Source organism: Neobacillus sp. DHD-1R (assembly GCF_057747995.1).
The window spans coordinates 288,358-345,070 of record NZ_CM173232.1 but is presented as its reverse complement, the minus strand read 5'-3'; the positions used below and the strand labels follow the sequence as shown (position 1 = coordinate 345,070).

The following is a 56,713-nucleotide window of genomic DNA, read 5'->3' as shown; positions in this document are numbered from 1 at the left end:
TGTATCAACTAATCGGGATCTTATCAACCGAGTTTGGAGATTTATCAACCAATTGGGATGACATATCAACCGGGTTTGGTGAAGTATAAGCCAATCGGGATCTTATCAACCGGGTTTGGGGATTTATCAACCAACCGAGATGACATATCAACCGATCTGGGTGAAGTATCAACCAAGATTCGTCACTTATCAACCAATTTCCCCACATTATCACCCACTTCCTCCTTTAACCATGAACTAACCCTTCCCTCCCAAAGTCAGGCGGTTAGCCTGACCAGCTCATTGTCTTTCCCTAAATATAAAAATTTTAGCCCTTTTTTGTTTAACCCTATCGAATTTAGGGGATGCAGTAATTGTCAGATAATTTTTAGAGGATTTTACATAGAATTGGCCTAATGTTTAATAGATTAACAGGTTTTCACAACATAGGTGGGGTGAGTTCATTTGTCAAAGATTAAACGGTTTTTTGTAGGATTGCTGAGTGTCGGGGTGTTGCTGGGTTATTCAGGTGTGGCTGCCGCAAGTGGAAATCCATCAACGGGTTGGGCGTTCGAGAGTGGCAAATGGCATTATTTTAATCACGGTGTGATGAAGAAAGGCTGGGTAATGGATGGCGGCAAGTGGTACTATTTGGACCAGAGCGGCGCCATGAAGACTGGATGGCTCCTGGATCGCGGCCGCTGGTACTACTTGAACAAGAGCGGTGCCATGAAGACCGGCTGGCTCCTGGATCGCGGCCGTTGGTACTACTTGGACAAGAGCGGTGCCATGAAGACCAGCTGGCTCTTGGATGGCAGCAAATGGTACTACCTGGACCAGAACGGCGCCATGAAGACCGGCTGGGTATCGGTGTCAGGCACCTGGTATTACCTGAATAGTTCGGGGGCGATGCGGACCGGCTGGCTGGAGTACGGCGGAAAAGGATATTACCTGGAGCAGAGCGGGGCGATGGTGACGGGCTGGAAGTCGATTTCTGGTGCTTGGTATTATTTTACTCGTGACGGTACAAAGATGCGGCTGAATTTTGCGAATGGCTACTACCTGATGAACGACGGCCGGATGACCAACGCGGGGAGTGCGGGGGTTGTCGCTGCGGTCGAGGAATTGAAAAAGGTAATTGAAGTAGGGATGACCCAGGCGGACCTGCAGGCGAAACTAGGATCGGCCTACCACAATTTGACCGGGCTAGAAGGAGAAAAATATTGGCTATATACCTTGAAGGTCACCGATGCAGGTTATCAGGCTGTGAAGTTGAATGGCGAAGACTTCGGTGCTGAGGACTTGGCAAAGGGGTCGACGGATGTGATTGTGCTGGTTTATTGGAATGACGACGGGCAGGCCTTCCAAGTAACGATGGATTACTTTAACGAGGCCCACAAGTTCCACCACTATCGTTCTTATCGGTATGATTATCAGTATAATTGAATTTTAATAACTTCATTTACAAATTTAAAAAACCTTGGTTTCCAAGGTTTTTTTTAGTGGAATAAATTCATTTGTGCTTTTTCTTCGAATCGTTTTTTAATAATTTCTGGATTAATTCAGTCAGTTGTTTCGTTTCTTCCTTTAAGTCTAAGAGTTCATTTTTCATTTCAGGATCATGTATAACCGGAGTTTTCATTTGTTCATATAGCTGTTCGTGTTGATTTTTTAGTTCAGCTAGTTCCTTAGCGATCCCCTCAAGTTGCTCTGAAAATGAAACAGAAGCTGCCAGTTGATTTTTCACATCAGACAGTTCCGTTGAGTTGAGTAAATTTAAAATTGGGCTGTCCGTATTTTTACCAAAATCCGTTGCTGCATTCTTTAATGAATCATCTTTAAGCAGATCCGTTGCCATATTCATTAATGAGCTCCTACATTATTTAATAATGCGTTCATATCTACATTACTCATTAAGGAGTTTAGATCTAGGTTATTCATTTCAGCGCCCTTATCACCATTTTTGATTAAAGAATTCATATCTAGGTTCTTCATTAAGGAACCCATGTCAAAGGAATCCAGTAAACTTTTCTGTTGATTTAAAGGAGCATCCTTATCCTGATTCAACATATTTTTTTCATTATTCTCATTCAATTTTTATACCACCTTTGTTTAGTAAAATAAAGAACCTAGAAGATTATTTTTTCAAAATAATCTTCTAGTGTTCAGTCCTTTGTCAAATAGAATGGGAAACTTTTTCAAAATCTACGGGTCTTGAAGAATAGCAATGATCGCTGCATTGATTGGAGTTGTATTGAGGCCGAATAAGCTTGCAGCAAGCAAAGCAAGTAATAACAAAATAATCACAAGAACTTTGCCTAATGTTGTAATAAAATTAGCAAGAGTATGATTCTCCCCCCTTCCTCTGCTATAGCTTCATAAGGGGCCCCTTACCTTACATATATTATGTTAATATAATGGACAAGCTTAAACGAATATATAATAGATTGATAAATGGGCAGTCTATTTTTAAAGTCACCGATGCAAAGGCAATAATAAACGAGGCGATACTTAAAATTAGTTTCATTACCTTAGAACCGCAATCTGGTTACAATGTTTGTCTACTTTATTTTTATTTATAGCGTTATCAGATGAATCATTTTACCCTTAAAAAAATTCACACAAAAAAGAGAGGCCATTTCAGCCACTCTTAACTAAATCATCTTTATAACCTATGATAATTAGGAGATTTCGTGTTTATGTGGTACACTTCATTTACCATTTGATTTACTGTTCACATGTACCCCGCTCATTTATGAGTGGGGTTCCTTGTTTTTAAGACAAATAAAAAGACAGACTCTAGAATAGAGCCTGCCTGTATCAGACATTGTTATTAAGCTTTACGAACGTTAGAAGCTTGTGGTCCACGTTGACCTTGTTCTACGTCAAAAGTAACTGCTTGACCTTCGTCTAATGATTTGAAACCTTCGCCTTGGATAGCAGAGAAGTGTACGAATACGTCGTCTCCAGCTTCGCGTTCGATGAATCCAAAACCTTTTTCTGCGTTAAACCATTTTACTTTACCTTGTTCCATGTGTGTTTCCTCCTGCTGTGTGCTTTTGCACACAATATGTTACTATCCTTGCTTCCAGTGATCATTAAGACGAAAAGTTAAGACGAAAAATTCTACTAATACTATCCTTTACACCGAACAAAAATAATTCTTCCTTAGAATACCATTTTTCGAAAGGGTTTGCAAGTTTACCATCCATTATCTGAATTTATGCCACCTTCAATATTTTCCAAGAGAAAGCACGCTGGTAATGGATTCTCCAAAATAAGGCTTAACCCATTGGTTATTCACATGCACTGATGGATAAGCTAGAGTATAGCCAAAATCCCATAACCAATCCATGGACCTTATACCTTAATAAGGTATAGAGTCAAAAAAAAAGCCCTAAAAGGGCTTTTTTCAGATAAGCGTATTTGTCTTAGAAACAGATTACTGCTCCTACGATGATTAACAAGATAAACAATACAACAATTAAAGCAAATCCGCCGCCGAAGCCGCAACCACCGTAGCCATAGCCGCCACAACAACCGCCAAATCCGCCGTATCCACCGTAACCAAACATATTATAGTCCTCCTTTAAACTTATTCCATACAATTTATGTTAGGAAACGAAGAATGGTAAGGGCGCTTTCACTAGATTTTTTATAAGAATACCCATTACCTATTAGGAAACAAGCCTATGCAGCAGCGAACAACGTTTCTGTCTGAACAATAAAAGAAAAGCGATGCCCTGTGCTTCAGGCATCACCAACGTTCGTTTAGTAACTTTATTTTATTTTGTTATTTTAACGCCGCAAGCGTCGGGCGTTCAGCTTTGCGGCAATTTACTCATATCCATATACAATACGTTCCACCGATGACCATCCAGATCGGCAAAACCGCAGCCGTACATCCAGCCGCCTCGTTCTCCCGGCTTGCCGAATACAGAGCCGCCGGCACGCTCCGCTTTTAAGGCGAGTTCATCCACTTCATCCCTGGAGTTCGCCCCCAGAGAGAATAGCACTTCCGTACCCTGCCGCGTATTCGCAACAGCATTCCCGGTAAAACCGTGGAAAGTGGATTCCGGAAAGAGCATCAAAACAACCTGATTCTCGCCGACGATCAAGCTGAATGAGCCATCTTGACTTGCATACTGCTCATTTAAGCGAAAACCAAGCTGCGTATAGAACTCCTTTGCCCGCTCCGGTTCTCGTACCGGCAGGTTCAACCATAATTCTTTCGACATACCTAAAACCTCCTGATATAGAGATGAAGTGCTTCCTTGCATCCCTATAAATTCAATACCTATTTTAATCTTTCCTGCTTATTTAGAAACAAACTCCATCATCCTCTATCTCCGATCATACTTTTTATACCAATCTACAAATTGTCCTAACCCTTTTTCGATTGGTGTTGTTGGGTGGAACCCTGTATCCTGCTGTAAATTTGAAATATCTGCATAGGTCTCTTTAACATCACCCGGCTGCATCGGGAGGAATTCTATTTTTGCTTTTTTGCCAATATGATTCTCTAAAATTCGAATAAAATCCATTAACTTCACTGGATTATTGTTGCCGATATTATAGATTTTATAAGGAGCATAGCTAGAGCCTGGATCAGGATTTTTTTTATCCCAGTTATAGTTGTATTGGGGCGGGTGATGAAGCAAGCGAATCATTCCTTCGACAATATCATCAATAAAGGTAAAATCTCTGTACATATCGCCATTATTAAATACCTTGATGGTATTCCCCTCGAAGATATCTTTGGTAAAAGAGTAATAAGCCATATCCGGTCTTCCCCAAGGACCATATACGGTGAAGAAACGCAGACCTGTGGTGGGAATGTTAAATAAATGACTATAGGAATGGGCCATTAATTCATTGGCCTTTTTTGTGGCTGCATACATACTTACAGGATGATCGACGGAGTCTCTTGTTGAAAAAGGAATGTTAGCATTAGCCCCATAAACGGAGCTCGATGATGCATAAATCAAGTGCTTTACGTGAAAGTGCCGGCAAGCTTCTAAAATATTGATAAACCCAAACAGGTTGGAATGAATATAAGAATGTGGATTGGTAAGACTATAACGAACTCCGGCTTGTGCTGCTAAATTGATGACAATATCAATTGGTTTGTTTTGAAATAGTTGAAGTACGGATTCTTCATTTGCCAAATCTATTTTATAGAATTCAAAATTAGGTTTTTTTTCTAGTAGCCTTAATCGGTCTTTCTTTAAAAAAACATCGTAATAGTCATTCAGGTTATCTATACCGATCACATGATAATTTTGATCTAACAAACGTTTCGTAAGATGAAACCCAATAAACCCTGCTGCTCCCGTCACTAAAATGTTCATCTTCTTCGACCTGTCCTTCTATGGCGGTTCTCCTTTTTATGATGATGGTCCCTTCTACGGCTGTGCCTTTTATTCCGATCCTTATCTCTTTTACGATTTTTATCATGTTTGCTTTCTTGTCTGTTCCTTTGGACTGTTTTTTCTTTCGTATGAGAATTGGATCTGCTTGTCCATTCAGCATGGGTATCAGGATCAATTTCCCTTACTTGCTCGAGGAAGGAGTCTAAGAAGCCTCTTTCGCGCAGGTTTTCAAATAATTCAAGCGGTTTTTTCTGTTCACGCGTGAAGGAATATACATGGTCAACCATTTTAAAACCCTTATTGGTGATAATAATATGCCTTAAGGGGGCATCGATTTGCTTAAACCCTGATTTTTTCTGGGCCGTTAAAATATCTAGTAATTGTCTTGTTATGTCTTTCGATAATGTAGATTGGGTTTTGAGAAATGTGTTTAAATCAGGTCCGGCGAGATATTCCATGACCACATACTTCTCCCCGGTTTCATAAACTCTTGGAATAAAGGATAAGTTTTTGCAAGATAATAAAACTTCTTTTTCCTGTTTAGCATGTTCCTTTTTCCCGTAAATTTTAACACATTTATCTTCTGCTACACGGTATACAGCACCCTGATGTCCTTTTCCGATGAGCCGCTGTGTGACGGCACTGTCCACCCTTACACCCTCCCCTGAACCGCCGGATGTAACAGGGATGTTTTTATAGTCCAAATGGTTTTTGTTGAAATAGGTTTGCCAAGCTTCGAAGGTCTCCGGTTCTAACTTTTTCACTTGGGCTAAGAATGAGTCCTTTAAGAGGATAATGTTTAAATCTCTCAGTAGTTTAAGAGGAACGGGATCATTTTTTGTGAACGCATTAACGTGGTCAACCACTTTAAGCTCTTCTTGATCAAGGACGAAAATATGGCGAAGAGCAGCATCGATCGTAGTGAATTTTGCCTTTTTTAACTCATGTAACATATCCAGGAGCTTTCTTGTGATGGATTCAGGGATGTAGGTGCAATTTCGCAGGTATTCTTTTAACGTTGGAGCATTAACATATTCCATTACTACAAAATTTGAACCTGTTTCATATAGCTTAGGAAAAAAGGACAAATGTTTTCCAGCTTTAAGAGCTTTTGCCTCCATTTCGGCCTCAAGCGGGTCTGTGTATATTTTTACACATTTGTTTTTTGAAAGTTTAAATACAGCTCCTTTCGCACCCATTCCTACTAGAGGATAGTTAGCCGGGTTATCAATTTCTAGGTTTTTTAAACCCTTGGTAACGCTAATGGATTTAAAATTTGCCATTATGATCCCCCCAACAATTCATCATAATAGTTTGCCTGCAAGATAAGCTGCTCCGCCTCATCAAAGCTTTCCTCGACTTTTTTACGGGCAGCACTTGCATATCGTCTCCAAAGATGCCTGTTTGTCAGCATAAATTCAAGGGCATTAGCAAGTTCATCCACATTGTTTTCTTGGACTAAATATCCTTCTTGATTATGGGTAACCAATTCAGGTATGCCTGCATGATAAGTGGAGATGACTGGTACACCAAGGGCCATTGCTTCTTTTAGTGTATTAGGAATCCCTTCCACATCTCCGCTTGAGGATACGATGCTGGCTGCACAAAATAAATCTGCATTGGCCATATGCTCTCGAACTTTCTCTTTGGGAAGATGATTTAATAACTGAAAGGATTCTCCCAAATTTAGCTGTGCAGCTAATGAAGTAAGATATTCTTGAAGTTCTCCTCCTCCAATGATCGTTAGCGTAGCGTTGGGGAATTGTCCTTTTATTTTTTGAAATGCCTGCATTAAAATATGGTGGCCTTTCTTTTCTACTAATCTGCCTACAGATAAGATGTTTTGCGAGTCTCCAAGACTGGGCGGATGATACTCGTATCTGCTTAAATCCACTCCGCCGTAAAGCACCCTAATTTTTTCGGCAGGACAGCCCCACTCCATGATTCTGTCGGCTAAATATTGACAAACTGGGAAAAACATCTCTCCCTCTTCAAAAAGCAGTTTCATGTTCTCTAAATAGCCGATTGGCTGATTTGCTAACGTTGCATCTCTTCCGCGAATACTGGTTACTAACGGAAGATTCGTTTCTTTCTTAAAAGGGAGGAATAATAACCCTAATTGTCCGTGATGGGCATGTAAGAGAGAGACCTGATTCTTTTTAACAAATTGCTGCGGTAAAAAAATCTCACTAAGATAATAAACTTTTTCATTGAGGAGCGAGAGGTCTGTCATATACTTTGGCTGTCGGACCAAATGAATATAATCATAGCCTGGAACTTCGCGGATTTGAGGGATATATTGCGTTTGATCAACTCTTAAATTTAAATGCATCGCTTTTGGCAAAAAAACGTCTCCTTCCTTAAATTATTTTTTCCAAATAACTTATTCAGAATGAGGAAGGAATGCTTGGACAAATGGGTATAAAAAAAGAACCCACTCCTTTCGGCTGGTTTGGGTTATGTTTATCTTTCCTTACAAGCGGGTAAAAATTAATAAACCTTTACATCAAATCAATCATAACTTAAAAAATTTCTTTTATACTATTATTGTAAGCCAATACTCAATCGAAAGGAGAAAGAACAACATGTGCATGTATACCATTTACGTAACATTCAAGGGGAAAAAGTATCAAACCAATGTAATAGCTGGCAAAAACCAATCTGAGGAAGAAGTTTATCAAATCGCTAAAGAACAAGTTTTGAAGCAATGGACAAATTAACCCACAGGAAGGGTTTTTTTTCACCTCTAACATAGTATTTCAGTGACTTTCCATAACACTCTATCTCTTAATCAATACCGACAAGTCACCTTGAAATACTTTTTCCTCTTTATCATTGAAAGTAGTTAATAATACCGTAACGATTCCTGTTTCCTTTTTCTTCGCTTCTTTATCAATAACCTCCACAATGGTATGTAATTCATCATTAGGATAAACAGGCTTTATAAATTTGATATTATTCATCCGTGTTCCGGCAATGACATCCTCACCATAGATGCCTTGTTCAACCCACATCTTAAATGAAATGGCTAACGTATGGATACCAGAAGCAATGATTCCATTAAACCTTCCCTGATTTGCTTTCTCCTCATCCACATGCATGTATTGAGGATCAAACTCTCCAGCAAATCTCATAATATCCTCTTTTGTTAATTTGTAAGACCTAGTTTCAAACACCTGTCCAATTGTAAACTCATCAAACTTCATACATACACCTCTTAAGTAGAATCTTAGTACTAGTTTATATTAGAGTAGCATCACATACTCATCAAGTTTAAAAAATAGTCAACTCATCATTATAATTGTAACTGCCTTCTTTCACTACACTGACCCGTAAGCTCAAAAAGAAAAGCCGCCAAGATGGCAGCTGGATGTTTAACTCGTGCACCTGTTACTTTACGTACATTATTTCATAATCTCGTTTACACTTTGTTAAATTTTATCGAGTTTAAATGCTGCAGGTGTATTCCTATGTGTCCGATCCCAAGTATGATAGCAGATGCACTTAGCCAAACCACTTTACCATAAATGCCCAATAATAAAAAAGCCGTGACAGGCAGACTCGCAAGCGGTACGGGCACCCCGTAAAAACTACGATAAAAATTTTCTTCTGTATATTCATTCGTAAAATATCTGACCCAACAAATCTCATAAAGGACCATAAGTAAAAATGAGGCTAGCAGCCACAAACTCCATGCTGAAAAGGAAGCAAGGTTAAAATCACTAAAAATCAATATGCTGCACGAACAACATACTTGTCCAATACGCTCAAACACTAATAATATTTTGTTTTCATGGGTATAGTCATAATCTATTGGTTGATTCTTTGTCCAAATGATATTCGGAATAAATAACATCAATAAATAGATCAGGCCTATATATGAAAATCCTAAATGACCTAACATATAATACCTCCTGAAAAAATAATTATTTTTCTTTCGGTAAAAAATGATTTGTTGTTTGCTAGCCATTATTTAATTCAGGTAAATTATACTATTTAATACAATTCACTTAACGATTCATTTGTTAAAAATTCCTGACATATTATGCTGCTTCCATGAGTGAAAAAACGTTCTTCCTATTGCAGAAATGCAACCGTTAATCTTGAATCATGGATTCTTTATCAAGACTTACGTAAACAAAATACCTTTTAAAAGATCCAAAAAAAAGTGACCATTTCAGCCACTCTTACCTAAATCATCTTTAAAACCTATGAGAATTAGGAGATTTCGTGTTTATGTGATACACTACATATACCATTTGATTTACTGTTCACATGTACCCCGCTCATTTATGAGCGGGGTTCCTTGTTTTTAGAACAAATAAAAAAGACAGACTCTAAAATAGAGCCTGCCTATATCAGACATTGTTATTAAGCTTTATGAACGTTAGAAGCTTGTGGTCCACGTTGACCTTGTTCTACGTCAAAAGTAACTGCTTGACCTTCGTCTAATGATTTGAAACCTTCGCCTTGGATAGCAGAGAAGTGTACGAATACGTCGTCTCCAGCTTCGCGTTCGATGAATCCAAAACCTTTTTCTGCGTTAAACCATTTTACTTTACCTTGTTCCATGTGTGTTTCCTCCTGCTGTGTGCTTTTGCACACAATATGTTACTATCCTTGCTACCAGTGATCATTAAGACGAAAAGTTAAGACGAAAAATTCTACTAATACTATCCTTTACACCGAACAAAAATAATTCTTCCTTAGAATACCATTCTTCGAAAGGGTTTGCAAGTTTATTATTCATTAGGCCTTAAAAATCTCAACGGCCTGTTCATCATTTATTTGTTCTACTTCCTGATTCAATGCCATATGCCCCTTTCTATATGGATTAGTACATTTCTCATTGGAACTGTGAAAAAATGATTCGCGCGCAAAATGGGGTTATATTGTTTTTTCAGAATTCCTCCTAACCTTTCCTATTCAAAAACTAAGTAATAAATTCTTAAAATTCTTTCAATATTTTCAACACGAACGTTCATTCGTGTATAATTAATATATGCCTTACTTAGGAGGAATTTTTATGAAGTCAATCGATTTAATTATTCTAAACTTTAATGAAGTAAGAAGGCGAAGCATAAAGGTCTGGACATCTATTCCTGAAGAAAAGCTTCACTGGAAGCCGGATGAGGAAGCAATGAATTGTCTAGAAATGATTAGGCACGTACTAGAAAGCGAACATTATTACGACCTAGCAATTAGAAATAGAGGAAGTTTATCCGTTTTCGATTCCCCTTTCGAGAATCAGCCATTCACTTCAGTAAATGCAGAATTGGAATTTGCAGAACCATACCGAAGGCAATTCATCAGTACTATTAAGTCATTTTCTGAAGATGATTTAGAAAATATAAAAATTGACCGATCTGAATCGGGGTACATAAGAGATTTAGGGGATATGCTTTTACGTGTTGCCTATCACGAATCCGTTCATACTGGCCAGTTATTGGATTATTTAAGGACAGCAGGGGTTCCAAGAATCCGTATCTGGGATTAAGCAAATCCAAAGGTGCTATCACAATAGTGGTACACCTTTTTTTATTACACAGTTTGTGCCAACTCTTGCACCCGTTCGTGGAATAAGGGCATTTGTCTTTATGACGAAATATCAATGTACCGTGCACTAAAAAATATTGATATTAGAATAGCTATATTATTATATATTCCATGCTTGTCCCTTTCAGGTTTAACCATCAATACATAATATGTACAGACTCTTATTAAAGGTGGTGATAAACTATGGGAGGCGAACATCGTGAACATAATAACTTCGCTTTAATCGTTGTTCTTTTCGTCCTTTTAATCATTGTTGGAACATCCTTTATGCTAGGTGGGTATTAATTTCGCGACTCTACAGATCCTGTTCTAAACCAAGGAAAGTAAAATAAAAGTAAGCTTACTGCCTTGGTAAGTCAAAATCCCAACGGAAATTATGGGATTTTTTATGCACGGAAAAAGCGCTCATCATTTTGAGCGCTTTTTCCCGTATTTGTTCTACCATTAATTGCTACGCATCATTGTCCATTATCTATTTAATTTACTATTAATGAGCGCTTGTCCCATTCAGTTTTATTCTGAGTGCATATGATATAACTACCACCGCCAGCAACACCCAGCATATAGAAATACCTCCAAGAAGAGGCGTTTGCATGTATTGCAGACGCTGATTTTCTTTTTCCAATTTGTTTAAGCAAATCGCTGATTTTCTCTTAACATGAGGATGTTTGTCCAATCAACCTTTGTCTTAAAAAAATATATATACATAGCAGGAAATATTTTCCTGTAAATTCCAGTTAGGTGGTGAGAGATATGTGGGGATCATGCGGATACGGCGGCTATGGCGGAGGTTATGGCTACGGCGGTGGCTATGGCGGCGGTTCAACTTTTGTTTTAATCGTTGTATTGTTCATCCTGTTGATCATCGTACTGTCCGCTTTTTAATAAGCCAAACAGTATGATTGATTTAGGCTAATTGAAATCCTATTTAAGCAAGTATTGGAGGTGTTATACATGGATGGTTCAAGAAACGCTTTTGCGTTAGTCGTGGTATTGTTCGTTCTCCTTATCATTGTAGGAGTTTCATTTATGAGCGGCTACGGCTACTAATTTGTACGGTACAGAGGGCAGGTTAAGTTAATCTGCCCTTTGTCAGTAATTCAAGAAAAATAATTACATAATTAATACCCCTGAAGACATCGCTCCAAAGGTTACATCTATTTTGTGAGTTGACAACAGTACCCGTGGTGATAAATCGGATAACATCCACAACCATGATGGAATCCATGATAAAAAAGCCCTTTTTAGGGGCTTGGCTTTAATTATCAGCAATTGTCCCATTCAACTTTATTCTGAGTGCATATGTTATTACTAAGCCGCCAGCAACACCCAGCATATAGAAATACCTCCAAAGAAGAGGCGTTTGCATGTATTGCAGACGCTTCTTTTCATTTTTACAAATTGTTTAAGCAAATCGCTAATTTTCTCCTAACACGAGGATGTTTGTCCAATCAACCCTTGTCTTAAGAAAATATATATACATAGTAGGAAATTTTTTCCTATTAATAATCCAATAGGTGGTGAAAAATATGTGGGGATCATGCGGATACGGCGGCTATGGCGGAGGTTATGGCTACGGCGGTGGCTATGGCGGCGGTTCAACTTTTGTTTTAATCGTTGTGTTGTTCATTCTGTTGATCATCGTACTGTCTACTTTTTAATAAACCAAACAGTATGATTGATTTAGGCTAAGTAAAATCCTTTTTAAGAAAGACTGGAGGTGTTATACATGGAAGAATTTAGACACGAACGTAGAGAAAACAATGCTTTTGCGTTAGTCGTGGTATTGTTCGTTCTCCTTATCATTGTAGGAGCTTCATTTATGAGCGGCTACGGCTACTAATTTGTACGGTACAGAGGGCAGGTTAAGTTAATCTGCCCTTTGTCAGTACACTTCTGAAATGAAAGGAGGATGAAATAAATGCCATTTTTTGGATTCGGTCGAAGAGACCTGTTTTTTCGTGACGGCTTTAGAAGAAGACGGTTTTTCCCAATTGAAATTGAAATCGAAATTGAGAGAAGAAGACGGTTTGAAATCGAGAGAAGAAGACGCAGATTCTAATTACAAAAATGATTTAAACAGTGTTTCCATGAGCCTACGGGTAAGAACATGCTGTGATCAAAGGCAACTGGTCTTATTGAGCTAAGAAGCTGGTGGAAGAAGGCTATTCGAGGACCTAAATGGGTCCTTTTTGGTTTGAGTAAATACAACTTTAATATTCAATATAAATAATTCCATAATTAAAACCCCTGAAGACATCGCTCCAAGGGTTACATCTATTTTTTGAGTTGACAACAGTGCCCGTGGTGATAAATCGGATAACATTCACAACCATGATGGAATCCATGATAAAAAAGCCCTTTTTAGAGGCTTGGCTATAATTATCAGCGCTTGTCCCATTCCGTTTTATTCTAAGTGCATATGATATAACTACCACCGCCAGCAACACCCAGCATATAGAAATACCTCCAAAGAAGAGGCGTTTGCATGTATTGCAGACGCTTCTTTTCATTTTTACAAATTGTTTAAGCAACTCGCTAATTTTCTCCTATCACGTGGATGTTTGTCCAATCAACCCTTGTCTTAAGAAAATACATATACATTGTAGGAAAAAAATTCCTATGAATTCCAATTAGGTGGTGAGATTTATGTGGGGATCATGCGGATACGGCGGCTATGGCTACGGCGGTGGCTATGGCTACGGCGGTGGCTATGGCTATGGCGGCGGTTCAACTTTTGTTTTAATCGTTGTGTTGTTCATTCTGTTGATCATCGTACTGTCTGCTTTTTAATAAACCAAACAGTATGATTGATTTAGACTAAGTAAAATCCTATTTAAGCAAGTATTGGAGGTGTTATACATGGATGGTTCAAGAAACGCTTTTGCGTTAATCGTTGTATTGTTTATTCTCCTCATCATTGTAGGAGCTTCATTTATGAGCGGCTACGGCTACTAAATTGTACGGTACAGAGGGCAGGTTAAGTTAATCTGTTCTTTGTCAGTACATTTGTGAAATGAAAGGGGATGAAGCAAATGCCATTTTTTGGATTCGGTCGGAGAGACCTGTTTTTTCGTGACGGCTTTAGAAGAAGACGGTTTTTCCCGATTGAAATTGAAATCGAAATTGAGAGAAGAAGACGGTTTGAAATCGAGAGAAGAAGACGCAGATTCTAATTAAAAAAATTGATTTAAACTGTGTTTCCATGAGCCTAAGGGTAAGAAGTTAGCTAAAGAAGGCTATTCTTGGACCTATATGGCTCCTTTTTGTTTTGAATAAATATCAACTTTAATTGGTCAGCGAAATCAGCCTCCAGACTTAGAAACAATTCCGTCTCTAGCGGTTATTTTTAAAAAGCCTTTCTTGCTAAACTGAATAATGGCGTCTTAAAAATGACTGGCAAGAAAGGAAGAATTGAAACATATGAAAAAGTTAGGTCCGAAGGGGCTAAAATGGTTAAAAATCGTTCATATTCTGTTGGTGGCGTTGTTTTTTGGCGGCATCATGAGTTCCGTCGCTCTAAATTATTGGTCGCAGTCCTCCACCTTCCCTGAAACCTATAAGAGTTTTGTCATTATCAGTGATCATATCATCCGAATTGGCGCGGTCGGAACTTTATTGGTAGGCGTTTTCTATGGTATCGCAACCCCGTGGGGATTTTTCAAGCATCGATGGATTACGGTCAAATGGTTTCTTTTTATCGGACAAACCTTGATCGGCATTTTTATCGTGGATAAGTTAATGATGAGCAATATGGCTTTGCTTGATACAGATGGAAGCCTGGCTTTGAGTAATCCTGTTTTTATTCAAAATGAGCTGTATAGGCAAGTTGCAGTGTGGGTCCAAGTAGTCATCACGATCTTTATTTTCGGGGTGTCTGTGTTGAGGCCTTGGAAAAAGAAGAAACAGAATCAACCCTTAGCTGGGTAGTATGATAATATGGGATTGTGCCATTTATTCTGAAAAAATGAGGTACGAGAGATGCATGTAAACGACTTTATGAATGAGAAGTTTCCTCACCTGCTACTTGAGCCACCCTTGTTTTATAATTGGGCAATTGGGATTCGGATTGAGTTAGGGATAAATTGGGATAGAGACCATGACGGTGCAAACAGCCCTTATATGAAAGGTGTTTACCACAGGGCAATGACCCTTTTTAAATCCTTACATGCCGATGATGAAGATATGATGGTGGCCGTCAATGTAAATGATTACGGCGCTAATCGGAAGCTAACTATGTTTAAGCAATATGTTCGCGATAAGAATCTTCTCTATCAATTACAGCATACATCTTTTTTTCCTGAAGATAATGACGATAATTCGTACCGAACGCATCGTTTTTTTCTACAATGTAAACCAGCTGACCTTAAATATATTCCCCTGTTAAAAGCCATTTGCAACCAAGATATGGGGATACAACCGAGTATATTTCACGATGTCTTTTTTATAAATCTACAAAAAGAAACGATATTTTATGTTTATGATGATCGAGGCTGCGACTTGCTGGCCGCCTCACCCGAAGCTCTACGAGAGATATATGTTAAATATAACGATTGGATCTTAGATTACGACAGGGCGCAAATTGATCAGGTTTTTAAATGATGAACGGGCAAACTAATCAGTAATGAACTGTCTTTCATTTACCTTAAGAGGTTGCTTTTCCTCATTTCGGGTAATGAAATGGATTTTCATTGACCTAACGTGCTTGTTTTTTCTCTTTTCGGTCAATGAAACGGATTTCCATTGACCGGGCGTCCTTGCTTTTTCTCTCTAAGGGCAATGTAACCCTTTTTCAAGGCCCCTATATAAAAAGAAAAGCCGCCACCATGACAGCTCCTCTTATTTTTATTTAAGATGTTTAAATCCATACTTTTCTAACGTCTTCATGGCTGTTTCATTTTGAAGAAATTCGTAGAATAATTGGGCTTCTTTTGGGTGTTTGCTGTTCTTAATTACCCCTAGGGGATAGATAATCGGCGCGTGCGTTTTTTCCGCTGCGGTTGCGACAATCTTCACTTTTTTCGAAACTAAGGCATCTGTTTTATAGACAATTCCTGCGTCCACATTGTTTGTTTCTACATATGTAAGCACTTGGCGGACATCCTTGGCAAATACCACTTTCGCTTCGACCGCCTTCCAGACATTTAATTTTTCTAAAGTGTCCTTGGCATATTGTCCTGCCGGTACCGCCTCTGGCGTTCCGATCGATAGTTTTTCTGCTTTGGGAAGGTCTTCAAATGATTGGATCCCTTTCGCGGATTCATTTGGTACCACTAACACCAGTTCATTTCCAACTAGATCTGTCCCCTTCGACTTTTCGATTAGTCCATCCTGAACCAATTGATCAAATTTGTCTTCAGCGGCAGAGAAGAAAAGGTCGACAGGTGCGCCCTGAGAAATTTGTTGTTGAAGTGCCCCTGAACCTCCAAAGTTATAATTGACGATCACATTCGGATGTTCTTTTTCAAAGGTGGCTTTGATGTCATTTAAGGCATCCTGCAAGCTTGCTGCGGCTGAAATCGTCAATTCCACTTTCTTATCAGCCGTATCTTTGGTTGAACACCCTGCTACTGCTAGTAAAAGAAGCAGAATCGTATAAAATAAACGATATTGTTTTTTCATTATCCGTCTCCCTTTCGAACTACTTATCTCACATTATAAATAGTTCAAACTAAAGTGACTACAAGAATAATCACATTAATCCTTTTCCCACTCGTTCAAGCTAACCATTGGCAATCTAGTAAGACGCAAAGCAAGGCGTTTTTAATAAAATTTGGAAGAAGATACCCTTAAAACTTGCGAACTAATGTGCGGTGTGGTACAACTAGGATAGGTCCCTCAAGGGATTGAGAGTATTTTAAGGAGTGTTACCATGAATAAAACTGAATTGGTTAGCCAAGTAGCTCAAACAGCTGAGCTTACTCAGAAAGATGCTGCAAAAGCAGTAGAAGCCGTTTTTGATACTGTTTTGGAAGCATTAAAAAACAACGACAAAGTTCAATTGATTGGCTTCGGTAACTTTGAGGTTCGCGAACGTGCTGCTCGTACAGGCCGCAACCCACAAACTGGAGAAGAAATTCAAATAGCAGCTGGCAAAGTACCTGCTTTCAAACCGGGTAAAGCCCTTAAAGAAGCAGTAGCTGGGAAGTAATTCAAAAAGTCGATTCCATTTTGGGATCGACTTTTTGCTTGTTTGAAACACTTTATGAGATGTTTTTGCACTTTCGTCACCTGTCCGTTTCACTACGCTTCCATCTTCTCCTAAGTTTCAGTCTTGAATCTCTTTTATCTTGAATATCTTTTAGTTAGTGAGTTTTTTATGGTATTAAAGAATTAGTTGGAAAGTGGGAGGAATGTTGATGAAAGCAATCGTTTATTCGAAATATGGTCCCCCTGATGTTCTAGAGTTAAGAGAGGTCGAAACACCTATTCCTGAGGACAACCAAGTGCTAGTAAAAATCGAGGCTGCCTCCGTCAATTTTGGTAACCTAGTTCTGTTGAAGGGGGAACCGTTCTTAGCGCGCTTTGCTTTCGGTCTGTTCAAACCAAAATACACCATACCTGGAGGCGACATCGCAGGCCGGGTTGAAGCAGTCGGCAAAAATGTTAAGGAGTTTCAAGTTGGCGATGAGGTGTTTGGAGACTTATCCGGTTGTGGTTGGGGTAGTTTTGCCGAATATGCCGCTGTGCCCGAACAGGCACTCGCATTAAAACCAGCCAATTTGTCCTTTGAGGAAGCTGCAGCGGTACCGATGGCGGGAGTCACCGCCTTACAGGGTCTGCGAGATAAAGGCCAGATTCAGCCAGGACAAAAGGTGTTGATTAATGGTGCCTCGGGCGGGGTGGGAACGTTCGCTGTCCAGATCGCCAAATCCTTTGGGGCCGAGGTAACGGGGGTCTGTAGTACGAGAAACTTAGACATTTTACGGGCGATTGGTGCGGATCATGCCATCGATTATACGAGTGAGGATTTTACGAAACAGACGCAGCGTTATGACTTGATTATTGGTGTGAACGGACATCACCCGCTTTCCGCTTATAAGCGTGTATTAAGTCCTAATGGAACTTTTGTTCATGTTGGAGGTTCTGGTGCTCAAATGTTTCAAGCCATGGTGCTGGGGCCATGGTTTTCAAAGACTGGTACGAAGAAAATGGGAACCATGTTGCAAAGACCTAATTTGAATGATTTGGTTTTTATGAAAGAACTCGTTGAGGGTGGCAAAGTAAAGCCTGTGATTGATCGGAGTTATACGCTGAGCGAAGTTCCCGATGCTTTTAGGTATTTTGAAGAAGGCCACGCGCAAGGGAAGGTTGTTATTACGGTGTGAGTAGGTTATGGGGACAGGGCTGGGGTTGGGGGGCTGGGTTTTGTCCTCATGATGAAGTTATGTGGACGGTGGCGGGCTCGAGTCACCGGATCTTGGTCTCATGAAGAGGTTATGCGGACAGAAGTGTGCTAGTTTCATCGGATCTTGTCCTCATAATGAGGTTATGTGGTTAAAAGTGTGCTAGATTCACCGTACTTTGTCCTCATGACGAGGTTATCGGGACAAAAGTGTGCTAGATTCACTGAGTTTTGTCCTCATAAAATGCTATAGAGGGGAAAAATTACACCATTTCCGCGAATCCCAACGATTTATCAGCGAATTTCTAATTTTATCAGCGATTCCCATACTTTTATCAGCGAATTTGAAGTTTTATCAGCGAATCTAATAAACCTGATTACTCGTTAAATCAAAAAAGAGCTGATAAACAGCTCTCTCGTATTCTCTTATTTACTTTTGTATGGTGGAGATATATTTTTTAACTACCTCGTAAACATATTCTTGATTGGCTGCGGCTGTATTCGGGTTGTATGCTCCACCATTTGTTTTATTATTCGATAGGATTCTAATACCTAGGAATGGTACGTCATATGCTTGGGCGATTTGGGCAACTGCGGCCCCTTCCATCTCTTCGACAGATGTCTCATATTTCGAATGGAACCAGTTAATTCGATCTACTTCATTATTCCAAACGTCTGCTGAGCCGATCGTCCCTTCGACGACCTTACCTAGAGTGTATTTATCTTTTACTGCAATAGCCGCTGCGAGTAAACCCTTATCTCCCTCGAAGTAACGGATTTTTTCAGCATTTGGATCTGATCCGCTTCCTTCAGAAGCCATTAAGTCCATTGGAATCCATTGAGATGGATCCATCCCCTCGTTTGCATTCTTGACTTCTGTTTTTAAGGAACCGATATTGGTCGTTCTTTTTCCTAACACAATATCAAATACGTTTAAATTCGGATCATGTCCCCCAGATGTTCCTTGGTTGATGATCGCGATAGGATTATATTTTTCAATCGCAATGGCTGTAGCCGCTGCGGCATTTTCCATTCCCTTGCCCGTTTTTGCCACGATAACTGGATAGTTATTTATTTTTCCTTTATAAAAAACAAATGTACCTGATTTTTCTACTTTCACTTTTTCTAATTTTTGTGCAAAATGTTCAGCTTCGATTGGCATTGGACCTTGAATGAGGATTGGCCTTTGTGCCCCTTCTACCTTCGTTTCAAATTTTGATGTTGAATTGTATCCTGCAAATATTAATAAGAACAGAACAGCAATCGTTGCTAATGAAGCATATTTCTTCAGCATTTTGTTTTTCATGAAATATTTCTCCCCTTTTCTTGTTGTTTTCAATCACTCGAAAAATTGGATCCAACGAAAATAGCCTAGAAGGTACTGTTTCTACCACTAGGCCTACGAGAGTCAAAGTATTAAAATTTAGCGAATATACTAAATGCAGCGAGAAAAGCTGCCGAATACTTTAACTCGTAGTCCAGTTCTTTCATCGGGAACCAGGTAGAGACGCTCGGACCATATTACCAAGCATATACGAGTAATGTTATGTAATTACTTTGTTAATATAGCAAACATATAGGGGGATTTCAACAAAAATATGAACATTTATTTAAAAACAGTAAATTAACGTTCGCCTTTTAGTTAAAAATTACAGAGATATGGGTGCTCTCGGTAAAAACATAGTACTAATTTCTTAACGTTTGTTAGTAATTAGATATTACCCTATTAGTTCCAAACCTCTTCCAGAGTATCTCTGAATAGCAAATCCAGCTTCGGTGTAAAGTCCGGTAAAGAGATCGTTAGGGTGTTGGTGAATTCACGAAGGCGCGTGATTTCCTCATTTACATAATGGTTGATGACTTCGATTCGTGGTTCCAAATCCAGTTCATCTCCATCCATTTTTCTTTTTAAAAGGATTTGTATTTCATTCTTTATCTCTCCTGCGGGTACTAAAGTCTCCAATAATGTAGGAAATTCCAATGGTGGGAATTCATTGAAATATTCGATCCACTTAGCAGCTAAAACCGGCCTCAACACATAAAAATATTTCTTGATCTTCACTTCGTCCCCTTGCAAATATCCGCGGAAGTTGTTGCTTGCCATATTGAGATAGTGATGAAGGCAAGAATGGGGGGCAAAAATCATTTTGCTAAGCTCCTTCATTTGATCAATGGTGGAAAAAGCTTGATAGTACACAATTCCTGAATAAAGCCATTCCATCAAAGGAGGATTGGATTTGCGAAATAACTTTAATGCTTTCGTTAATTCCCAACCGGTAACATCCAGCATGTCATTGATGGGTAGTTCAATGACATCTCGTTTTTTTCCAACCCCCATTGGGTCAATCGTGAGATAATCATTTTTTTGATGAACATAAATGAATCGGACATCATAATCACTGTCTTTCGAGGGAAACTCCCAAGCCCTGCTGCCGGATTCACATGCATACAGTATTTTAACGTTATAATCAATTTCAATTTTTTTCAGCGTTTTTATAATTGTTCCTTTCATTGTTTCCCTCCGTTCTGAATAAGGGTTAAATCTCATTTCTAATTATCATTCTATTATCAAACCGCCCCGTTAGCAAAGCAGCTATTAAGAATGGGTGCTGGGCCTTCCGCCTAATTTACTTTTAATCAGCGCTTGTCCACTCATTATTATTCTGCGTGCATATATTATTAATGCCACCGATTCACACCATATCGTTACCTCCGCGAAGCGTTTGCAGATGTTGCAGACGCTTTGTTATTTTTTTAAAATATTAAGCAAATCGCTGATTTTCTCCTTCACTATGATGCTTGTCCAATCACCCCTTGTCTTACGGAATATACATACATAGAAGGTGTGTGTTTCCTTCAAATCTTCAAATAGGAGGTGAAAGGTTATGTGGGGATCTTATGGATACGGCGGCGGCTACGGATATGGCGGTGGCTATGGCGGCGGCAGCAGCTTTGTATTAATCGTAGTATTGTTCATTCTGTTAATTATTGTAGGAACATCTTTTATGGGTTAATAATGTAGGTCACAAAGGGCAGATTGTGTTTTAATCTGTCCTTTGTCCTAGGTTTCTGAAAGGAAAGGAGGGTAAATCATGCCATTTTTTGGTTTTGGTCGAAGAGACGTGTTTTTTGACGGCTTTAGAAGAAGACGTTTTTTCCCAGTTGAAATTGAAATTGAAATCGAGAGAAGAAGACGCATTGAAATTGAAATCGAATTCGAGAGAAGAAGACGGTTCGAAATCGAAAGAAGAAGAAGACGCGGATTCTAGCTAAACACCAACGGGATGGTTCTTTTGGCTATTTTTCTTTTTACCAAGGTTTATGACGGCCACAAGAACCGTCCCAGCGGTCTACATATAGCTTATGTTATGGTCCTGACACCATTCTATTGCAATCTCTTTATATCGTTGGTCACGAAATAAATACCATTGCCCTTCAATATCAATACTGTAGTTTAATTGGTTTGCTCATTTTTTCAACATCCTTTCTTTGCTCAATTAGAAACACCCCATAATCTCCAAAAACTCGACCATTCTCTCCAATATTCCCTTTTAACCAAACGTTTGATTAAAAAGGCCATATCCCTTGAAAAATAAGCTTAAACCCCTCTTTTTAGATGAAAAATTTGTTGAAGCCTGTAATGAAAGGACCCATTTAATAGGGTTCTAACGACCACTTACACAAAGCGACATCCTTTCGACTCCAGTCCCTTTAGGCTATACTATTCAATCGTTTGATTAAAACGGCTGTAGCTACTGATTTAACACGATTTTCGATCAAAATTTTGAAAAAAGATTGTCAAATCCCGCAGTTGGATTTCACAGAAAGAAACTCATCCTTCCACAAAATAGGACTGCATTCTCTTGATCTTACATCTTTCTATTCATTTTAACTTTTTTCACCATTATTCAAACGTTTGATTAAAAATGGCCTAATCATGCTTCAACACTGAATTCATCGCTCCGGTCACCTAAAAAAAATGTCAATGGAGGTCTGCTGAAAATTGAATTTATACCACTAGGAAGGTTTAAAAGAGATTAGAATAGACCACAGGAAGCGCCCCATGGTCTATTTACTGGATTTGAATTTTTTAATAAATCGATGCACTAAAGGGGTAACTTCTTTAAATAAAGGTTTAAATTGTTCAGTTGTGGCAACAAACATATCGACCGTTTCCATAAGCAATTCAAAATCCACATTACTAAGAATACTGTCTATCTGATTAAAGGTGGTGTGAGTGCTGGTCTCAGGTTCTTTTCTCCGGGAGCCAAAAAACCAATCATCGATCCGATTTGGTGTATTATGCGCAAAAGCTGATGGCTCTTTTTGTTCGGTTAATTCCTGTGAAGAATGTTCGTCTTTTTTATAAGTCTCTCTGGGCTTACTGTTTCCAAACATAAAACTTGAAAACCGGTCCCTTTCTTGATTCGGTTCCTGTTCCTGTTTCTGTTTATTCTCATGCTCCACCAATGCCATTCTTGTCCTTTCCTTCTTATTCCTTAAGATAAACTATGATTGGATTGGCATCAGGGTGTGGACACATCTACAAAAACTAAAATGCGGCTATTCCTACTGATCGAATTACAGGTTACACGAAGCGACATTCTTTCGACTTCATACCTTATAGGCTATACTATTCAATCGTTTGGTTAAAACGACTGGAACTACTGATTTCACCGTATTTTCAATCTAAGTTATGAAAAAAGAAAGTCGAATTATGCAGATAGTTTTTACAGAAAGAAACTCCTCTTTCCACAAAATGGGACTTATTTATCTTAATCTTACTTTTTACCATTTATTTCTACTCTTTTCTGCATCAATCAAACGTTTGATTAAAAGCGGCCTCACTCCGCGCCAATCCTGAATAATTCCCGCCAACCACCTGAAAAAAATGTCAATGGATGTCTTGGCTGACCACCCGAGCGGTTCCCATGGTATGGCCTACCGATAGGATTTTATGATTTCAAGATACTGAGTATCTCCTAACCCATACGCTTTAAATCTTTCGAGTAGTGTGATCATGAGTTCTTTTTCGGGAACAGCTTGGTGGGTTTGAATATATTGGATAAGCTCACTGTCTTTATTAAGATAATGCAAATATAGCTCAATGCCGTTCTTTAAAGGGTCTGGGTAGCTATGTACAGGCATGGTTTTATCCATCAACACTTGTTTATAAATAAAATCATACCCCTTTGCCTTTAGGGTATACTGGCTCACAGGTTCAAACCGATCCCCGACTATCGTGAGATCAATAGTCCCTGTATACTCTGCTTGATCTAACCAAGCCAGAATGGTCAGGATATTGATTTGACAAAACATATCGGCATCAAACCATAATGCAATGTGAGTAAAATCCCTACTAAAAAGAGGCTGCAATGGCTTTAGCGTGTGTTCCGTATATTGCACGGGCGTTATGTGATGGACCTTCGCACGTATTTCGATGAATTCATCTGAAAATAGATCCTTCCATGTGTCGCCGTAACACATCGCCTCGTTAAAGGGAATCATTAATTCTTTTTCAAGAAAATGTGTTTTTTTGAAAAAGTTATACATCGCTTGACCATTTAGAATATGCAATGTCCGCTTGGGGCTCATCGTTGATCACTCCTGCTTCAGTTGAATTACCTAACATTATAGCAAATCGCAACTGCATACTTATCAAATTTTAGGCATATACATCTAGACAGGAAAATTTAACCTAGAAGGAGGTATGTAGGTTAATGAACCATTTTGATCGATCCAATCATTATCAGTCACAAGTACCAAATGGAATGAATCCTTATCAAACTCCGCATAATCCGCATGCCCCGTTTCAACAACAATATCCGGTTCACGCCCCCAGTCGGAATAACCCTTCCCAACAGGAATCGAAGGGATCCCGGTATGAAATGGTTCTTCATTGGAATCGCTTAAATTGGGACTTCCCTGATGACGTTTTGAAAGAGCAATTTGAAGCAAATCAGTATTGGAAAAAAGCTATGCCGGCCGGAATTAAGGTCGACCAGCAAGGACATTATTACTGTTCCGTGCCACGGTGGGCTCATGGGATCCCTTCTACCATGAACCGAATTGTTTTTAAAAATGGCAAACCTCTTCTCGATGCTTTCCCAAGCTGGGAATGGAATGAGGCCGGGAATGCTCAGGTCCTCCAATCCGTGCTAGGCTATGAAATTGATGAGTATAACCGGATGTGGATTTTAGATCAAGGCAAAATCTCCTTCGGCTCCTCTCCTCCTGGTTCCCAAAAACTCGTCATCTGGGATCTCCATACAAATCGGTTAATCGACTCGATTCCAATTCCAGATGAAATTGCGCCGTATCGTACTTCTTTTTTAAATGACCTAGTCGTGGACAATAGGAATGGATTCGTGTATATGACTGATTCTGGAAATGGCTGGCCCGACCATCTGCTTGATGGTGGGATTATTGTCTATAACATGAACACAAAGGCTTTTCGGAGAGTGCTGAATAGACATTTAAGTACACAAGATGTTCCGGGATTTGTGTTTGAAATTGACACCCGGCCGGCCGTATTTAATAACAAACCTATTAAAATTGGCGCGGATGGGATTGCCTTGTCGGCCGACCGCGCTATTTTGTACTACTGCCCGGTTACAGGTAGAAATTTATATTCGATCGACACCGCCTTGCTGAGAAACTTTAGTACTCCGTTTGAGGAGATAAACAGAGCCGTTAAGCGCTTGGGCAGCAAGGGAACAACAACCGATGGTATGCACGCTGACAATAAAGGTAATGTCTTTTACACGATGCTTGAAGACAAAGGCATCGGAATTTATATGAAAGAAGACGGCAGCTTTCGAAAGTTCCTCTCTGATGATTTTATGCTGTGGGTCGATGGTGTGGCCTTTGATCAAAGAGGTTCGATTATTTTCAATAGTAACCGGCTCCACCAAATGTTTACCCGCGATCAAAAAAGTATTGACTGGAACTACCCCTACAATTTGATTATTTGGAAAGCCTTTGTCGGGACTGATGTGAAATCCTATCTGTATGCCAGGTAATCAGAACTTCATCTATCCTTTTTATAACAGTATTACGTTTTGCCCGTTGTAAAGAAGGGTACTTTAATAGGGAGTCTTAAATAAGGAGATGATTGCTATGAGCAAAAAAATTGCTGTTTTAGTAACGGATCATTATGAGGATTCCGAATACGACGAGCCGGCGCAGGCCTTTAAGGAAAAGGGCCATGAGGTAACTACCATCGAAAAGGAAAAGGGCAAAACCGTGAAGGGTAAGCAGGGCAAGAGTGAAATCGCCATTGATGAAAACATTGATGATGTCTCACCAGACCAGTTTGATGCCCTCTTTATTCCAGGTGGATTTTCGCCGGATCTTCTTCGTGGGGACGAGCGTTTTGTTCAGTTCGCCAAATCCTTTATGGATGCGAAAAAACCGGTGTTAGCGATTTGCCACGGACCCCAGCTGCTCATCACAGCTGAAACGCTTGATGGGCGTGATGTAACGGGGTATAAATCGATTCAAGTCGATTTAAAAAATGCCGGGGCTAATGTGCATGACAAAGAAGTCGTCGTGTGCCAGAATCAGCTGGTCACCAGTAGACAGCCGGATGACATCCCGGCCTTTGTGCAAGAGAGCTTGCGCATATTAGGATAGTATTATAGCGAGGCAGAAGGAACTCCCTTCTGTGTGAATTTTCAGGGACAGAGGAGCAAGTGCTCTGTCCCTTTAACTTACTTATTTTGATTTTCTTGCGCTTTTATTGCGATCTTTTCTAGTCCATTTTCTCCTGCAAATTCCACATCGGCCTTTGGCAATCCTTTTCTATCCTTGCTAAACTTGCTTTTTTTATTTTTAGCCATTTTCCCACCACCCTTTTTAGTTTTTCATCCCAGGATGCCTAGTTATCGGCACCACGAGTTTAGTTTGCTACCTTCTTTTGCAGGGTATGCTAGTTGATTTCCCCCTCCCACTCGGTTGGCAATCCCCTTACCACCTCAAATGTGTCCATCACAACCATTTTTACAACCATAACGACAAATTCCCCACTACTTTCAACAATAATTGGATTTTATTTGGAAATGCGCTAGATTCACTATCCCTCCGCCACCTGCACTAGGTTTCATTCCCCAATAGAGTAGATACTACTGGTAGTAAAACTTTAAAAAAGGGTATATAATTACATTAAATTTGTACCTATAAATTAAATACATTATTATGAATTTTTTCAAATGGAGGGCTATTAATGAAGTTTCCACATGATTTTTTATTCGGGGCCGCTTCTGCTTCTTATCAAATAGAAGGTGCATGGAATGAAGATGGTAAAGGGGTAACGAATTGGGATGTTTTTTCAAAGATTCCAGGGAAAACGTATGAGGGCACGAACGGAGATGTAGCGATAGATCATTATCATCGCTACAAAGAAGATATTAAATTAATGGCAGAGATGGGGCTTGAATCGTACCGTTTTTCCATTTCATGGGCCCGGATTTTGCCCGATGGAGACGGCGAAGTTAATGAAAAGGGATTGGAATTTTATAATAATGTCATAAATGAATGTTTAACATACGGGATTGTTCCCTTTGTGACGCTGTATCATTGGGATTTGCCTGTGACGCTTGAAGAGGATGGAGGCTGGACAAATAAGCGCACAGCTGAAGCCTTCGTTAAGTATGCTGACATTTGTTTTCGGGCATTCGGTGACCGGGTCAAACATTGGATTACCTTTAACGAAACCGTTATGTTTACCGGATTAGGCTACTTAAAAGGAGCGCATCCGCCTGGTATCCAAAACGATGAGAAAAAATACTTTCAATCGACACATTACGTGTTCTATGCACATGCAAAGGCCGTAGAAGTCTATAAAAATCTAAATCATTACGGTGAAATTGGGATTACCCATGTGTTTTTACCCGCTTACAGCGTAGATGATCAACAAGAGAATATTTTAGCGGCCCGACATGCCAATGAATATGAAACATTTTGGTATTACGACCCCATTTTAAAAGGCGAATATCCGGCATATGTGGTCGAGCAATTAAAAGAAAAAGGCTGGACACCAAGTTGGACAGACGAAGAACTAGCTACGCTAAAAAGAAATGCAGGCAAAAATGATTTTATTGGTCTTAATTATTACCAGCCCATTCGAGTAGAAAAAAACCATGAAGCCGTTTCAGCAATGGAACATTCAAGAGAAGCCTCAACGCTGGCACCAGGTAATCCGTCGTTTGATGGCTTTTATCGAACCGTAAAAATGGAGGATAAAACCTATACCAAATGGGGCTGGGAAATCTCTCCGCAAGGCTTTTTAGATGGGCTCCATATGCTAAAAGACCGTTATGGTGATATTAAAATGTATGTAACGGAAAACGGACTGGGTGACGAGGATCCGATCATTGATGGTGAAATTGTCGATGTTCCTCGGATAAAATATATTGAGGAACATTTAAAAGTGGTTAAGCTCGCCATCCAAGAGGGCATCAATTTAAAAGGGTATTATGCATGGTCAGTCATTGATCTTTTAAGCTGGCTAAACGGCTATAAAAAGCAATACGGATTTATTTACGTCGACCACCAGGATCACTTAAACCGAAAGAAAAAACTCTCGTTTCATTGGTACAAGCATATAATTGAGACCAGAGGAGAAGAGTTGTAAGGAAAAGAAAATGTGTCAGAGGGGGTCAGACCCCTCCAATAGTAAGGAGATTATATGGCGGTAAAGTATAAAGAAATTGCGGATTGTTTAGAACGGGACATTCAGAATGGGACATTTGATCAAACCAAAAAGCTGCCGACCGAAGAAGAATTGATAAACAAGTTTGAAGTGAGCCGAAATACGATTCGAAAAGCCATTAATCAGCTGGTCAATCGCGGTTATATCTATCAGGTCCAAGGCAGCGGCATGTTTTTACGGGAAAAATCGGTGACCGATTATATAAATTTAGGCAGCCTCCGAGGCTTAACAAAGGATTTAGATTCAAAAATAATTGAGACCAAAATTTTGGATTTACGTGTGCTAGACGCTGATGAAGGATTAGCAACTCAATTGCATTGTGAAATCGGAACCAAACTTTATTATATTAAGCGGCTGCGAATTGTCGATCATGAACCCTTTTCGATTGAAATAAGTTATTTTAAAAAAGATATTGTCCCCTATTTAAACGAGGACATCGCATCGAGTTCTATTTATCAATACCTCATTGAGGACCTAAAATTGAACATTGGTTTTGCTGACAAAGTTATTAACTGTGAAAAAATTGATGCAGTTAGTGCAAAACTGCTGCACATTCTTCCGTTAGATCCGGCATTGATTATTGAAAATACGGTATGGCTAACGAACGGAACCATCTTTGAATTATCCAAATCTATCTTTCATTATCATAAAGCAAAAATCTTAAATCGGATTAATTTTAAATAAAACCGTAAAGACACGAAGGGCGGTAGGTTGATACCATATCACTTATCGCCCCTTTTAATTTTAAAAATTGAGTCTGCATTGCGTTAAGACTTCGTTTTCAGGAATATTTTCTGTGACTTTAACATTCATTATCTTTACACCCTTTTCAGGTGTATCCGTTAAAGTAAAATTGAATCTGTTAGCAGGACCAGAATGATGGGATGAATAATTTAATGCACTTGCATGAACCATGTGACGTCGAGTATTATCAATTCTTTCGATCTTATCTATTTTGGGACAAAGGATATATTCAGCAAGGTTTGCATCCTTCTCGATATAAGAAAAGTACCGTGAATATAACGTCTCTTCCAACAACTCATCATTTGACGGCCCATCTACTTCATTTTTCCAGCCTACCATTATCCAGTCATACAGTTTTTGTGATTTCAGTCGAACTTTTAGTTTCTTACTTGAATAAATAACCTCCCCCTCAGCCGGTGTGCATGTCCTTGTGTGATTTTCGAGCACACAGTGATAGGCAGGTTCTATAACGGCAACATCCCCATTGGTCATTTTCAATTTCAAAACCGTAGGGATCTTAGGCAGTCTAGACTCCGTTTCTCCTTTCACAGGACTTGATTCGTTAACCCAAGCAATGATTTTTCTTATAACCACTTCTTGATAGCCATCTGTATAGCGAAATATGCGGGCCTCCCCTGACAAACGACTGACTTCCAAAGACATCACATCTCCATTTTTAAGGAGCGGAAGCTGATATTCAGCCGTACTACGTTTAGATGTATCAGGGATCTCAGCACCTGCTACGGGCTCCAAGGAAAGCATTCCAACAACCACCAAGAAACATATGCATATTGATTTCATGACTTTATCACCTTTAGTTTTTACCCTTACTTTCTCCCGTCATGCCAGAGTCATTCATTTCAATTTCATCAACTTCAGAATTCACCAGCTGCGTCAAGCCCTTCAAGGGTATTAACAGTGATGCGCAAGCTTGGGTTCAAGCGCACCTCTCTTGTAAAAGGAGTTAACACTTGCATACCATTAAATGGTTCCCATCCGGATCTTTAAAATTAAACCAATGGTTGTGCTCTATTTCTGTTGTTAATTCGACATTTTTGGCTTTCATATACGCATAGGCTTCTTCTATATTGTTCGTGTCCAAATGAAAAGGTGGAGTTTTGAAGATATTCTCCTCTGAATAAATCTTGCTATCTAATACCATTCCTGTTCCCTGCATAGGTACGATAAATAAATGACCATATAGTATTTCGCCCTCGGCAGGTAGCCCTAATATGTCACAATACCAATTGCGGGCCTCCACAATATTCTTTACTGGGATAAAAATAGTTCCTATTTGATTTAAGATAGGGTTCATAAACAAACCTCCAAAAAATTTGGTAAATATAAAATTTCGCTAAAAAGTAAATATTCCCTTCCTGTTGAACGAAACTACTTTCGTTAGTAAAAAAGCGTTCCTGCTTATTCGCAGAAATGCCCCACCAACTAGTTCTTTACATCTTTTAATGACCATTATGATCAAGCTCATCCAGATTATGACCGTTTTCTGTTCACCCACTCACCCTCCAACATACTCATTTCCCACAAACTCCAGTATTCGTTATCATTTTTACATGTATCTCTATGTAAACCTTCTTTTGTAAATCCTGCCTTTTCGTAACAAGCGATGGCAGCCACATTAAAGTCAAAAACGCCAAGACTTACACGATGTAAGTGAAGTTGATCAAATGCAATTTTAAGGATTTCCGTTATCATTTGCTGACCGATTCCTTTTCCCCTTACATTTTTATCCCCGACTAATACTTTTCCCACTCTTGCGGATTTGTGTTTTCGATCAATTCTCCCCAAAGAGATATGACCTATCACCACTCCAGTTTCTTTGTCTACTATGTTATAAATCAACGTCTCAGAGTGATCCTTATTAGCATTCTCGATGTATTTTGCTAATTGATCTTCGGTTAAAGGATATTCAAATGCTGGACCGCTCCATTGAAGCATAAATTCAGGTGAGTCAACCCATTTCATCAGTTGTTTAAAATCTGATGGTGTAAAATATCTCAATTCAATCATATCCAGTTCTCCTCCCACTTTCTCGCTTTAATATACTCAAGCACCGCTACTTGAACACCCATCTAAAAATTTAATTCCAACCATTCATCCGTTTCTTTAAAGCCAAACTTCTTATACACTGGCCTCCCCATTTTTGAAGCTCCAAGCCAAATTTTTGAAATAGCTAACGCTTTTGCTTCATCCACTAATCTAGTCAGCAAGCTGGTTGCGATTCCTTGACCACGGTAACGTCCATTTGTATACATATTGGCAATATAAGCCCTTTTTCCACTCTTATTGGTATAGGAAGGTGGGAATTCATAAAAAATAATGGCCCCACATGCAATCATTTCTTCGTTATCTTCCACAACCCACTGAATCAAAGAACCATCAGTTAATTTATTTTTAAAGAATTCATATAGTTCCATATCGATGTTTATATTAGGTTCAATTCCCTCATCCGCTAATTGCTTTTTTCTTAACTCCATCAATTCTTCAATATCATCGATCGTCGCTTTACGATAATTCACTGTCCACCACTCCACTCTTAAAATAAATCCTCATAAGTGAATAGTATCTATTTCCCTTCCAAAGATAAAGACACAAAAAAATCATGCTTCAAAAAGAAGGTCGCGGATATGGGCATGCCATATCTACCTCTTTTTGAAGCATGATTAGAATTAGTTTTTATATCCTAGGTTTGGAATGTTATTCCAGCGCTGGCTTAAGTATCGTACGACCATTTTTGGTTCTCGTGCTCTTGTAAAAATACCTTTCTTATTACCTTGAACACGCATGATACCAAATTTCGTTTGGAAATCGGCAAAGTTCCATAATTGTTCACCAACAAAGTTAGGAATTTCATCGAATACCTTACTATTCATGCGATAATAATCTTCTTGATATTCTTCACTAAATGGTTCTCCATATGCACTATGGAATCCTGCCACCGTATCAGCGCCATATTCAGTATACATAATCGGTTTATCCGGGTATTTCTCCTGCCATTCCAAGAGCTCCTGGCGGGTCTTTTCTTCTGCCGTTTTTAGATCACCGGTTTGCACATACCAGCCATAGTAGCGGTTTAATGCAATGACATCAACAAGATCCATACATTTTTCAGCCTTAGGAGGTGCCAACATGATATTTACAAAGGTACAAGGACGTTTTTGCGGATCCAGCTCGCGAGCAAGATTGAATAAAGGTTCAAAGTACTCATGCGATCCTTTTGAATAAGTAGCTGGTTCATTGGCAATGGACCACATGACCACACAGGCATGGTTTTTATCACGATCAATTAATTCACGGATAACCTGCTGGTGGGCTTCAGTCGTTTTCATTATTGTCCACGTATCATCTTCTATTTCTCCGCCCTTTTCTAATATAGACACATCAAAGGAGAAGGTTGCGAACAATCCAACCGCTGGTGTTTCATCAATGACCACAATACCTTCGCGGTCACATAGACGCATCATTTCCTCCGAATATGGATAATGGGAAGTACGGAAGGAGTTGGCGCCCATTTGCTTCATTAAATTGATATCAAGCACATTATAGGCTTCATCCAGACCGCGGCCACGTACGAACGTATCTTCATGCTTACCGAAACCTTTGAAGTAGAACGACTCACCATTGATTAGGAATTTTCCATTCTTCACTTCAATCTTACGAACCCCAAACTGCTCTTCATACACATCTTCTACTTCGCCATTTTTCAATCCTTCAATTCTTGCCGTATATAAATACGCATTCAATGGCTGCCATAAATGAACATCTTCAATTGTAGGAGTGATAGTGGTTCCTGTGCCCTCTGCAACCGTTCTTCCTTGTTCATCGAGAATCGTTACTCGTACTTCATCGAATGATCCAACCGTTTTAACAGAAAGTTGAACCTCGGCTTGTTGCTTGTCCAAATCTACATTAGGCACAATCGCAACATCTTCTATATAGTTAAAAGGAGTGGAATAAATTTTAACAGGACGATGCAAGCCAGCAAAGTTAAAGAAATCAAAGTTTTCATCGACTTTACGGATGATTTTTCCATTTTCATCTTTCGTCTCACTATAATTTCCGACTGGAAGTGTCGTATGATCCAAAAGGTTACTTAAGCGAACCGTTAAACGATTGGCACCTGGTACGATGAAATCATTAATCTCCGCTTCAAATGGAGTAAATCCACCTTTATGATGGGCGATTTCTTTACCATTTAAGTAAACCCATGATTCATGTGTAGCAGAACCAAAACGTACAACAAGTCTTTCATTGCGTAACGCTTTTGCAATGGTAAAGTTCTTTTCATACCATACATATCCGCTATGTTGGCGAATTTCCGTTGAAACTGCTTGATCATTAAAAGAGGCAGGAACGGCCATTACCTCGTCCGTTGGTAACGGTTGATTCACATTTACTTCCTTCACTTCATCATCAATCATAAACTTCCAAACTCCACTTAAATCCATTACAACACGGCTGTCCGTAGCAATTGGATATAACATACGCTCTCTCCTCCATTCATCTAACCTGAAAAATTCATCCCTCACCGAAAAATGTAAGGGCTTTAAATTTATTATAGTGAATCCTTTTGAACATTAATCGTACTATTTTTGCTAGACTAGTAATTATATTGCTATTTTTTAATTTTTTAAGTAAATTAAAAAAGGAAGGTGAATTCTGTTGGAGAAAAAAGATTTTATTAACATTAGCCAAATTTTGCATTCAATTACAAAGCTAGATGTCCGTTTAAATGATCAGGAGGGGCACACCCTTTTTCAATTGATCAACCATTTCATCCCCGTTGTGTTAGATCATCTTGATGATGAGTACGCCCATTTAAATGACATCCTTCATCAGAACCAAGCCAATCACTATTACCACTATACCAATACGTATGGGCTTGAATATATGGCTGTTGGTATTTGGAAAAACCAATCTTTTCATGGCAGCATCCTGCTCGGTCCTTTAATCTCTAAGCTTTCGGTGCTCGATCTGATTAAAGATATTATTTCAAAAAACAATCTCCCAATTGGTGAACGAAAACAATTGGAACAATTCTATCAATCCTTGCCGGTTTTAAGTGAGACGGAATACAAGCATATCGGTGAATTACTGGTGAATTTGTGTGTACATGATTATGTTCAGTCTCAGCAGATTTCCTCTCCTGCCTTGACACCAGCACTAGACCAGCCTCTCCTAAAAATGACTATTGAAGAAAACAAACATATTATCGAAAGTAGATATGAATATCAAAATAGACTGATGGATGCCATCACAAGAGGAGATAAAACAGAAGTAAATCACATCATCAATTTTTCGACTGACATTCTCGAGTTTTCGAACCGAGTACCTGGAAGTCCGATTCGTTCTTCGAAAAATATGGCGTTTGTTTCGAATACTTTATATCGAGTTGCCGCTGAACGAAGTGGCGTCCATCCTGTTTATCTTCACAACATCTCTGAACGATTTGCGATTATGATTGAACGAACGACGACGATTCCCCATTTGAAAAAGTTAATGGTCTTAATGGTGAATGAATATTGTGACCTCGTGAACACTTTTTCAACAGGGCATTATAGCCCAATTGTGAAAAAGGCAGTCGATTATATCCTGCTGTATTTAGGAAATCCCTTAACACTAAAGCAAATTGCCGAACAAATACACGTCAATCCTTCCCATCTTTCACGGAAATTTAAAGAGGATACAGGAATGACCATTACTGAATTTATTAATCAAAAGAGGGTGGATGAAGCAAAGTTATATTTGCAACGTGGGAATGGATCCATTACAGATATCGCCTTTTTGGTGGGATTTAATGATTTAAATTACTTTAGTAAAGTATTTAAAAAGTTAACGTCGGTCACCCCGTCACAATATGCGAAACGGAGAACTAGGTAGAAAAGTGTTTAATTGTCTTTTCCATATACGAATTCACAAGGTAATTCTCAATGGTGGAAATAATTATTGGATGCTATGTGAAATTGCTATGTTTTATAGTGTGAATGGTTACAAGGGTTATCGTGTTGGCTACCTGAATTTTTTCAATTTAATCTCAGTCGTCAATTAGAGCTATTGAGGACAAAAACTGCCATGAAACGAAGAAAGATGTCCTCAATAGAGGACTATTGAGGACAAACCTCGCATGGGTAGCGGGGAAACTGTCCTCAATAAAGGCTATTGAGGACAAACCTCGCATGGATAGCTAGAAAAATGTCCTCAATAAGGGCTATTGAGGACAAACCTTGCATGGATAGCTAGAAAAATGTCCTCAATAAGGGCTATTGAGGACAAACCTCGCATGGGTAGTGGTGAAAATGTCCTCAATAAAGGCTATTGAGGACAAACCTCGCATGGGTAGCGGGGAAACTGTCCTCAATAAAGGCTATTGAGGACAAACCTCGCATGGATAGCTAGAAAAATGTCCTCAATAAGGGCTATTGAGGACAAACCTTGCATGGATAGCTAGAAAAATGTCCTCAATAAGGGCTATTGAGGACAAACCTCGCATGGATAGCTAGAAAAATGTCCTCAATAAGGGCTATTGAGGACAAACCTTGCATGGGTAGCTAGAAAAATGTCCTCAATATGGATGGAGGCGCTGGCGAACAAAGACTTATTTGAAATGTCCCGTGAATTTAGTGATAAAAAACTTGCGAATTAAATAGTGTTTTAACTTGTGTTTTAATGTTTTGCACCTCACAAGTAAACCCGTTAAAGTTTTCCTGGAGTTTGTTCATTTTTGACAAAGGGACTGCGAGTGGTGATTTATGAATTAATCATTCTTCATTAGATTAGGTAATAGCTGCAAAACTGACTTTAGTGGGTCGCTTGCTTTTTGGGTTATACACAGCATAATTGCCCCCTCAAGAGAAGCCGTCATCATCACGGCAAGGGAATGAGCCGTTTCTTCCGAGAAGCCATCTGCCGCTAATTTACTCGAATAAATCGTTTGCATCTTTATGTAATGATCCAAACAAGCCTGTCTGACAGATTCACTTAATGCCCCCATTTCGCTCACGATGCTGCTAAAGGTGCAGCTGGTAATGCTACCTTCTCGATCGAAGACGCCTATTAATTTTTCAATCATCCTCTTTGTGGCTTCTTGAGCCGTGGGATATTGTTTATATATATCCTCGATATCGGTAATAATCACATCACTCACGGACTGCAGGCATGCAATAAGTAATTCTTCTTTTCCATTTGGAAAGTGGTGATAAAATGAACCTTTTGAAAGCTTACATGCTGTTAAAATTTCCGTTACTCCTACACCCATATATCCTTTTTCCTGAAAGAGCGCTGTCGCGATGTCGATGATCATTGTTTTTGAATCCATTCTGTTGAAAACCTCCTCCATACCGATCGGCTTTGGTTATTACCCTATCTTAACATAGCATGAAAAGGAGCTGATAACATCAGCTCCACTGGTATCCTTATCGTATGGTTCCTCTACCATACAATGTCTTAGCCCACGTCTTTCCATCAGAGGCAGGCTAAGCTGTGCCTGAAATGATAGATTTAGGGATTAATCACAAGGCCATCCTCAGCAGCGATAATTTCCCCTTTAAAACCTGCATCTGAAAATACCTTTGAAATACTTTCCATATCTTCCTTACCCAGGCCAAGATGGGTTAAGACAACTTTTTTCACTCGTGAATCTGCCGCCATTTTGGCAAGGTCTTCTGTAGTAGCATGAGATTGCTTTAAGCTTTTCTTTAAATTTTCCCGGGCTTGTTCGGGTACGAATGAAAAATCACTTGTTAACATTCCATCGATCACTAGAATATCTGCTTTCTTTGCAAAAGGTGCAAATTTATCAGTATATGTTAAATCACCTGATACAACTACACTATGGCCTTTTGCATCAAAACGATATGCATATGTTGGAATTGTATGTGGGACAGGGATTGAGGTAATTTTCACACCATCGAGATGAAAACTATATTTATCCTCAGTTAAATCTTTAATACTCACATTTGTTAAAAGTCCATCTTTTGGCCAGCCTAAACTAGCACGATACTCTAAATCAGTCTTAAAGAAATTAACAGTAGTATCATAAAGTTCTTGGACTTGAGGTCCTATTAAATTAAGGGAACGCCTTCCTGTAGGTCCTTGCCAACCATCAATAAAAAAGGTCCAAAATCCGCCATTATGATCAACATGTTGATGGGTAAACAACATATTTGTAATTCTTTCTGCAGGCAGGCCAATCTTTAATAGTGTACCAGTTGCATTTTCGCCACTGTCAACTAAGAAAAATTTATCCTTAAATTGGACTAATGTGCTTGGTGCTCCGCGGCCAATCTCCGTTTTTGGATTACCAGATCCAACTGTCACGACTCGAAAACCGTCAGGAACTGATTCAAATACAGAGTGTTTTTCTTTACTGGCACTAGTTTGGGAACTACCACTTTTATTTTGTTGAAGTTTTTTATCAGCAGAAGCTGATTTACTTTGACCACAGCCACTCATTAGCATAACAATTAATAAGACAAAAAATAAAAGTTTTCGGTTCACCAATTCGACTCTCCTTCGAAAATTAAAGTATATTGAAATGTAATTAAGAACGAAATCTATACTTGGAAATTAGTTTTTCCTTTTTGCTCTGATGCTAAAACTTTCGACGGTACTGTTTCTTTGAAGAAGCATGTGAATAGGAGAGCCAACACAGCCGCACCAGCAGCTACCAATAATGGTGTTTGAATTCCATACATGTCTGCTAAAGCACCATTCACCATTGGATTTAAGAATCCGCCGATTAACTCACCAATACCGATTGTTAAACCGATTGCCAGACCTGAGTATCTTAATGGAACAGACTCAACTGGAATAACGGACATCGACATACCAATTACACCTGAACCAGCTGAACCGATGAATAAAAGTACCATCATTAATGGAATTGAATCCACGTAGACGATCGCTAGTGGTATGAGAATTAACAACAAGCCAGAAACTAACGAAGCTGGTTTACGTCCAGTACGCTCTGAAATGGTGGGAATTAAGAAACCGAAGATTGCATAGCCAACTCCGAATGAAGCCATAACGAAACTCATTGTTGTTTCCGATAATCCTTTTGCTTTTACTAAATAGGTGGGTCCAAAAATTTGGAAGGCCATAAGGGTTGTCATCACTAAGCTGAAAACCACAATCGATAACCAAATATTACGGTGCTTCAGAACATCCTTCACTTTCACTTTTTCAGTCGATTTTATCGTATGCATCGCATGAAATTTTGCTGGATCTGGATTTTTAACTGATTTGAAGATGACAAAGCTTAAAATAATTCCTGGAATAATCGTTAAATAGAAGGCAGTATGCCAGTCAAAATTAGTTGCTAACGCAACGATGACTACCGGTGCTAAAATACTACCGAATAATGCGTTACTTGTGTTCATGGTGAAACCTAAGTTAAAGCCTTTCCGACGCTCCGACGATTCCATTGCTAAAATCGATTGTGTTTGCGGAATCATTGGACCTTCTACAATACCCATTAATAGACGTAAGACGAATAACATGGCAAATGATTGTGCTAACCCGTGCGCTAATGAAACAACCGAGAACGCTAATACTAAAATGGCCAACATTGATTTCTTACTCTTCACTTTATCTGAAATGAATCCGCCCAATGGACCAGATACTGACCATGTTAACGCAAGAGCTGCTCCAAGTAAGCCTAATTGCGTGTAGTTTAGTCCTAAATCTCTAGAAATCATTGGAAATAGGTAGTTAATTGCTAAACGATCAAAGAAGACGAATCCAATTGTGAAGAAGACAATTACTACTAACTTATTTTCATAGGTCCAAAACTTTTTCTTTTCCATAACATAAAACACTCCTTTTAAAATTTAACTACAGTTCTGAATATTTAGAATATTTGTTGTAGTTCTATTCCATCCACCTTGATGTCATTGTTTCAAATGTCCATTTTCATCTCTTAAAGCAATGAACCGCAAATTTTAAATTCTTGAAAGCTAAATAGGAAGTGATCAAACGCTTTTGCCTTTGTACCTGCCGCGATGACCACTTCCTAGAAATGTCTGTTAACCTATCAAATTGTCTATTTAGAACTTAAAAATTCCGCTGTCCGTTTATAAACATCCTTATATTCATCAAGATGTGTGAATTTACCTAAGAAGCCATGTGTAGCCCCTTCATATCGTTTTGTTTCAACAGGCACGCCGCACTTTTTTAAATTCTCCGCAAAGAGTTCCCCTTCATCTCGCATCGGATCATATTCTGCTGTGATGACAAGGGCTGCTGGAAGATTTTCTAAACTCTCTTCTCGAATTGGTGAAACAAGCGGATTATCCGTATCTACATCTCCAATTAAATAGAAGGAGTTATACTCCGCTAATTGATCGCTTTCTACGAAATAGCCCTTTCCATTTTCCACCTGTGATGGGTAACGAAATTCACTGACATCAAGGTCTAAGGATGGATAATATAGAACTTGTTTCGTAATCGCAAATTCCTTTTTGTCACGGGCCATTAGTGAAACAGCTGCAGCTAAGTTACCACCCGCGCTGTCCCCTGCAACGGCGAGGTTTTGCCCATCCCATTTTAATTCGTCCTTATGCTCAGCTGCCCATTTTGTTACATTATAGCAATCTACTAACGGCGCAGGAAATGGGTGTTCAGGAGCAAGACGGTAACCTACCGAAATGACTTTATAACCGGATTCCAGGCAGATCGGGCGAACAATTTCATCATGACTTTCTAAAGTTCCTGAGAAAAATGCGCCACCGTGGAAATACACGAGAACTGGATAAGCATCTGCTTCCTTCGGCGTATAAATTCTGACTGGGATATCCGCTTCAGCCGTCGGAATGGTTTTTTCTTCAACTGAAAATACTTGTACACGTTGTTCAATGGGTAAAATCGGTGCATCGAACATTTTTCTATGCTCTTCCGGAATAATTTTCAGTTTCGTATCGGATTGTGGAATGAAATCTAGAATCTTTTTTATCTCGGGATGTACAGGCATCTGTGCTAACCTCCGTATTTCAATTTTTTCCTTATTTGACTAGGTTATAGACTGAAAATTATAATCAATATCAATATTCTGAAATATATTAAGATAATTCGGTAAATCCTATTTTGGTTTCCCTGAATACATCCAGCAAATTCAATTATTGTGCCTCAGGAGTCTTTTCAAGGAATTCTTTTTCAGGGAATGCCGTTTCTTCCTTGTCACTATGGAATTGGCGGGATAAATTTTGAAATAAATGTCCCAATGGTTTTCTTAGAGTCTCATATTCTTGTAAGGCTTTTTCAACGCTGTCAGCTTCAAGTAAACATTCAGCCAATACCCCTGCATCTTGAATGGCCATATTGGCACCTTGTCCTTGGTTATGAAGCATCGAATGGGCGGCATCACCAAGCAGGGCGATACAATTATTTGTCCACTGATCAACTGGATCGATATCGTATAGTGCCCGAACATCGAAATGATTGATATTTTCCGCAATCTTCTGAAGGCTAGGGTGGAAATTCTTTAATTCTTTGAGCATATCTTCTTTCGGTACGTTCGGTCTGCCTGTTCTGTCTTGGTGTGGAACGGTAATATCGACTGAAACTTGTTTCCGATATTTCAAAGGCAGTAAATAATAATTGACTTTATCATCACAGAAAATTCGCAATGTGTTTTCAGAAGCTAAACCATATGTTTCATCCTCATTCACAAGAGCCCGGTAAGCATGATATCCGTGGAATACTGGCTCAGCTTGGCTGAAAAATAGCGAACGCGTTAGGGAACGAATACCATCGGCAGCAACGACTAAATCGGCTTCCACTTTGACACCATTCTCGAACTCAATTTCTGCATAATCTTCATGGCGGACGATGTTTTTACATTTGTGATTCAAATGGATGAACTCAGAAGGGATTGCATTAATTAACGTGTCCAGACAGTCGGCACGATGAATTAATCTCGCCCATCTTTCATTAGGATCATCTGTTAACGCAGGCCATTTTTCCTCAAGTAATACTTCTCCTTGATCTGAAAGGATTTCCATCAAAACGCTTTTATGTGTCACTCTTTCAATTTCGTCTAGAAGGCCCCATTTTTTGAAATAACGGATGGATGGCGGACGCAAACCTATTCCGGCACCTACCTCTTTTATTGCTGATGCTTGCTCATAGACGTTTACATTAAATCCTGCATGCCGTAAAGCCACCGCAGTTGCTGCCCCGCCAATTCCACTACCGATAATTGCAATTCTTATAGAATTTGATTTCATATACATTTCCCTCCTAAGCTATATTGGTTTCTTTTTTCATTTTTTTTTGTTTTGCAAGTTTTAAAGGAACAAATGAAATTGCCAGAGCAGCTATAATACCTGGAATCGCAAACGCAAGAAAATTCATTTGTATCGATAATTGAAGTGATATGAGAATTCCACCAAAGGTTGGTCCGATAATCCCGCCAATTCTTCCAATTCCAGAAGCAAACCCTACAGCAGTTGAACGCATTAATGAAGGATAATACTGTGATACAAAGGAATATGAGATATTTTGAGCCCCCATTGTACATGCACCCGTAATCGCAACCAGCAAATATAAAATGAGCATATTACTTTTAAAGCCAAGTAGTGTCAGGCAAATGGCCGAAATGATAAACATTGGAACGAGAACTTTTTTAACACCAAATTTATCTGCAAGACTTCCCAGTATTAACGTGCCAATAATAGCCCCAACATTTAAAACAATGACAAAGCTTAAGCTGGAACTAAGTGCATAGCCAGCACTAAACATCAAATTTGGAAGCCAAATAGATAAACCATTAATCATTAACAAACACATGAAAAAGGCTATCCAAATCATCACTGTACCGAGTGCACGATTGTTTTTAAATAATGCTATAACAGGAGATCCAACATCTTTTTCATTAATTGCTTCAAATTCCATATCTGGGGTTAAGGTTACTTGGGTATTAACTTTTGAAAGAACCAAACATAGTTCTTCTATTCGGCCCTTTACCAAAAGAATAGTCGGTGAATCATGGAAATATTTAACTATAAATGGTATGAACAAAAGCGGAATCGCTGCTACCCAGTAAACACTTTTCCATCCCATAAGAGGTATTAAGTAGATTCCTAGTAGAGCTGCTAAAATACCACCTACAGAAAAACTACACATGACAATTGAGACCATCATGTTATGCTTATGTTTTGGTGCGTAATCTGTCATCAAGGCAATCACATTTGGCAAAACACCGCCAATCCCTACCCCAGCAATGAATCGAAAAATAGAAAACGGTACTGGGCCAGCTGTAAATGCACATAAAAATGTAAATATACTAAATAGGATTACACATGAAATAAGGATATTTTTTCTTCCGTATTTGTCAGCCAAAATCCCAAAGATTATTGCCCCGATCATCATCCCGAATAATCCGTAGCTGCCAATAATTCCTGCTTGAACAGGTGATATGGACCATTCCTTTAAAAGGATAGGGATGACGGAACTATAAATAATAAGATCGAACATATCAAAAATAATAATGAAGCAGCAACAAATCAATAATCCGATATGAAAGCGGTTAAATTTACCTTCATTCACAACGTCGGCAATATTTATTTTAGGCAACCTTAATCCCCCAGTCGTCTAACGATTTACCGTGAAAGAGAACTTATAGTCATCGGCTCTATGGATCGCCTTTCTCCAGCCAATAAGGCGATCATTACGTGTGTATAGCTTCGTCTCTATGACGAGAATAGGCTCCCCAGTTTGGATGCCCAAAAGCTCTGCCTCCTCACAGTTCGCACCTGATGCATAGATTTGGTGATCACCTCGAGAAATGATCGTACCTTGTTCGCTCAGAAGGAGCTCGAAGACACTGTCGACCTTCTCAACCTCCCTTTTATCCGGTTGGAAATCATCCGAAACGGACAAATAGGTCTGCGTCCAAACAAATGGATTCTCCTTGAGCAAAATTAATCGAGAGATTCGCAAGAGCTTATCATTCTGTTCAAGACCAAGTATGGCGCAAAGCTTCTCTGTAGGTAATTCACGTTCTACACCTAATATCTTGGAAGTGCATTCTAAACCTTGATCGCGAAGGAAGCCAACCAGCCCGCCTAACTCTAACCCTGGCGGCCGGACAGGGAGTTCTTGAACAGGGAAGGTGCCCCTTGCCCGCTCTCGGTAAACGTACCCCTCATCGGCAAGTTCCTTCATTGCCTGGCGAACAGGTGCCCGACTCACGTGAAAGCGCTGAATAAGCTCATGCTCAGTGCTGATGGGGCGTCCAGTCTCACTGCCAACTGCCTGTATCTCCTCAATTAATATTTGCTTAATTTGTTTATATAGCGGCACCGATGAGTTACGATCGATGGTACGTTTTTTTAAGCGCTCAATCATTGTTGTGGAGTGTCACTTCCTTCAGGTCTTTATTCTCATGAATCTTAAGCGGTGCAGCCGTACGATCCTGCAGGTAATCAAACGTAACGCCAGGTGCCAGTTCTTGGACGACAAGGCCATCATCGGTTATGTCAATCACCGCAAGGTCTGTATAAATACGATCTACACAGCGAGGCGCAGTCAATGGATACGTACATTCCTCCACGATTTTCGCTTCTCCCTTCCTTGTACAATGCTGCATACAGAGGAAGACACGTTTTGCGCCAACCGTTAAATCCATGGCGCCTCCAACACGGCCAAGCGGATCATTCGGAACCTTCCAACTAGCAAGATCACCATACATTGAGACTTGGAAGGCGCCAAGTACGGCTACATCAAGGTGACCGCCACGAATCATCGCAAATGAGTCTGATTGTGAGAAAAAGCTTCCGCCCGGTTTTAATGTGATAGGCTCCTTCCCAGCATTGACAAGGTCCATATCTTCTTTTCCTGGTTCAGGTTTTGGACCGAGTCCAAGCAGACCATTCTCACTGTGTAAAATAATTTCCCGGCCTTCAGGGATGACATCAGCTACAAGTGTCGGAATTCCAATCCCTAGATTCACAAACCATCCATCTTCTAGATCTTGAGCTACTCGAGTGGCTAACTCGATCTTTGACCATCCAACCTTCTGTTCGTCTTTACCCATTTGCTAACACCCTCCCTTCAGTTTGAGTTTCTAATTTTACTAACCGATGTACATAGACGCTCGGTGTGGCAATATTCTCTGGATCCAATTCTCCGACTTCTACAATTTCATCTACCTCGGCAATGGTAATCTTTGCTGCTGTGGCCATTACCGGGTTAAAATTACGCTGGGTCTTATTGTAAACAAGGTTCCCCCAGCGATCTGCTCGATGTCCCTTGATAAATGCGAAGTCACCTATGATGGCTTGCTCTAAGATATGCAAACGACCATTGAACATACGCGTTTCCTTGCCTTCTCCAAGTTCAGTGTGCGCTGCCGTCGGTGTGTAAAAGGCCGGAATGCCTGCGCCGCCTGCTCGGATGCGTTCTGCTAATGTTCCTTGCGGAGTGATTTCTAACTCAATCGTTCCATTCTGAAGACGTGCAATCAAATCGTCAGCGTGTGGACCGACAGGGAAAGAGCAGATGATCTTTCGAACTTGATTATTGCTGATTAATGCGGCAACCCCATCACTAACGGCTCCAATATTATTGGATACGACTGTCAAATTCTTCGCTCCCTGCTCGACAAGAGCAGCGATTAAATGGGACGGTAACCCGCTTCCCCCAAATCCTCCAATAAGCAGCGTTGCTCCATCATGTATATCCGCAACGGCCTTGGCTATATCTTCAAACTTCTTTTGGATCATGTTAATCTTCCTCCTCTCAGTTAATTTGCGAACCCATAAGTTCTTCTTTGTAACCATGTATCGTCACAAAGAATGCACAAGGTAAGTGGCGCGGATCCCCTGTATAGCCTATTTCATCCGCAATCGACGCAAATGGTCCATATAATTCATGGTGTTCAGTAGGAAGTCCATTCTCTAAATGGCGCCGTGCGACCTCACGCAATTGGGCATCCCGATCAAGACTCGCTTGTAACAAAGCTACTACTTGCCCACCTTCCAATTGGGCACTTTGCATGTCACCATTGCTATTGCGGAATGGGTGACCTAAAAATAATCGTTTAGGCCGAACTTCATCTAATAAACGTTGTACACTTTTGCGATATAAGGTTGGGTTTTCAATTGTTGGTAAGCCGCCTGCACCGCCATACATTTGCACTGCATCCGCTGCAAATGCCCAATCTAATCCATCCAATACAAATGTCACCGAACCGATGGAGTGACCTGGAGTTTCAATCACATTTAGCGTGATATCACCGCCAAGGTGGATAGAATCGCCCTCCACAACTTCTAAGCTTGGTTCGATATTGTCGCCAATATCTGTTGTTAGCATGGAGATATGTCTTTCTTGGATGGCTGGATCGGTGATGTATTTACCTTGCAGTGCCTTGTAATCGACAATATGTTCATTCTTATCACGCACTAGTCGGGCTTCTTTTTTGGGAATGACCACTTTGGCTTTTCGCCCGGTTTTTTCCCATACTGCATAGGCACCACCGAGATGATCCACATGACCATGCGTTAGTAAAATCCAGCGAATATCTTCAATCCGGATTCCATGCTTAGCTAAAGTTGGCTCAATATCTTGCCTTGCCGAGATACTGACACCGGTATCAATGATCGCTGGTTCTGGCGCATCCACATAATAGGCAAATGCAGATATTGGACCAAATTTACACTCAATCGGTATAACACGTACTGCATTTGTCATCTTGTTCACTCCTATTAACCTAGTTTATGAGCACAACGCCTTCAATCAAGAGGCGCTGTGGATCGTCTGTCAGCAGGAGACCCAGGCCAATTCAGCCTACGTTTATTTCCTTGCTAATCTGTTAGATTATTTATTTGTGACGTCAAATTGTTTCGGAATGACTGGTAAGACTAAACGTGATTGGTGTTCTGCATCACGATAAATTTTATGCGTTGTTGCACGGCCGCTTGGCAAGTGATAGCTATCCGGCGGCAGCAATTTTGCATCTTCTCCATCGAGCGGTTCGTTACAGGCAAGCTCTAATTCAATCCGATGTCCTGGATTTATTAAAAATGAAAATGGATATAAGCGAATCGCATACTCGTTAATTTCACCAGGTATTACTGGTACCACCCGGTTATGTGGGTGCCATGGCTCACCATATGTTGATTTTTCTTCATTTAATTCACGATGAGAGGCTTTTAAATAACCTGATGTCATTAATGTACGTTTGCCGCTAGGATCTACATCATAAAGTTTCACAATGAAGTTAGTATCCTCTGTATCTATTTCCGCATGGATATATAATGCACCTGTACCGGTCATTTCCACAGGCTCTCGAAATTTATCACTCGTCCATTTAAGCATTTCTGACTTTGTCGTTACCGTTAATGGTGCTTGGTAGAAGCCATCCGGATGGGCATATTCTGATGTTAATGGCTCTGGTTTCTCGCTTATTTTGTGGCGAGGACGTAAGTAGAAATCCTTCTTTTCTTCATTTGGCAATGGCCATTGCTCTTCTTTACGCCATTTGTAAGACCCTTCAACAGAGAACTGCACGGTTGGTTCGTCCATAATGCCTGTGTCGATGCCCTTTAACCAGTAATCATACCAGCGGAACATTTCGTCATGGCTTTCATGGAACGGACGCTCTAACATCGGTGGAAGCGCTTGAATATCCAGCTTTTTAATACCCTTTACTTTGTGGAAGCATTCGATTGTGCCTTCCACGTTCCAACCGCGGCCCCATTTTGCTTGGAAGTAGGTTGGGATTGTGACTTTATCGGCTACATCCATGGCGTTCCCTTCTTGCCAGAATGGGCCATCAAGTGGATTTAGTAAGTAATCGATCCATAATTCGTGACGGTCTTGATAATGTAAAAGGTGAACGAAATCTGACCAATGAGCGATATCTGGATCGTTTAAGCGTTCTTGCGTTTTTTGTTGAAGCTCTTCTAGGGTGAATACCTTTGAGCTCTTACTTGCTACGTTATTGAAGGCGTTACCGCTGTCGCCCCCGCGTCCTTCGCGAGAAGCACGCGGCATTAACCACATGATCCCGCCGTGATAACATAGTTCATAAAGATCGAAGTGGCCGCCGTTCGCAAAGATTGCTTTTAAGTGTGGCGGCTGCTCCGCTGCACCTAAAATTTGCACGGATGCAAAGTATGAAATACCGATCATCCCGATGTTACCGTCACACCAATCTTGCTTGGCTAACCATTCCACGAGGTCATAGATATCTTTTCCATCTCCATGACCGCCAGAGTTATAGTTTCCGCACATTTGACCTTCAGAACCACCTGTACCGCGTACGTCTGCGATAATATGGGCATAACCTCGCGATACAACTTCACGAATGTCACCTGCTTCAATTGCTCCGTTCCAAAGATGACTTGGGCGTGCTTGCGGCGGTAATGTTAGCGCTTGTGCTTGCAGCTCTTTTCCGTATGGGCTGAGAGCAAGTAAGGCTGGTACTTTTTCCGAGCTATCAGGACGGTAAATATCGGCAGCGATATGCACACCATCACGCATTTTAATGCTTACGTCCTTAGTGATAATCATTCCAATTCGCTCCTATTCTTAGTTCTTCTAAATATGTGTTTAAGAGACTTAAAACCTATATGTTTGAAAAACTATTAAGTTCAACCGTAAAAATTTTTAATCCCACTGTGATATCACTCAAAGTTCATGTATCATGTTGAGCCATGGCTGCAGGATTTCACATGTTAAACATGAACTGTCTTTATTAACCTTCAATTGGTGTAAAGCACGGCACAAAAGGCCCCGGATTGTCTTGATCCCCGCTTTGCTTGAATACCACTTTTACTCGTTGGTCAATTCGGATTGAATCGAAATCGCAATCGACGATATTCGTCATCATTCTTGGACCTTCATCAAGTTCAACAAAAGCAATGGTATAGGGAATTCCTTTTCGCATCACACTAAAGCTGTAAATGCTGCCGGTACCCTTTGCTTCCTCCCATACCGTCTTGTCACTCATGCAATAGGGGCAGAGGACACGCGGATAATAATGATATTCACCACAGGAATCGCACTGTTTTATGAGCAGCTTTCCTTCTGCAGCTGCCTCCCAAAACTCTTGATGTTCTGGATGATTCTCTGGGATCGCCATCGTTCTGGATTGATACAGAGTTGCCATTTTCTACACCCTCTCCAAGATCAATGTGGCACTGCCGTGGCGGCTCGCCAGTCCGCCGCCTGTACCATGTACTAGTGCAAGATCACAATTTTTTACTTGCACCTGGGAATGTGCCTCACCACGCAGCTGGCGCACAGCTTCTAACACTTTCACCATGCCGCCGCGGCTCGCCGGATGATTGTTATTTAACCCGCCGCCATCCGTATTGATTGGAATCTTCCCAACCCCTGAGATCAAGTTTCCATCAGCAACGAACTTACCGCCTTCGCCTTTCTTGCAGAAACCTAAATCCTCGAGCTGCATCAATACCGTAATCGTGAAGCTATCATAGATAGAAGCGTATTTTATATCTTGAGGGGTAACCCCCGCCTCCTCAAAGGCAGCTGCCCCCGACCATATTGCGCCGCTATACGTAAGATCTACTTTACCGCCCAATAATCCTTTCGGTGATTCTCCGGCACCCATGACTCGGACAAGCGGACGTTTTAGACTTTTGGCGATTTCAGGGCTTACCACTACGATTGCACCACCACCATCACTTACTACACAGCAATCTAAACGATGCAATGGATCGGCAATCATTGGAGAAGAAAGAACATCCTCTACTGTTACTACATCGCGCAGCATCGCATTTGGATTGTATTGGGCATGATGGGAAGCTGCCACTTTAATCCATGCAAGTTGTTCACTTGTTGTACCGTATTCATACATATGGCGCATCGCCGCCATCGCATATTCGTTTACGGCGGTTGGACCAAAAGGAAGCTCAAATGGTGCATCAGGGACATTTGCACCTACTACCTTCTGTTTGACACCACTTCTGCCTTCTGAGCGTGGGCGGCCTCCCATTGTGATCAACGCCACATTGCATTTTCCCGCTGCGATTGCCTGTGCTGCATGTGAAACGTGAGCAATGTAAGACGAACCACCTGTATCTGTACCATCTACATGGCGGACATGAAGTCCTAAATAATCGACCATCGATAGAACGCCGCCAGGTGCGTCACCAGCACAGAAGTAGCCATCCACATCTTCAAATGAAAGTCCGGCGTCTGCCAATGCACCTTTTGCACATTCCGCATGGATTACGGCAACCGATTTGTCTGGAGCTTTCCGTATTGGGTGCTCAAATGCCCCAGCAATATAGGCCATTCCTTTAATACTCATAAATTCGATACCCTCCCGCTCCTATTGTTCAACCATTATCCGAAATCACATCACGTCACTTTACGCTCAATCATACCAGCATAATCAGAAGAGCCGCGGCCTCTAGGTTCAGAAGCCGGTCCGGCACCTCTTATTCCGTTTGGCAACGCTTGCCTTTTTTCGAATTAACGAGATTCTTGCATGGTTAAGTCATTCGCAGGAGTCTGCACACGAGGCTCTTGCATGGTTAAGATTTTCGCAGGGTTGTGTACTAAAAGTTGTTCAAATACTTCTTCACCCACACCTGCTTTACGAAGATCAGGTATGAATTCTTCAAACAGGTAGTTTACTGAGTGTCCTTTTAATCCTGGCCAGCCAAGAGCACAGCAGTTGGCATCAGCTGAAATAAGGGCACGGTCAACATAACCCTTACCAAGGAAACGAAGGAAATGTTCAACGCGATCTTGACGAGGACGTGACCAATATGGAGCACCTTCCATCTCACTGTCATAACCGATGGTATCGAAGCCTACCCATCCACCTAGATCGGCGATCAAATTATCACGTTCTTCATTAAGATATGAGCCATCGTCTGCATGACCCATAAGGACGCGATTAAGTGGTAAGCCTTCTTCATCAAAGATGGCAATGGCCGTTTCTGCATCGACGCATAAATGGGTAATAATTGGAACACCCGTTTTCAATGCTGCCCGTGCCGCCGCCCGATAAATGCGTTTATCAAGCTCGCTTAGTTTCCCCCCGCGGCTTACACCTACTTTGACCGCACCTGCTTTTGCTCCTGTACCGTCAATCCCAATGGTAATTTCATGGATGAATAATTCTGTAAGATACTCGACTGGTTTGTTACGGAAATATGGGAGCGCTGAATCACCTGCTACAAAACCTGTAACAGCCACAATATTAACGCCCGTTCTGCGTGACAGCACTTGGAAATACTCGACATCGCGTCCATTTCCAATCCCTGTACAGTCTACGAATGTTTTGCCGCCGTGTTCACGGAAACGACGCAGCTTTTGGATTGTCACATCAAACGCTTCTTCAGGTTTTTTCCACCATTGTGTATCCAAGTCACATCCTGGCAGACCGAATCCGATATGCTCGTGCATGGCTGTAATTCCTAAATCTTCTGTCGCGATTGGGCCTAAAACCGTATTTACCTTACCCATTGTTTATTCACTCCTCATCTTTATTTTTTCTGCGCTGACCCAACGGCTTCTTTTTCTGCGGCTACTGAAGCATCAACAGTAAGTACGCGTTGTGGGTTTTCTTCTAATAAAATTTGAATTTGCTCATTCGTCACGCCTGCATTACGTAATATTGGTACGAAAGTGGATAGTAAGTAGTCATAGTCGATATCCTTTGCTTCATGACCTTTGGCCACACCAACCGCATTCGTTGAAATTAGTACTCTATCGCCAAGATCTTCTTCGAATAATTCAACAATTAAACGTGCACGGTCTGTATCATTTATATAGCCTTCAGGTGAAGACCAGCCAACATGATCTAATGCGACATACGCGCCGCGACGTGCAACAGCGAATGCTTCATTCCTTTTAACTGCATCTAAACGGTCAAGCCCTCCAATGATAACGTGGTTTGAATCAATGCCTTCACCTAATAAAATTTCCAAATCATTAACAGCATCTGCGCCGTATTGTACCGAAACAGGTACCCCTGTAGCCAGAGCTGCTTGTGCAGATCCACGGAAAAGATTTGTTTCTTTTTCTGAAATCCCACTTGGACTTGCGATCGACGCCACTAAGCCAGCTAGACCTGAACGTTCAATCCGTGGTACAACGATTCCCTCTGTCACCTCTTTAGCGAACAAATCAGCAAATTGTTCTGCAGACCACGGTGTAGGCGGATTTTTTTGCGGTGTAAGAAAGTAACCGCTTAACATTGGCTCTGGCCCTAAACCTGTTGACGCTACGATGTGTACACCCGTCGTTTTAGAAAGTGTTTCGTAAAGTTTTACATCACGGCCATGGAACATACCGCTGCGATCGACAATGGTCTTTCCTCCAAGTCGACGGAAATCAGTAAGCTTTCTTTTTAAGACCTCAAAAATCTCGCTCTTGTCCATCTTAATCTCCGGTGCAAATTCCGCACCCGGCACCACGGAAAGAAGTGATTCATGAATGAGGACAACACCTAATTCTTGAGCTGGCACTAGTCCAAGAACTGTACGAACAACACCTGAACTTTTTTCTTGTACATGATCTTGCATTGTAAAACCTCCTATCATTTAATAGTTCCTCACCATTACGGTGTCGAATATGATGATTTCATTAAAAGCGAGTCATCTAAACAGACCGGTCGGTACGGAAAAAGCACAAGCAAATTCACACTACTAAAGCCCATTTACACAACTAATCCCGTTTAGCCTTCCTCACTTTAATTAAAAACCCCTCGCTTGAAAAAGTGAGGGGTTGAACTGCATTATCTTCCCCAGAATGCCACTTTTTTTGAGTGTAATCGCTTTCTTTTCCGATAAAACAGTGAAGTAATCTTAGTTCTTGATAACATATTATAATATTGTTATACCAAAGTCAAACAATTTTTATTTTTCTAATTAAACGAAATATTTTAATTAATGAATATTATGCCTCTTGACAATTGGACCTGCTTATCCGCTAGTTACGGCCCCTTATCCGACAATGGCGGCCTCCCATCCGCTAGTTGTAGCCCCTTATCCGACAATGGCGACCCCTTTTGGCCGGTTGGTTTTTATATGGATTAGTTTAAAAAAAAGAACGTATCTGATCAAAATCAGATACGTTCTTTTAAAAAGGATCATCCACTCACTCAGGGGTACGGATTACTAACACATCACACTTAGCAGAACGTACAATGGCTTCCGATACGGAACCAAGTAAGAATAGCTCAACCGCATTTAGCCCCGTAGCGCCGCAGATTATTAAATCAGCATTAACTAAGCTGGCAACATCGTTGGTGATTGTATTTTTCGGTGAACCATATTCGATGACGACCTTAACGTTCTCAATCCCTTCAGCCTCCGCTTTGGCCTTGTAACTATTTAAAAGTTCCTCGGATTGCTGTTTGGCACGCTCCACACTTGAAGGGTCAAACGCTTCAAATGAACGAGTATTGATAATGTTTACGATGTTTAGTAATGCACCTTTGTTGCGTTTTGCCACATCGATTGATTTGCGAAATGCGTATTCAGCCTCTTTTGAACCATCTATTGCTACGATAATACTTTTATAATGATTTGCCATTCCGCCATTTCTCCTTCTCAACTAAATTGAAAGCTTCTCAATCTCTAAAATGTAATCGAAATGTTACACTCTGTCTTGTATAGGACTCGTTGTTTTTACAGCAGCTTTTGCCTTTACATCAGCTTGCGCCGGCTTTTTGATGAAAAATGAAAGGACAATATTAATAACGGCTAATACTAAACTAATCGTAAACACGAGTGAGGATCCTGCTGCAGCCGCTTGTGCCGGTTCATTTCCAACGGTTGTTAAATAACTATTCTCTTTTGCTGATAAAATCGATACCATTACCGCGATCCCAACCGCACCAGCTACCTGTTGAATTGTTTGAGTAATCGCGATTCCATCTGGATAGTACTGTTTCGGAAGAGAATTTAACGTGTTCGTTTGGACAGAAGCAAGCACTGCCCCTATTCCTAACATCATGACAATATGTGTAACGATAACCATCCATAAAGCCGTATCTGTACCAAATTGGGCATAAAGGATATAACCAATTGCTACGAGAATGGTTCCAGGTGTAATCACCGCTTTTGGACCATACTTGTCAAATAAACTACCAATCGTTGGAGCTAAGATACAGTTAAGCAAGCTGCCCGGCAGCAAGATTAAACCTGTTGTAAAAGCGGCAATTAATAACGCCATTTGCATATACATAGGTAAAATAACAAGCATAGACAACATATTGAAGAACGTAATAAAACTCATAATGACACCAAGCACAAAAAGTGGAGATTTAAATGCTTTTAGATTCATCATTGGAGTCTCCATTTTCGTTTGGCGAATGGAGAAAATGATGAGTGCGAGAAGTCCAATGATGATCGATCCAAGAACCGTTGTACTCGTCCAACCGGCAACACCGGATACACTGAATCCATAAACGAGCCCACCGAATCCAATCGTCGAAAGAATAACAGATAATGCATCAATCGAAACCTTACGTACCTCATTCACATTTGGTAAATAAACAAGTCCAAAAATAAGCGAGAACAATAAGAATGGAACGGTAACCCAGAAAATCCAATTCCATGATAATGTATCCAAAATAAGTCCTGCTAAGGTTGGGCCTAATGCTGGACCAGCTAACATAACTAAGCCCATGAGTCCCATTGCTCCGCCTCGTTTATTTGGAGGGAAGATGGTGAAAATAACATTTTGCGTTAACGGTAAACTAATCGCTAATCCTGCCGCTTGAATCACACGTCCCGTAAGTAGTACACCAAATACGGGTGCGGAAGCAGCTAAAATGGTACCGACTAGACTTAGTATGATCGAAGTCAAAAACATTTGTCTGGTGGTGAATTTTTGCATCAAAATACCTGTTACAGGTATTAAAATACCTAATGTTAAGAAATAACCTGTTGCTAACCATTGAATGGTTGTTGGACCAACTTGGAATACTTGAGCTAATTGTCCTAAGGCAACATTTAATGCCGTTTCACTAAATAGTCCGACAAAACCTGCCACTAAAAGCGCAGCCATGATTGGACCTGTTTTAATTTGTTGATTCTGAGCCGTACTTACTTGTTGATTCAATGATTCAAACCCCTTTAATTAATTTATTTCACTTGTCTTTTGGTAAAATCCTATCAATCTACTCTCAGTCCGATTCGGAAAATGAGAGATTAACATTTCGTCCTTACGTATACCCCGTTCACTGAAAAGAGTTAGTCGCACTCCGATGAACCAGCCATGATTCCTTTCCGTAGTACCCCCTGCTACTAACGTCGGTTAACTATATCAAAAATTTTTTCTTTTTGTCAACCTTGTTGACGAATTTTTTTTGTTAAGTTATTATTAACTTAGTTGACAATATATGGGGAGTGAACAAATGTTTAATATTGGAGATTTGGTCATCTATTCCGCACATGGCATTTGTACTGTGGATGATATTTGCGAGAAAACCGTGTCAGGCATTACCAACACCTATTATGTTTTGCACCCTATGGATAATAATCATCAATTAACGATAAGTATTCCTGTTAATAATGATAAGGTAGCTATTCTTGATTTGATCCATAAAGAGGAAGCCCATGAACTATTGGAATCCTTTACACGTCCAGGGGTAACATGGAATGACAAACCTAACCTGCGGTTCCATATCTATTCCGATATTGTCAGCACCGGTGACAGATTTGAGATTGCTGGAGTGATCAATACACTGATTCGAAAAAAAATAGAAGCTGAACACCAAGGAAAGAAATTCATTGAGCAGGACAAGAAGCTTTTGACCAAAATACAGAATATCCTCTTTAAAGAATTAGCACTATCCTTGGACACGACTATGGAAGAGATAGAGGAAATGGTCATAAAATTGATAAAAGGTGAAATAGACGAATATTGTCAACTAGATTGACTATATTACTATATAAGAAAACCCCCGCTTCGTCAACTAAGTTAACAAAACGGGGGTTTTTTTTAGCGGTAATGTTTATATTTTCCAATCTAACTTTAACAGGTTTTTCAGCATGGTTACTTGCTCAGCACCTATTGTTTCGGCTATTTTATTCTCAAGCAGAGCTTTAAGGGCCTCGTTTTTTTCGTAGCATTCTTCGCCTAAGGCGGTTAACTGGATACACTTTTCTTTCTTATTGTTCTCCACATTGCTAATTTCAACTAAGCCTTTTTCAGAAAGCTTTTGAATAAATTTATGTATCGCCTGACGAGATATTTCTACGTTTTTTGTCACATACGAAATACTAGGTTGTTTTTTATAAATCCGAGCCATGATATACCATTCAGAGTTTGAAATATAAATCTCACTTTGATCGTTCCAGGCTTTCTCGGAGATTCTTCGAACTAAACTATGGCGCTCGCTTAATAGGTCGATCAGATCTAAATGCTGTAATTCAGAGTTTGAAATCAAATGATTCACTCCAATCCTAATCTTCGCCACCTACTATACAAAATCCCCTTTTGGTTGTCAATTTGGTTTACTTAAGATCTAATTGACTTTTATAGTTAAAAATCTCATCCACAGCCTTGTGATATCCACCCGATTTATGAAAGGATTCGCTCATATTGACAGCAGCTGTTTTGAAAGATGGGTGGTTTAACACATGATCTACGGTTTCAAGTAGTAGAGTTGGAGTCAAGCTTTGCATTGGTATGTTCATTCCGGCTCCGATATGGGCAACCTGCCCGGCAATGATCGGCTGATCTGCGCTTTGTGGGATTACAATGAGCGGAACTCCGTAATAGAGACCCTCATGGGTACTGTTCATTCCTCCATGTGTAATAAATAATTTCGCGTATTGCAGCACCTCCGTTTGTGGAACATAATTTTTTACAATGAAGTTTTTAGGAATCTCTCCTAAATCAGCTAGTTGAACTCTTTCTCCAATCGACATGACCACAGTATGATCGGTGTTCTCAAATGCCTTAAAACAAAGCTTATAGAAATCAATTGCTTGGTTAAAGACCGTACCCAGTGAGATGTAAATTGGGTATTTTCCCTTGATTGAAGTCAGATCGAAGTTTTCCTGCGTTATTCGTGAAGAGATGGAAGCTCCTACAAATTTGTAGGTTTGGTCAAATGCTTCTCCAAAAGGTTGAAATTCCCTTGTTGTATAAACAATCGTAAGTGGGGCGGGATTACAAAAAACCTCGTAAGGAGAATGAATCTCTACACCATACTTTTCCTTCACCATTTCCGTCAGACTTTGAAATTTATCGTTTATGGGTTCAACTATTTCTGGAGGAATGTTTTTAGATAGCTGTTCGGCCATTTTATCGAAGGATGCTTTTGTCTGTGCAAACGAAGTACACGAATTAATGGCGGGAAGTTTAAGGATTTGGGCAAGTAAAGATCCACAGCCAAACATAGAATCGTGAATGAGATAATCAAAATGTTCTCCTTCGATTTGCTCGAGAACACTAGGTATCACGATATCTGCTGTAAGCAAAAGACCGTTGATTCTTTCGAGTAAATAATTTCTTCCACCTGAAATAAAGGCTTTTACAAATTTTTGAACATCAAAGGTTCTTACCGTTGCCCCTGTCTTCTCCACACGCTCTCGAAAATCTTCGATTGTAAAGTACACCACCTCTTCGCCGCGCGCAATAAGCTCTTGCACAACTCCAATCGTGGGATTGACATGTCCCTCTGAACCAGCATTAATAAATAAAACACGTGCCATTATAACCACTCCTTAAGGTAAAATGTGTTCTTTAGACAAAAATAAGCGTGTCCTTATTTGAGAAAAAAGTATAAAACCTGCTCTATATAGCGAGCAACGAGGTTGATTAATCTATTATAACAAATAAAAAACTCTTACTTTGTACACCATCATACAAGGCAAAAGTTTTAAAAGGGTAGAGATTATCATAACGGGTTCACTTGTGAGGTGCAAAACATTAATACACAAGTTAAATCATTATTTAATTCGCAAATTTTTCACCACTAAATTCACGGGACATCACAAATAAGTCTTTGTTCGCCAGAGCCCTCCATATTGAGGACAGTTTTCTAGCTAT

The 56,713-nt window shown here is 40.1% G+C and carries 65 protein-coding genes, 1 pseudogene and 1 riboswitch (1 of these 67 cut by a window edge); of the genes and pseudogenes, 25 read left to right on the top strand and 41 right to left on the bottom strand.

All coding sequences use genetic code 11. The features are described 5' to 3' along the window. Both AC3ANL_RS01750 and AC3ANL_RS01745 read left to right on the top strand, forming a co-directional pair. Positions 1-89, top strand: the final stretch of a protein-coding gene (locus AC3ANL_RS01750) for a hypothetical protein (protein ID WP_488327572.1). 109 nt of this gene lie to the left of the window's left edge; the window shows 89 of its 198 coding nt (coding positions 110-198); the start codon falls outside the window, past its left edge; it ends in the stop codon at positions 87-89. A gap of 355 nt (positions 90-444) precedes the next feature. Beyond that, positions 445-1,425: a hypothetical protein gene (locus AC3ANL_RS01745; RefSeq protein WP_488327571.1), complete on the top strand. Its 981-nt coding sequence runs from the start codon at positions 445-447 to the stop codon at positions 1,423-1,425. A 67-nt stretch (positions 1,426-1,492) separates the two neighbouring features. Here AC3ANL_RS01745 and AC3ANL_RS01740 read toward each other — a convergent pair whose 3' ends face one another. From AC3ANL_RS01740 to AC3ANL_RS01705, 8 genes are all read right to left on the bottom strand, one after another. Then, positions 1,493-1,843, bottom strand: coding sequence for a hypothetical protein (locus AC3ANL_RS01740; RefSeq protein WP_488327570.1), 351 nt, complete (start codon positions 1,841-1,843; stop codon positions 1,493-1,495). Continuing rightward, positions 1,843-2,073, bottom strand: coding sequence for a hypothetical protein (locus tag AC3ANL_RS01735; RefSeq protein ID WP_488327569.1), 231 nt, complete (start codon positions 2,071-2,073; stop codon positions 1,843-1,845). Before AC3ANL_RS01735 ends, AC3ANL_RS01740 begins: the two co-directional genes overlap by 1 nt. A gap of 739 nt (positions 2,074-2,812) precedes the next feature. Continuing rightward, positions 2,813-3,013, bottom strand: coding sequence for a cold-shock protein (locus AC3ANL_RS01730; protein WP_024027764.1), 201 nt, complete (start codon positions 3,011-3,013; stop codon positions 2,813-2,815). 397 nt (positions 3,014-3,410) lie between these two features. After that, entirely contained in the window at positions 3,411-3,554 is a 144-nt protein-coding gene (locus AC3ANL_RS01725) for a YjcZ family sporulation protein (RefSeq protein ID WP_488327568.1), read from the bottom strand. Between the two features lie 246 nt (positions 3,555-3,800). Beyond that, a complete protein-coding gene (locus AC3ANL_RS01720; RefSeq protein ID WP_488327567.1) occupies positions 3,801-4,217 on the bottom strand; it encodes a VOC family protein in 417 nt (138 codons plus the stop codon). Positions 4,218-4,322: 105 nt separating this feature from the next. Further along, positions 4,323-5,330, bottom strand: a complete 1,008-nt coding sequence (locus AC3ANL_RS01715; RefSeq protein WP_488327566.1) for an NAD-dependent epimerase — start codon at positions 5,328-5,330, stop codon at positions 4,323-4,325. After that, positions 5,327-6,634 (bottom strand): hypothetical protein, encoded by a 1,308-nt coding sequence (locus tag AC3ANL_RS01710; RefSeq protein ID WP_488327565.1) that lies wholly within the window; start codon positions 6,632-6,634, stop codon positions 5,327-5,329. Before AC3ANL_RS01710 ends, AC3ANL_RS01715 begins: the two co-directional genes overlap by 4 nt. Next, positions 6,634-7,695, bottom strand: a complete 1,062-nt coding sequence (locus AC3ANL_RS01705; RefSeq protein ID WP_488327564.1) for a glycosyltransferase — start codon at positions 7,693-7,695, stop codon at positions 6,634-6,636. Before AC3ANL_RS01705 ends, AC3ANL_RS01710 begins: the two co-directional genes overlap by 1 nt. Before the next feature lie 241 nt (positions 7,696-7,936). On the opposite strand from AC3ANL_RS01705, the gene AC3ANL_RS01700 reads away from it, so the two are divergent. Then, on the top strand, positions 7,937-8,071 hold the full coding sequence (locus AC3ANL_RS01700) for a BA3454 family stress response protein (RefSeq protein ID WP_488327563.1): 135 nt from the start codon (positions 7,937-7,939) through the stop codon (positions 8,069-8,071). 60 nt (positions 8,072-8,131) lie between these two features. Here the strand turns inward: AC3ANL_RS01700 and AC3ANL_RS01695 are convergent, their stop codons facing one another. The 3 genes from AC3ANL_RS01695 to AC3ANL_RS01685 all read right to left on the bottom strand — a co-directional run bounded on the left by AC3ANL_RS01695 (position 8,132) and on the right by AC3ANL_RS01685 (position 9,923). Continuing rightward, on the bottom strand, positions 8,132-8,557 hold the full coding sequence (locus tag AC3ANL_RS01695) for a MaoC family dehydratase (protein WP_488327562.1): 426 nt from the start codon (positions 8,555-8,557) through the stop codon (positions 8,132-8,134). 215 nt (positions 8,558-8,772) lie between these two features. Then, a complete protein-coding gene (locus tag AC3ANL_RS01690; RefSeq protein WP_488327561.1) occupies positions 8,773-9,255 on the bottom strand; it encodes a hypothetical protein in 483 nt (160 codons plus the stop codon). 467 nt (positions 9,256-9,722) lie between these two features. Next, entirely contained in the window at positions 9,723-9,923 is a 201-nt protein-coding gene (locus tag AC3ANL_RS01685; RefSeq protein ID WP_488327560.1) for a cold-shock protein, read from the bottom strand. A gap of 454 nt (positions 9,924-10,377) precedes the next feature. Between AC3ANL_RS01685 and AC3ANL_RS01680 the strand changes: the two genes are divergently transcribed. From AC3ANL_RS01680 to AC3ANL_RS01625, 12 genes are all read left to right on the top strand, one after another. Further along, positions 10,378-10,848, top strand: a complete 471-nt coding sequence (locus AC3ANL_RS01680; protein WP_488327559.1) for a DinB family protein — start codon at positions 10,378-10,380, stop codon at positions 10,846-10,848. Between the two features lie 242 nt (positions 10,849-11,090). After that, positions 11,091-11,192, top strand: coding sequence for a YjcZ family sporulation protein (locus tag AC3ANL_RS01675; RefSeq protein WP_488327558.1), 102 nt, complete (start codon positions 11,091-11,093; stop codon positions 11,190-11,192). 468 nt (positions 11,193-11,660) lie between these two features. After that, the gene (gene yjcZ, locus AC3ANL_RS01670) at positions 11,661-11,792 is read left to right on the top strand and encodes a sporulation protein YjcZ (protein ID WP_488327557.1); all 132 of its coding nucleotides are present in this window, start codon (positions 11,661-11,663) and stop codon (positions 11,790-11,792) included. A 69-nt stretch (positions 11,793-11,861) separates the two neighbouring features. After that, complete coding sequence (locus tag AC3ANL_RS01665; protein ID WP_488327556.1) at positions 11,862-11,957, top strand: YjcZ family sporulation protein; 96 nt, start codon at positions 11,862-11,864, stop codon at positions 11,955-11,957. Between the two features lie 479 nt (positions 11,958-12,436). Next, positions 12,437-12,568, top strand: a complete 132-nt coding sequence (gene yjcZ / locus AC3ANL_RS01660; RefSeq protein WP_488327555.1) for a sporulation protein YjcZ — start codon at positions 12,437-12,439, stop codon at positions 12,566-12,568. Positions 12,569-12,636: 68 nt separating this feature from the next. Beyond that, positions 12,637-12,750 (top strand): YjcZ family sporulation protein, encoded by a 114-nt coding sequence (locus AC3ANL_RS01655; protein ID WP_488327554.1) that lies wholly within the window; start codon positions 12,637-12,639, stop codon positions 12,748-12,750. Positions 12,751-12,828: 78 nt separating this feature from the next. Continuing rightward, positions 12,829-12,969, top strand: a complete 141-nt coding sequence (locus tag AC3ANL_RS01650) for a hypothetical protein (protein ID WP_488327551.1) — start codon at positions 12,829-12,831, stop codon at positions 12,967-12,969. 587 nt (positions 12,970-13,556) lie between these two features. Further along, positions 13,557-13,700, top strand: a complete 144-nt coding sequence (gene yjcZ, locus AC3ANL_RS01645) for a sporulation protein YjcZ (protein ID WP_488327553.1) — start codon at positions 13,557-13,559, stop codon at positions 13,698-13,700. Between the two features lie 69 nt (positions 13,701-13,769). Beyond that, complete coding sequence (locus AC3ANL_RS01640) at positions 13,770-13,865, top strand: YjcZ family sporulation protein (protein WP_488327552.1); 96 nt, start codon at positions 13,770-13,772, stop codon at positions 13,863-13,865. Positions 13,866-13,942: 77 nt separating this feature from the next. Beyond that, positions 13,943-14,083, top strand: coding sequence for a hypothetical protein (locus tag AC3ANL_RS01635; RefSeq protein ID WP_488327551.1), 141 nt, complete (start codon positions 13,943-13,945; stop codon positions 14,081-14,083). A gap of 247 nt (positions 14,084-14,330) precedes the next feature. Next, complete coding sequence (locus AC3ANL_RS01630; RefSeq protein WP_488327550.1) at positions 14,331-14,837, top strand: DUF2269 domain-containing protein; 507 nt, start codon at positions 14,331-14,333, stop codon at positions 14,835-14,837. A gap of 51 nt (positions 14,838-14,888) precedes the next feature. After that, positions 14,889-15,509 carry a DUF3885 domain-containing protein gene (locus AC3ANL_RS01625; RefSeq protein WP_488327549.1) on the top strand — a complete coding sequence of 207 codons (621 nt, stop codon included), beginning with the start codon at positions 14,889-14,891 and terminating at the stop codon, positions 15,507-15,509. A gap of 243 nt (positions 15,510-15,752) precedes the next feature. On the opposite strand, the gene modA is transcribed toward AC3ANL_RS01625, so the two are convergent. Beyond that, the gene (gene modA, locus AC3ANL_RS01620) at positions 15,753-16,529 is read right to left on the bottom strand and encodes a molybdate ABC transporter substrate-binding protein (protein WP_488327548.1); all 777 of its coding nucleotides are present in this window, start codon (positions 16,527-16,529) and stop codon (positions 15,753-15,755) included. 250 nt (positions 16,530-16,779) lie between these two features. Here modA and AC3ANL_RS01615 point away from each other — a divergent pair, with 250 nt between their 5' ends. Both AC3ANL_RS01615 and AC3ANL_RS01610 read left to right on the top strand, forming a co-directional pair. Beyond that, positions 16,780-17,058, top strand: a complete 279-nt coding sequence (locus tag AC3ANL_RS01615; RefSeq protein ID WP_488327547.1) for an HU family DNA-binding protein — start codon at positions 16,780-16,782, stop codon at positions 17,056-17,058. A gap of 208 nt (positions 17,059-17,266) precedes the next feature. Continuing rightward, the gene (locus tag AC3ANL_RS01610) at positions 17,267-18,235 is read left to right on the top strand and encodes an NAD(P)-dependent alcohol dehydrogenase (protein WP_488327546.1); all 969 of its coding nucleotides are present in this window, start codon (positions 17,267-17,269) and stop codon (positions 18,233-18,235) included. 447 nt (positions 18,236-18,682) lie between these two features. On the opposite strand, the gene AC3ANL_RS01605 is transcribed toward AC3ANL_RS01610, so the two are convergent. Together AC3ANL_RS01605 and AC3ANL_RS01600 are read right to left on the bottom strand one after the other, a co-directional pair. Further along, positions 18,683-19,558: a 5'-methylthioadenosine/S-adenosylhomocysteine nucleosidase gene (locus AC3ANL_RS01605; protein WP_488327545.1), complete on the bottom strand. Its 876-nt coding sequence runs from the start codon at positions 19,556-19,558 to the stop codon at positions 18,683-18,685. A 148-nt stretch (positions 19,559-19,706) separates the two neighbouring features. After that, positions 19,707-19,810, bottom strand: a riboswitch (purine riboswitch). Between the two features lie 168 nt (positions 19,811-19,978). Beyond that, on the bottom strand, positions 19,979-20,764 hold the full coding sequence (locus AC3ANL_RS01600) for a nucleotidyltransferase domain-containing protein (protein WP_488327544.1): 786 nt from the start codon (positions 20,762-20,764) through the stop codon (positions 19,979-19,981). Between the two features lie 436 nt (positions 20,765-21,200). On the opposite strand from AC3ANL_RS01600, the pseudogene AC3ANL_RS01595 reads away from it, so the two are divergent. Both AC3ANL_RS01595 and AC3ANL_RS01590 read left to right on the top strand, forming a co-directional pair. After that, a pseudogene (locus AC3ANL_RS01595) lies at positions 21,201-21,266 on the top strand (YjcZ family sporulation protein); the annotation flags it as partial. Between the two features lie 78 nt (positions 21,267-21,344). Next, positions 21,345-21,521 carry a hypothetical protein gene (locus tag AC3ANL_RS01590; RefSeq protein WP_488327543.1) on the top strand — a complete coding sequence of 59 codons (177 nt, stop codon included), beginning with the start codon at positions 21,345-21,347 and terminating at the stop codon, positions 21,519-21,521. 799 nt (positions 21,522-22,320) lie between these two features. Here the strand turns inward: AC3ANL_RS01590 and AC3ANL_RS01585 are convergent. After that, a complete protein-coding gene (locus AC3ANL_RS01585) occupies positions 22,321-22,728 on the bottom strand; it encodes a hypothetical protein (RefSeq protein ID WP_488327542.1) in 408 nt (135 codons plus the stop codon). 465 nt (positions 22,729-23,193) lie between these two features. Next, on the bottom strand, positions 23,194-23,847 hold the full coding sequence (locus AC3ANL_RS01580; RefSeq protein WP_488327541.1) for an AraC family transcriptional regulator: 654 nt from the start codon (positions 23,845-23,847) through the stop codon (positions 23,194-23,196). 293 nt (positions 23,848-24,140) lie between these two features. Here AC3ANL_RS01580 and AC3ANL_RS01575 point away from each other — a divergent pair, with 293 nt between their 5' ends. Together AC3ANL_RS01575 and AC3ANL_RS01570 are read left to right on the top strand one after the other, a co-directional pair. Further along, the gene (locus AC3ANL_RS01575; RefSeq protein WP_488329641.1) at positions 24,141-25,274 is read left to right on the top strand and encodes an L-dopachrome tautomerase-related protein; all 1,134 of its coding nucleotides are present in this window, start codon (positions 24,141-24,143) and stop codon (positions 25,272-25,274) included. Positions 25,275-25,371: 97 nt separating this feature from the next. Beyond that, positions 25,372-25,887, top strand: a complete 516-nt coding sequence (locus AC3ANL_RS01570) for a type 1 glutamine amidotransferase domain-containing protein (RefSeq protein ID WP_488327540.1) — start codon at positions 25,372-25,374, stop codon at positions 25,885-25,887. Positions 25,888-25,964: 77 nt separating this feature from the next. Here the strand turns inward: AC3ANL_RS01570 and AC3ANL_RS01565 are convergent, their stop codons facing one another. Continuing rightward, positions 25,965-26,093, bottom strand: coding sequence for a hypothetical protein (locus tag AC3ANL_RS01565; RefSeq protein WP_488327539.1), 129 nt, complete (start codon positions 26,091-26,093; stop codon positions 25,965-25,967). A gap of 383 nt (positions 26,094-26,476) precedes the next feature. On the opposite strand from AC3ANL_RS01565, the gene AC3ANL_RS01560 reads away from it, so the two are divergent. Both AC3ANL_RS01560 and AC3ANL_RS01555 read left to right on the top strand, forming a co-directional pair. After that, the gene (locus tag AC3ANL_RS01560) at positions 26,477-27,886 is read left to right on the top strand and encodes a GH1 family beta-glucosidase (protein WP_488327538.1); all 1,410 of its coding nucleotides are present in this window, start codon (positions 26,477-26,479) and stop codon (positions 27,884-27,886) included. Positions 27,887-27,940: 54 nt separating this feature from the next. After that, positions 27,941-28,648, top strand: a complete 708-nt coding sequence (locus AC3ANL_RS01555; RefSeq protein ID WP_488327537.1) for a GntR family transcriptional regulator — start codon at positions 27,941-27,943, stop codon at positions 28,646-28,648. A gap of 60 nt (positions 28,649-28,708) precedes the next feature. Here the strand turns inward: AC3ANL_RS01555 and AC3ANL_RS01550 are convergent, their stop codons facing one another. The 5 genes from AC3ANL_RS01550 to uidA all read right to left on the bottom strand — a co-directional run bounded on the left by AC3ANL_RS01550 (position 28,709) and on the right by uidA (position 33,210). After that, a complete protein-coding gene (locus tag AC3ANL_RS01550) occupies positions 28,709-29,509 on the bottom strand; it encodes a hypothetical protein (protein ID WP_488327536.1) in 801 nt (266 codons plus the stop codon). A gap of 163 nt (positions 29,510-29,672) precedes the next feature. Further along, a complete protein-coding gene (locus AC3ANL_RS01545; protein WP_488327535.1) occupies positions 29,673-30,023 on the bottom strand; it encodes a VOC family protein in 351 nt (116 codons plus the stop codon). Between the two features lie 176 nt (positions 30,024-30,199). Continuing rightward, on the bottom strand, positions 30,200-30,736 hold the full coding sequence (locus tag AC3ANL_RS01540) for a GNAT family N-acetyltransferase (protein ID WP_488327534.1): 537 nt from the start codon (positions 30,734-30,736) through the stop codon (positions 30,200-30,202). A gap of 62 nt (positions 30,737-30,798) precedes the next feature. After that, positions 30,799-31,245 (bottom strand): GNAT family N-acetyltransferase, encoded by a 447-nt coding sequence (locus AC3ANL_RS01535; protein ID WP_488327533.1) that lies wholly within the window; start codon positions 31,243-31,245, stop codon positions 30,799-30,801. A 150-nt stretch (positions 31,246-31,395) separates the two neighbouring features. After that, on the bottom strand, positions 31,396-33,210 hold the full coding sequence (gene uidA, locus AC3ANL_RS01530; RefSeq protein ID WP_488327532.1) for a beta-glucuronidase: 1,815 nt from the start codon (positions 33,208-33,210) through the stop codon (positions 31,396-31,398). A gap of 178 nt (positions 33,211-33,388) precedes the next feature. Between uidA and AC3ANL_RS01525 the strand changes: the two genes are divergently transcribed. Next, positions 33,389-34,606, top strand: coding sequence for a helix-turn-helix transcriptional regulator (locus AC3ANL_RS01525; RefSeq protein WP_488327531.1), 1,218 nt, complete (start codon positions 33,389-33,391; stop codon positions 34,604-34,606). Between the two features lie 874 nt (positions 34,607-35,480). On the opposite strand, the gene AC3ANL_RS01520 is transcribed toward AC3ANL_RS01525, so the two are convergent. The 17 genes from AC3ANL_RS01520 to AC3ANL_RS01440 all read right to left on the bottom strand — a co-directional run bounded on the left by AC3ANL_RS01520 (position 35,481) and on the right by AC3ANL_RS01440 (position 53,719). After that, on the bottom strand, positions 35,481-36,041 hold the full coding sequence (locus AC3ANL_RS01520) for a TetR/AcrR family transcriptional regulator (protein ID WP_488327530.1): 561 nt from the start codon (positions 36,039-36,041) through the stop codon (positions 35,481-35,483). A gap of 182 nt (positions 36,042-36,223) precedes the next feature. After that, positions 36,224-37,222, bottom strand: a complete 999-nt coding sequence (locus tag AC3ANL_RS01515) for an MBL fold metallo-hydrolase (protein WP_488327529.1) — start codon at positions 37,220-37,222, stop codon at positions 36,224-36,226. Between the two features lie 56 nt (positions 37,223-37,278). Continuing rightward, positions 37,279-38,529 carry an MFS transporter gene (locus tag AC3ANL_RS01510; protein WP_488327528.1) on the bottom strand — a complete coding sequence of 417 codons (1,251 nt, stop codon included), beginning with the start codon at positions 38,527-38,529 and terminating at the stop codon, positions 37,279-37,281. 236 nt (positions 38,530-38,765) lie between these two features. Further along, a complete protein-coding gene (locus AC3ANL_RS01505) occupies positions 38,766-39,692 on the bottom strand; it encodes an alpha/beta hydrolase (protein WP_488327527.1) in 927 nt (308 codons plus the stop codon). Between the two features lie 145 nt (positions 39,693-39,837). Further along, positions 39,838-40,947, bottom strand: coding sequence for an FAD-dependent oxidoreductase (locus AC3ANL_RS01500; protein ID WP_488327526.1), 1,110 nt, complete (start codon positions 40,945-40,947; stop codon positions 39,838-39,840). 13 nt (positions 40,948-40,960) lie between these two features. After that, complete coding sequence (locus AC3ANL_RS01495; RefSeq protein WP_488327525.1) at positions 40,961-42,295, bottom strand: MFS transporter; 1,335 nt, start codon at positions 42,293-42,295, stop codon at positions 40,961-40,963. 18 nt (positions 42,296-42,313) lie between these two features. Beyond that, on the bottom strand, positions 42,314-43,024 hold the full coding sequence (locus tag AC3ANL_RS01490) for a GntR family transcriptional regulator (RefSeq protein ID WP_488327524.1): 711 nt from the start codon (positions 43,022-43,024) through the stop codon (positions 42,314-42,316). Positions 43,025-43,061: 37 nt separating this feature from the next. Beyond that, complete coding sequence (locus tag AC3ANL_RS01485; protein WP_488327523.1) at positions 43,062-43,757, bottom strand: 3-oxoacid CoA-transferase subunit B; 696 nt, start codon at positions 43,755-43,757, stop codon at positions 43,062-43,064. After that, positions 43,750-44,445, bottom strand: a complete 696-nt coding sequence (locus AC3ANL_RS01480) for a 3-oxoacid CoA-transferase subunit A (protein WP_488327522.1) — start codon at positions 44,443-44,445, stop codon at positions 43,750-43,752. The genes AC3ANL_RS01485 and AC3ANL_RS01480 overlap by 8 nt, the downstream gene beginning before the upstream one ends. 16 nt (positions 44,446-44,461) lie before the next feature. Next, positions 44,462-45,412 (bottom strand): MBL fold metallo-hydrolase, encoded by a 951-nt coding sequence (locus AC3ANL_RS01475; RefSeq protein WP_488327521.1) that lies wholly within the window; start codon positions 45,410-45,412, stop codon positions 44,462-44,464. Between the two features lie 126 nt (positions 45,413-45,538). Then, positions 45,539-47,236 carry a CocE/NonD family hydrolase gene (locus AC3ANL_RS01470; RefSeq protein WP_488327520.1) on the bottom strand — a complete coding sequence of 566 codons (1,698 nt, stop codon included), beginning with the start codon at positions 47,234-47,236 and terminating at the stop codon, positions 45,539-45,541. Positions 47,237-47,420: 184 nt separating this feature from the next. Beyond that, positions 47,421-47,834, bottom strand: a complete 414-nt coding sequence (locus tag AC3ANL_RS01465) for a Zn-ribbon domain-containing OB-fold protein (RefSeq protein WP_488327519.1) — start codon at positions 47,832-47,834, stop codon at positions 47,421-47,423. A 3-nt stretch (positions 47,835-47,837) separates the two neighbouring features. Beyond that, positions 47,838-49,001, bottom strand: coding sequence for a thiolase domain-containing protein (locus AC3ANL_RS01460; RefSeq protein WP_488327518.1), 1,164 nt, complete (start codon positions 48,999-49,001; stop codon positions 47,838-47,840). Between the two features lie 164 nt (positions 49,002-49,165). Next, positions 49,166-50,167, bottom strand: a complete 1,002-nt coding sequence (locus AC3ANL_RS01455) for a phosphotriesterase family protein (RefSeq protein ID WP_488327517.1) — start codon at positions 50,165-50,167, stop codon at positions 49,166-49,168. Positions 50,168-50,187: 20 nt separating this feature from the next. Beyond that, positions 50,188-51,228: a phosphotriesterase family protein gene (locus AC3ANL_RS01450; RefSeq protein WP_488327516.1), complete on the bottom strand. Its 1,041-nt coding sequence runs from the start codon at positions 51,226-51,228 to the stop codon at positions 50,188-50,190. Between the two features lie 574 nt (positions 51,229-51,802). After that, positions 51,803-52,240, bottom strand: a complete 438-nt coding sequence (locus AC3ANL_RS01445; protein ID WP_488327515.1) for a universal stress protein — start codon at positions 52,238-52,240, stop codon at positions 51,803-51,805. 63 nt (positions 52,241-52,303) lie between these two features. Continuing rightward, on the bottom strand, positions 52,304-53,719 hold the full coding sequence (locus tag AC3ANL_RS01440; protein WP_488329640.1) for a DHA2 family efflux MFS transporter permease subunit: 1,416 nt from the start codon (positions 53,717-53,719) through the stop codon (positions 52,304-52,306). A 349-nt stretch (positions 53,720-54,068) separates the two neighbouring features. Between AC3ANL_RS01440 and AC3ANL_RS01435 the strand changes: the two genes are divergently transcribed. After that, positions 54,069-54,593, top strand: coding sequence for a CarD family transcriptional regulator (locus AC3ANL_RS01435; RefSeq protein WP_488327514.1), 525 nt, complete (start codon positions 54,069-54,071; stop codon positions 54,591-54,593). Positions 54,594-54,668: 75 nt separating this feature from the next. On the opposite strand, the gene AC3ANL_RS01430 is transcribed toward AC3ANL_RS01435, so the two are convergent. Together AC3ANL_RS01430 and AC3ANL_RS01425 are read right to left on the bottom strand one after the other, a co-directional pair. Further along, positions 54,669-55,133 (bottom strand): MarR family winged helix-turn-helix transcriptional regulator, encoded by a 465-nt coding sequence (locus AC3ANL_RS01430; RefSeq protein ID WP_488327513.1) that lies wholly within the window; start codon positions 55,131-55,133, stop codon positions 54,669-54,671. A 37-nt stretch (positions 55,134-55,170) separates the two neighbouring features. Then, positions 55,171-56,376 carry a macrolide family glycosyltransferase gene (locus AC3ANL_RS01425; protein WP_488327512.1) on the bottom strand — a complete coding sequence of 402 codons (1,206 nt, stop codon included), beginning with the start codon at positions 56,374-56,376 and terminating at the stop codon, positions 55,171-55,173. Between the last annotated feature and the right edge of the window lie 337 nt (positions 56,377-56,713).

Bases quoted from the DNA above. Each gene is read 5' to 3' on its own strand.
- AC3ANL_RS01740 (WP_488327570.1), bottom strand. From the start codon at position 1,843: ATGAATATGGCAACGGATCTGCTTAAAGATGATTCATTAAAGAATGCA.
- AC3ANL_RS01730 (WP_024027764.1), bottom strand. From the start codon at position 3,013: ATGGAACAAGGTAAAGTAAAATGGTTTAACGCAGAAAAAGGTTTTGGA.
- AC3ANL_RS01725 (WP_488327568.1), bottom strand. From the start codon at position 3,554: ATGTTTGGTTACGGTGGATACGGCGGATTTGGCGGTTGTTGTGGCGGC.
- AC3ANL_RS01720 (WP_488327567.1), bottom strand. From the start codon at position 4,217: ATGTCGAAAGAATTATGGTTGAACCTGCCGGTACGAGAACCGGAGCGG.
- AC3ANL_RS01715 (WP_488327566.1), bottom strand. From the start codon at position 5,330: ATGAACATTTTAGTGACGGGAGCAGCAGGGTTTATTGGGTTTCATCTT.
- AC3ANL_RS01710 (WP_488327565.1), bottom strand. From the start codon at position 6,634: ATGGCAAATTTTAAATCCATTAGCGTTACCAAGGGTTTAAAAAACCTA.
- AC3ANL_RS01700 (WP_488327563.1), top strand. From the start codon at position 7,937: ATGTGCATGTATACCATTTACGTAACATTCAAGGGGAAAAAGTATCAA.
- AC3ANL_RS01695 (WP_488327562.1), bottom strand. From the start codon at position 8,557: ATGAAGTTTGATGAGTTTACAATTGGACAGGTGTTTGAAACTAGGTCT.
- AC3ANL_RS01690 (WP_488327561.1), bottom strand. From the start codon at position 9,255: ATGTTAGGTCATTTAGGATTTTCATATATAGGCCTGATCTATTTATTG.
- AC3ANL_RS01685 (WP_488327560.1), bottom strand. From the start codon at position 9,923: ATGGAACAAGGTAAAGTAAAATGGTTTAACGCAGAAAAAGGTTTTGGA.
- AC3ANL_RS01680 (WP_488327559.1), top strand. From the start codon at position 10,378: ATGAAGTCAATCGATTTAATTATTCTAAACTTTAATGAAGTAAGAAGG.
- AC3ANL_RS01675 (WP_488327558.1), top strand. From the start codon at position 11,091: ATGGGAGGCGAACATCGTGAACATAATAACTTCGCTTTAATCGTTGTT.
- yjcZ (WP_488327557.1), top strand. From the start codon at position 11,661: ATGTGGGGATCATGCGGATACGGCGGCTATGGCGGAGGTTATGGCTAC.
- AC3ANL_RS01665 (WP_488327556.1), top strand. From the start codon at position 11,862: ATGGATGGTTCAAGAAACGCTTTTGCGTTAGTCGTGGTATTGTTCGTT.
- yjcZ (WP_488327555.1), top strand. From the start codon at position 12,437: ATGTGGGGATCATGCGGATACGGCGGCTATGGCGGAGGTTATGGCTAC.
- AC3ANL_RS01655 (WP_488327554.1), top strand. From the start codon at position 12,637: ATGGAAGAATTTAGACACGAACGTAGAGAAAACAATGCTTTTGCGTTA.
- AC3ANL_RS01650 (WP_488327551.1), top strand. From the start codon at position 12,829: ATGCCATTTTTTGGATTCGGTCGAAGAGACCTGTTTTTTCGTGACGGC.
- yjcZ (WP_488327553.1), top strand. From the start codon at position 13,557: ATGTGGGGATCATGCGGATACGGCGGCTATGGCTACGGCGGTGGCTAT.
- AC3ANL_RS01640 (WP_488327552.1), top strand. From the start codon at position 13,770: ATGGATGGTTCAAGAAACGCTTTTGCGTTAATCGTTGTATTGTTTATT.
- AC3ANL_RS01635 (WP_488327551.1), top strand. From the start codon at position 13,943: ATGCCATTTTTTGGATTCGGTCGGAGAGACCTGTTTTTTCGTGACGGC.
- AC3ANL_RS01630 (WP_488327550.1), top strand. From the start codon at position 14,331: ATGAAAAAGTTAGGTCCGAAGGGGCTAAAATGGTTAAAAATCGTTCAT.
- AC3ANL_RS01625 (WP_488327549.1), top strand. From the start codon at position 14,889: ATGCATGTAAACGACTTTATGAATGAGAAGTTTCCTCACCTGCTACTT.
- modA (WP_488327548.1), bottom strand. From the start codon at position 16,529: ATGAAAAAACAATATCGTTTATTTTATACGATTCTGCTTCTTTTACTA.
- AC3ANL_RS01615 (WP_488327547.1), top strand. From the start codon at position 16,780: ATGAATAAAACTGAATTGGTTAGCCAAGTAGCTCAAACAGCTGAGCTT.
- AC3ANL_RS01610 (WP_488327546.1), top strand. From the start codon at position 17,267: ATGAAAGCAATCGTTTATTCGAAATATGGTCCCCCTGATGTTCTAGAG.
- AC3ANL_RS01605 (WP_488327545.1), bottom strand. From the start codon at position 19,558: ATGAAAAACAAAATGCTGAAGAAATATGCTTCATTAGCAACGATTGCT.
- AC3ANL_RS01600 (WP_488327544.1), bottom strand. From the start codon at position 20,764: ATGAAAGGAACAATTATAAAAACGCTGAAAAAAATTGAAATTGATTAT.
- AC3ANL_RS01590 (WP_488327543.1), top strand. From the start codon at position 21,345: ATGCCATTTTTTGGTTTTGGTCGAAGAGACGTGTTTTTTGACGGCTTT.
- AC3ANL_RS01585 (WP_488327542.1), bottom strand. From the start codon at position 22,728: ATGGCATTGGTGGAGCATGAGAATAAACAGAAACAGGAACAGGAACCG.
- AC3ANL_RS01580 (WP_488327541.1), bottom strand. From the start codon at position 23,847: ATGAGCCCCAAGCGGACATTGCATATTCTAAATGGTCAAGCGATGTAT.
- AC3ANL_RS01575 (WP_488329641.1), top strand. From the start codon at position 24,141: ATGGTTCTTCATTGGAATCGCTTAAATTGGGACTTCCCTGATGACGTT.
- AC3ANL_RS01570 (WP_488327540.1), top strand. From the start codon at position 25,372: ATGAGCAAAAAAATTGCTGTTTTAGTAACGGATCATTATGAGGATTCC.
- AC3ANL_RS01565 (WP_488327539.1), bottom strand. From the start codon at position 26,093: ATGGCTAAAAATAAAAAAAGCAAGTTTAGCAAGGATAGAAAAGGATTG.
- AC3ANL_RS01560 (WP_488327538.1), top strand. From the start codon at position 26,477: ATGAAGTTTCCACATGATTTTTTATTCGGGGCCGCTTCTGCTTCTTAT.
- AC3ANL_RS01555 (WP_488327537.1), top strand. From the start codon at position 27,941: ATGGCGGTAAAGTATAAAGAAATTGCGGATTGTTTAGAACGGGACATT.
- AC3ANL_RS01550 (WP_488327536.1), bottom strand. From the start codon at position 29,509: ATGAAATCAATATGCATATGTTTCTTGGTGGTTGTTGGAATGCTTTCC.
- AC3ANL_RS01545 (WP_488327535.1), bottom strand. From the start codon at position 30,023: ATGAACCCTATCTTAAATCAAATAGGAACTATTTTTATCCCAGTAAAG.
- AC3ANL_RS01540 (WP_488327534.1), bottom strand. From the start codon at position 30,736: ATGATTGAATTGAGATATTTTACACCATCAGATTTTAAACAACTGATG.
- uidA (WP_488327532.1), bottom strand. From the start codon at position 33,210: ATGTTATATCCAATTGCTACGGACAGCCGTGTTGTAATGGATTTAAGT.
- AC3ANL_RS01520 (WP_488327530.1), bottom strand. From the start codon at position 36,041: ATGGATTCAAAAACAATGATCATCGACATCGCGACAGCGCTCTTTCAG.
- AC3ANL_RS01510 (WP_488327528.1), bottom strand. From the start codon at position 38,529: ATGGAAAAGAAAAAGTTTTGGACCTATGAAAATAAGTTAGTAGTAATT.
- AC3ANL_RS01505 (WP_488327527.1), bottom strand. From the start codon at position 39,692: ATGCCTGTACATCCCGAGATAAAAAAGATTCTAGATTTCATTCCACAA.
- AC3ANL_RS01500 (WP_488327526.1), bottom strand. From the start codon at position 40,947: ATGAAATCAAATTCTATAAGAATTGCAATTATCGGTAGTGGAATTGGC.
- AC3ANL_RS01485 (WP_488327523.1), bottom strand. From the start codon at position 43,757: ATGGGTAAAGACGAACAGAAGGTTGGATGGTCAAAGATCGAGTTAGCC.
- AC3ANL_RS01480 (WP_488327522.1), bottom strand. From the start codon at position 44,445: ATGATCCAAAAGAAGTTTGAAGATATAGCCAAGGCCGTTGCGGATATA.
- AC3ANL_RS01475 (WP_488327521.1), bottom strand. From the start codon at position 45,412: ATGACAAATGCAGTACGTGTTATACCGATTGAGTGTAAATTTGGTCCA.
- AC3ANL_RS01470 (WP_488327520.1), bottom strand. From the start codon at position 47,236: ATGATTATCACTAAGGACGTAAGCATTAAAATGCGTGATGGTGTGCAT.
- AC3ANL_RS01465 (WP_488327519.1), bottom strand. From the start codon at position 47,834: ATGGCAACTCTGTATCAATCCAGAACGATGGCGATCCCAGAGAATCAT.
- AC3ANL_RS01460 (WP_488327518.1), bottom strand. From the start codon at position 49,001: ATGAGTATTAAAGGAATGGCCTATATTGCTGGGGCATTTGAGCACCCA.
- AC3ANL_RS01455 (WP_488327517.1), bottom strand. From the start codon at position 50,167: ATGGGTAAGGTAAATACGGTTTTAGGCCCAATCGCGACAGAAGATTTA.
- AC3ANL_RS01450 (WP_488327516.1), bottom strand. From the start codon at position 51,228: ATGCAAGATCATGTACAAGAAAAAAGTTCAGGTGTTGTTCGTACAGTT.
- AC3ANL_RS01445 (WP_488327515.1), bottom strand. From the start codon at position 52,240: ATGGCAAATCATTATAAAAGTATTATCGTAGCAATAGATGGTTCAAAA.
- AC3ANL_RS01440 (WP_488329640.1), bottom strand. From the start codon at position 53,719: ATGGCTGCGCTTTTAGTGGCAGGTTTTGTCGGACTATTTAGTGAAACG.
- AC3ANL_RS01435 (WP_488327514.1), top strand. From the start codon at position 54,069: ATGTTTAATATTGGAGATTTGGTCATCTATTCCGCACATGGCATTTGT.
- AC3ANL_RS01425 (WP_488327512.1), bottom strand. From the start codon at position 56,376: ATGGCACGTGTTTTATTTATTAATGCTGGTTCAGAGGGACATGTCAAT.